We start from the raw sequence: 55,617 nt of genomic DNA on the forward strand, positions 1-55,617 counted from the left end.
AGACGTTGTTCGCCCCCAACTCGGGATCGTCCAGCATCAGCCCGTCCACAGTGACCGTCTGCCCACAGAACGGCGCAAGTTCGACCGCAGCGCCGGTAAAGGCGGGTTGGCTGTTTTTCATCGGCAGCACGAGCACACCGTCGGCCGCGCGCACCAGCCCCAGCTGGCGTTTGCCCGCCCCGCAATCGTCCGGGCAGTCGCCCGTCAACGTGCACAGCACATCCACCACTTCGGCGTCGAATTTGGCGGGCACCTCGGCGTAAAGGTTCCAACTGCGCGCTTCGGACCCTTCCGAGAAATCCTGCGCGGCGAGCGGGCTGGCGGCAAGCGCCAGAATGGCAATCAGATGCTTCATTTGTTCGGGTCCGGGATCGAGAAAGGGGGAACGTTGCCGTAATCGTCGTGGTTCTGGTTGGTGATGTCCTGATCGCTCAGAACCTCTGAGACGACGAGGTAGTTCAGCCCGTCCCGCTCGTAGAGCATCCCGTCCGCCTCCACCGTGTGAGCGGCCAGGCGCATCAGCGTGTCACCCCCGGCGGCCTGCGCGTCGTCCTCGACCTTGAGCACCATGTAGACGGTCCCGTCCTCTGCCAGCAGGCCCACCGGAATGCCGCCCGCACTGCACCAGAGCGCGCAGGTGTGGTGGGCAGAGCCGACCACGGCATCGGGGCTGCCCATGACACCGGAGTAATAGCACCATGTGTCGATGATTTCGCCGGTGACCTGGATACGCGTGCCTTCGGCGGCTTGCGCGGGCGCAGCGGTCACAAACGGCGACAGCACCGCAAGTGAGAGGGCCAATAAGTGGGATCGCATATGTCCTGCCTTTCGTCCTGTGATGAGGACAGAGCCTACTGACAATTCCAAACGGGTCAAATCACGCTTTGCCCTATGCCTCATTTGTGATCGCTTGGCGCAGGGCGAGGCACATGCTAGTCTGTTTGCAATGACAAAAGAGGCACATAGGGCCCACGCAGTACAGGCATGACCGCACTCAGCAAATATGACCGTCTCGAAGCGACGGGCCTTTGGCGCAGCACGCAGGACGCGCAGCGCCGCGAAGTGGTCGTGTCCATTGGCGATGCGACACTGGTGATTTCTGATCTGAACGACCGGGCCATGACCCACTGGTCGCTGGCGGCTGTGGAACGGGCTGGCGATGTCGAGGGCAGGGCGGTGTTCCACCCCGATGGCGACCCCGGCGAAACGCTGGAATTCGCGCCTGACGAGGCCGAGATGATTGCCGCCATCGACACGTTGCGACAGGCCGTTGCCCGCGCGCGCCCCCGCCCGGGCCGGTTGCGGTGGCTGGGGGCGGCGGTGTCGGTCTCTGCCGTCGTCGCACTTGGCGTGTTGTGGTTGCCCGGCGCGCTGGTGGAACATGCCATGCGCGTCGTTCCCCCCGTCAAACAGGCCGAAATCGGTGATGCGCTGCTCGCGCGGATCGAACGTGTGTCGGGCCCGCCCTGCCGCACGGCCGAGGCGCGCCCGGCGCTTGCCGCCCTTGCCGGGCGCACCGGCGTTGCCCGCGTTTTGATCCTGCCCGGCGGCGTGCGCGAGGTCGTGTCGCTGCCCGGGGGCACCGTGCTGCTCAACCGCACGCTGGTTGAAGACTTTGAAGAACCAGATGTCGCCGCAGGCTATGTGCTGGTCGAGCAGGTGCGCAGTATGGAAATTGCCCCTTTGCGCGCGCTTTTGCAGCACGCAGGCACCCGCGCCACGGCCACATTGCTCACCACAGGCGCATTGCCACCCAAGGCGCTCGATGCCTATTCCGAAGCGCAATTGGCAAGCCCCACGTCGATGTTGCCACCCGAGGCGATCCTGCCTGCCTTCGCCGCTGCCGAAGTGCGCAGCACGCCCTATGCCCGGGCGCGCGACATTTCTGGCGAGGAAACGCTGGAACTGATCGAGGCAGACCCGATGGCCGGGCGCACCGGCGATCCTATCATGCGCGACAGCGACTGGCTGCAGTTGCAGGCGATCTGCGAGGGCTAGGCGCTATTTGCGCACAAACGCATCGCCAAAGCCCGCAGAGCGGCTGCGCCGCAGCCCATCGCTGAGCGTAGCAGAAGAGGCAAAGGGCCCCGCCAGCACGATCTGATAGCTTTTGCCGCCGCGCTGCACCTTGCCGATACGCGCGGGCAGGCCTGCGCGGATGATCCGCTGCGCTGCGGCCTGGGCGTTGCCCGGTTGCGCGAACGTGCCGACCTGGACATAGCGACCCTTGGTGGCGGGTTGCGCCTTGGCCTTGGGGGCCGTGCGGGTCTGTTTCTTCACCACCGGCGCCGGCGCCGAGCGGGTCGAGACCGTGGGCTGGCGTACCTTGGCCTTGTTGCGCTGGATGCGCTTCATCAACTGCCCATCACGCTGGACGAGGGTGACAGTGCCCAATTCGCGCCGTTGCGTGCCCAGATCGGTATAGGGATAGACCAGAGGCACGGTCGTGGTGACATCACGGCCCGTGCTGCGGTCGATCAGACGGCGGGGCACGGTTGTGGTCCACACAAGGCGGGTCCGTGCGACCCCTTCGAGGGTCTGTTCGGCGCGCCGCGGGTTCAGACGGTCATCTTCCCAGACCGGGCGATAGCCTTCGGGCACTTGGTACACATCGCGGGCCTGGCGTTCGTCATAGACCTGGCGCGGCACGACGCGGGTTTGCGGGCTGAGACCGGCATTCGCGGTTGTCACTGTCCGGGCCGGCACGCGGCGTATGGCCTGAGGCTGCGTGACAACAGGTGCCGTTGCGGTCACGCGCGGCGCGACTGTGCTGCGTGTGATGGGCTGCGGACCGCAGCGCACAGGCACGTCCCTGCCGGAATTGATGTAGCGCGAACTGATGGGCGATGCACCCTGGCACGCGGGCTGACGCGGTTGAATGCTTGCCACACGCGGCGCTGCGGCCTGCGGGGCCTTGACCACTTTGCGGGTTGTCGGCGCGGGCGTCGGGGTGCTCACAACAACCCGTTTCACAGGTTTTGCCACGGGTTTGGGTGTGGGCGCTTTCACGACCCGACGCGGTGCGGGCGCTGCGGGCTTTGGTGGTGTTGCAACCGTGACCCGGCGCGGCGCGGCTGGTGCCGGTTTGGGCGCGGCCTGTGCCGTGCGGGCGGGCGCGGCAGGTTTGGGCGCGGCCTCGGGCACGGCAGTGCGGGGCGGATCGACGGTGATCTGCTCAACCGTTGCGGCGCGCTGTTGCGGGGCAGTGCGCGCCGCTTGGGCGGCATTCGCACTCAGCGTGGGGGCCTGGCCGCAGATCACGCGGCGCTGCCGGTTGACGCGCGGCACCCAGGTGACGTTGCCATCGATCCCGGCGCGAATGAACACACAACCCTTGCTGTCCACATATTGCGCGCCCTTGAACGAGGCGGGCGGAAACTCGGCCGGTGTTTGTGAATTACGCAGGTTCTGGGCATGCAGCACACCCACACTCAACGACGCTGCGATGACACCCATCGCGACAACTCTTGTAACTTTCATCATATCCCCCACAAGATATGGAAGAAACGATGCCTCAAGCGGCGGCGTGAGTAAAGGCGGGAAGCCTTCTATTTGGTGCCAAACATGCGATCTCCGGCGTCCCCAAGGCCCGGAACGATGTATCCCACCTCGTTCAGGCGATCATCCACGGCGGCGGTGACAATCGGAACGTCCGGATGCGCCTCTTTCATCCGGGCGATTCCCTCGGGCGCGGCAAGCAGGCAAAGAAAGCGGATATTGGTGGCCCCGGCCTCTTTCAGCAGATCAATGGCGGCAGCAGAAGAGTTGCCCGTGGCCAGCATCGGATCGACGGCGATGACCAGACGATCCTCAAGCGCTTCGGGGGCCTTGAAGTAATACTGAACCGGCTGCAACGTCTCTTCATCGCGGTAGAGGCCGACAAAACCGACACGGGCCGAGGGAATCAATTCGAGTACACCGTCCAGCAACCCGTTGCCCGCCCGCAAGATCGAAATCAGCGCCAGTTTCTTGCCCGCAAGAGTGGGGGCATCCATGGCCTCCATCGGCGTGTCGATACGCTTGGTGGTCATCGGCAGGCCGCGCGTGACCTCATAGGCCAAAAGCTGCGATATCTCGCGCAAGAGCTGACGGAACACGGCCGTCGGTGTCTCCTTGTCGCGCATGATGGTCAGCTTGTGCTGGACAAGCGGGTGATCGACAACGGTCAAATGTTCGGACATGGGGCAGGCTCCTGACTGTGCGTCCTTACTGCCGCGCCGATCAGGGCAACACAATCCCCTTCATTTCGCCAGTTAAACCGCGGGGTTTGGGGCAGCGCCCCAAGACGCGCGCGTCAGCGCAAAAACATCGTGTGCGCCGTCAGGCGCTCATTTTGGTGAAACGCCGAGGTGTCGCGCGACGAGGGTGGCAACGTCCTGAAACCCGATCAGCCCCAGTGGCACCCCATCGCTGCCCTGCACCAGCACGGGTACGCGTTCGCGCGTGTGATCTGTGCCGACCCAAGTGGGGTCATTGCCATGATCCGCCGTCAACACCAGCAGATCGTCCGCGCGCAACTCTGCCCGCATGGCCCCGATCTCGGCGTCAAACCACTCCAGATGCCGGGCATAGCCGGACACATCCCGGCGATGACCATACAGGCTGTCGAACTCCACGAAATTGGCAAATGTCAGGCTGCCAGGCTCCGCCGCGCGCACCAGATCACCCAAGTGCTGCATCAGGGCCGCATCCGACCCTTTGCGTACCTCGTCAAATCCCTGCATGGAAAAGATGTCACCGACCTTGCCCACGCCGTAGACCCTGTACCCGGCATCCTGCACCCAGTTGGACAGGATCGGGGCCGGAGGCATGATCGCATAGTCGCGCCGGTTGGTCGTGCGCTCGAACGCGCCGTCCACGCCGACAAAGGGGCGGGCGATCACCCGGCCCACGCGCATCTCGTGCAGCATCGGTGCGACGGCCTCGCACAGGGCCAGCAACCGGTCGAGGCCAAAGTGATCTTCATGTGCGGCGATCTGGAACACGCTGTCCGCAGACGTATAGCAGATGGGGTGGTCGGTGCGGATATGCGCGGCCCCGTGCTGCGCAATGATGGCCGTGCCCGACGCATGGCAGTTGCCCAAGATGCCGTCCACCCCGGCGGCAGTGCACACCGCGTCCACCACGGACGGAGGAAAGGCCGGTGTGGTGTCCGGGAAATAGTGCCAGTCCCAGGGTACCGGCAGGCCCGCCAACTCCCAGTGGCCAGAAGGCGTGTCCTTGCCTTGCGAGATTTCCGTGGCCGCTCCGGACGCACCCATATCGACGGCTTCGCCGTTCGCAAGCCGCATCGCCTCGACCACCCCAAGCGCGCGCAGGTTCGGGATATCGAGCGGACCCGAGCGCCCCTCTTCGGCCTGTCCCGCCGCACAGGCGTCCATGATGTGGCCCAGGGTGTTCGCGCCAGTGTCAGGCACGTCCCCATTGAAGTAAGAGCCTGCATCCGGCGCCCCGCCGATCCCCACGGAATCCATGACGACGAGGAAGGCGCGGGGCATCAGCCGATCCGCTCTGCGATCAGGTCAGGCACCGGTTTGGCTGACGTGCCCAATGTGATGGCAGCGCGCACCGCCGCCTCGGCGCGGTCGGCATCCACGGCCCGTGCGGCGTGCAGCACGGCCAAGGGTTGGCCCTTGGATACCTTCGCACCCAGACGCGCCACGTCCGACAGACCCACGGCGAGGTTCAGCTTGTCCCCTTCGGTCTTGCGTCCACCGCCAAGGTCAACGACGGCCAGCCCCAGCGCCTCGCCATCAATCGACGTGACATAGCCCGACTGCGGCGCGGCAATCTCTCGAATGACTGTGGCCTCTGGCAGGAAGCGCGCCCAGTTTTCGACAAACTGCACCGGGCCACCCATGGCAGAGACCATCCTGCCGAACCGCTCTGCCGCGCGCCCATCGGCAATGGCCTGCGCGATGGCATCCGCGCCGAATTGTACATCATCGGCCAGCCCGCCATTGGCCAACAGGACCCCGCCCAAGGCGGCGCAAATCTCGACCAGCGGGCCCTTCTTGCGGCCTGTCAGAACGGCCATGACCTCGGCCACTTCCAATGCGTTGCCAAGGGCAGGGGCGAGGGGCTGGTTCATATCGGTGATCAGGGCCGTCGTCTTGCACCCGGCGGCATTGGCCGTCTTGACCAGCGCATCGGCCAGCCCGCGCGCCTCGTTCATGTCTTTCATGAACGCGCCCGTGCCCACCTTCACGTCCAGCACAAGGCCCGCCAGCCCGGCGGCCAGTTTCTTGGACAGGATCGAAGCGGTGATGAGGTCGAGGCTGTCAACGGTCGAGGTGACATCACGCACCGCGTAGAGCCGTTTGTCGGCAGGTGCGATATCTGCGGTGGCCCCGACAATCGCACAGCCCGTCCGCGCGACCACCTCGCGCAGGCGCGCCTCGCTCAGCTGCGTGCTCAGGCCCGGAATGCAGTCCAGCTTGTCCAACGTGCCGCCGGTATGGCCCAACCCGCGACCCGAAATCATCGGCACATAGGCCCCGCAGGCCGCAAGGGCAGGGGCCAGAACGAGGCTCACACAGTCGCCCACACCGCCGGTCGAGTGCTTGTCAAGCACTGGCCCCGGCACGTCCCATTCCAGCACGCGCCCGCTGTCGCGCATGGCCATGGTCAGCGCCACGCGCCCCACATCACCCAGCCCGTTCAGGCACACCGCCATGGCAAAGGCCCCGGCCTGCGCATCCGTCACGCTGCGATCCGCAAGCCCGCTGGCAAACCAGTTCAACTCATCCCGGCTGGGGGTCTGGCGCTGGCGCAGCTTGGCGATGATAGTGCGGGCAGTGTTCATTCATTCGGTTCCATAAAGGCGGGGCTGAAGGCACCGGGCAACAGCGCTTCCAGGGTGGTGACCTGTTCGATGCCACCGGTTGTGGCCATGGTCACGGGCACGTCGCCCGCGCCGAATTCGGCCAGTTTCTGGCGGCACCCGCCACATGGGGTCACCGGCATCGGGCTGCCTGCAACTACGTAGACGGCCTTGATCTCACGCTCTCCGGCGGCGACCATGGCAGCGATGGCCCCGGCCTCGGCACATGTGCCTTGGGGGTAGGCCACGTTTTCCACATTGCACCCGGCATAGATGGTGCCCGACGCCGCCTCGATCGCGGCCCCGACCTGGAAATCGGAATAGGGGGCGTGGGCGTTTTCACGCACCCGCAGCGCCACCGTTTTCAAATCCGTCATGTCGCGTCCTCACCCGTCCTTGCCGTGCGTGGCAAAGACGCCAGGCAACGAGACTTCCAAGAGTTCCAAATCATCCGAAGGCTCTGCATAGCGCACTGCCATGCCTGGTGGAATAACAAAGGCGTCACCCGGCTCAAGGGGGAAAGGATCGCGGCCTTCCCCCTCAAGAAGCATCCGGCCCTCCATCACGAAGGTGAACAGGATGTCGCTGTCGTGAGAGGCCCAATGTGTCTGCCCGCTCGTGCGGCGCGCCACCTGCACGCCAGCAACTCCTTGTGTTCCTGTGGCAATGCCCGTGTCGCGGGCGTCAAACCCTGCGAGGCGAAACGGGGCCCATTCGGCCTCGCTCACCTTGTGGTGGACAAAGCGCTGGCCTTGAAACCGCCGCTCGGGGTTGGCCGGGCCATTGGGCAGTTCCATCTCGTGATCAATGGTCGTCACATGTTCGGCCGGCACGCCGATCTCGATCACCTCGATACTGTCGCTGGCAAAGAGAACACGGTGACGAATTTCCGGGGGCTGGATCACGCAGCACCCTGCCTCGAGCCGGAAAGGTTCGCCCTGATCCTCGTAGACCAGATCGACCCAGCCCCTGTAGCAAAAGATCAGCTGAAACCCGACGGTGTGGTAGTGCACCATGTCGGGCACGGGCCCACCATCGGGAATGCGGATGTGACTGGCGATGATCGACCCGCCAAGGCGATCCGGGATCAGATCGCGGTAATGCATGCCCGCGCGCCCGATCACCCACGGGGCCTGGTCTGCAAGGCGACGCACGACAAAGCTGTGCACGGTTTCGGGCATCACCAAGGGCGGGTTCAACACGTCAATCTCGACCCGTGTGCCATTGGGTGCGGTCAAAACACGCTGCCCGTCCGCAAACCCATCCGGATCATCCGTCAGAATGCGCAATGTCCCCGGCGGCTCGCTTGCAGATGCATCAACACACACCCGCAGCCCGTGACCGGAAAACACGGCAACCTGCGGATCGTCAGCGGGATAGATCATGTCCATCCGCATGCCCAATACCTTGGTGAAAAACGGAATATCGTCGCGCAATCGGGCTGTCGGCAGCCAAACCTCCGCACGTGTCTCAGCCATGAATGCTCCCCTTCATCTTGCCAAATAAACTCTGGGGGAATTGCGAATGCAATGGGGGCAAGGCCCCCTAAAAAGTCATGTGGGCGCAGCCCTCGATCAGATCACGATTTGCCGGATGTGACCAAACGTCATTTGGCGGCATAGGGAAAATAGTTTAACGCTAAACCAAATCGCATCATCGGGGGCTTCATGTCAGACCAACCTTCTTTGCGCCAGGCGGCGCTGGACTATCACGAATTCCCCAAACCCGGAAAACTCGAAATCCGCGCAACCAAGCCGATGGCCAACGGTCGGGACCTGGCGCGCGCCTATTCGCCCGGCGTGGCCGAGGCCTGCCTCGAGATCAAGGAGGACCCGGCCAATGCCGCGCGCTTCACCGCACGCGGCAACCTCGTGGCCGTGGTCTCGAACGGCACGGCGGTGCTGGGCCTTGGCAATATCGGCGCGCTCGCGTCCAAACCGGTGATGGAGGGCAAGGCCGTGCTCTTCAAGAAATTCGCCTCCATCGACTGTTTCGACATCGAGGTGGACGAGACGGACCCGGAAAAGCTCGCCGATATCGTTTGCGCGCTCGAGCCGTCCTTTGGCGCGATCAACCTCGAAGATATCAAGGCGCCGGAATGTTTCATCGTGGAAAAGATCTGCCGGGAACGCATGAACATCCCCGTTTTCCATGACGACCAGCATGGCACCGCCATCGTGGTGGGGGCGGCGGCCAAGAACGCGCTGCACGTCGCAGGCAAGTCGTTTGAGGACATCAAGATCGTCAGCACCGGCGGCGGTGCTGCGGGCATCGCCTGTCTGAACATGCTGCTCAAGCTGGGGGTCAAGCGCGAAAACGTCTGGTTATGCGACATTCATGGGTTGGTCTATGAGGGCCGTGAGGTCGACATGAACCCGGCCAAAGCCGCCTTTGCGCAAGCCAGTGACAAGCGGACGCTGGATGACGTGATGGACGGCGCGGACCTGTTCCTTGGCCTGTCCGGCCCCGGTGTTCTGAGCCCCGAAAACGTCGCCAAGATGGCCAAACGCCCTATCATCTTTGCCCTGGCCAATCCAACACCGGAAATCCTGCCCGACCTAGCGCGCGAGGTGGCCCCGGATGCGATCATCGCCACCGGGCGCAGCGATTTTCCCAATCAGGTCAATAACGTGCTGTGTTTCCCGTTCATCTTTCGCGGCGCTCTCGACGTTGGCGCCACGACCATCAATGACGAGATGCAGCTTGCCTGCATCGATGGGATCGCAGCGCTGGCGCGCGCCACCACAAGTGCCGAGGCCGCGGCGGCCTATCAGGGCGAGCAGCTGACATTCGGGGCCGACTACCTGATCCCCAAACCTTTTGACCCGCGCCTTGTAGGCATCGTCAGCTCTGCCGTCGCCAAGGCCGCGATGGAAACAGGGGTCGCCACACGCCCCATCGAGAACCTCGAAGCCTACAAATCCAAACTCGACGGATCAGTCTTCAAATCCGCCCTGCTCATGCGCCCGGTGTTCGAGGCTGCGCGCGTCACATCCCGCCGCATTGTCTTTGCCGAGGGCGAAGACGAACGCGTGCTGCGCGCTGCGCAGGCCATGATCGAAGAGACGACAGAACGGCCTATCCTTATCGGCCGCCCCGAAGTGATCGAGGCCCGGATCGCGCGCGCGGGACTCACCATCCGGCTGGGGGACACGGTGGACCTCGTGAACCCGGAAAACGACCCGCGCTATCGCGACTACTGGGAGACTTACCACGAGCTGATGTGCCGCCAGGGTGTCACCCCCGATCTCGCCCGCGCCATCATGCGCACCAACACCACGGCCATTGGCGCTGTCATGGTCCATCGGGACGAAGCGGACAGCATGATCTGCGGCACCTTTGGCGAATTCCGCTGGCACCTGAACTACATCACGCAAGTTCTGGGGCGCGAGGGGCATCATCCCGTCGGCGCGCTGTCGATGATGATCCTCGAGGACGGGCCGCTGTTCATCACGGACACGCAGGTGCATTTGCACCCCGAACCCGAAAAGATCGCCGAGATTGCGGTGGGGGCCGCACGCCATGTGCGCCGTTTCGGGATTGAGCCGCAGATCGCTTTCTGCTCGCAATCCCAGTTTGGCAATCAGGGTGACGGCTCAGGCTGGCGCCTGCGCGAGGCGATCCGCATGCTCGACGCGCAGGGCCATGACTTCTGCTACGAGGGCGAGATGAACATCGACACGGCCCTCGACCCGGATCTGCGTCACCGCCTGTTCCCCGGCAACCGCATGGAAGGGCCTGCGAATGTGCTGGTCTTTGCTCATGCCGACGCGGCCTCGGGCGTGCGCAACATTCTCAAGATGAAGGGGGGCGGCCTCGAGGTTGGTCCCATCCTGATGGGCATGGGCAACCGCGCGCATATCGTGTCGCCCTCGATCACCGCGCGCGGCTTGCTCAACATGTCTGCGGTCGCGGGGACGCCGGTCACGCATTACGGCTGATCACGTGCGCAAAGGCGCTAGGCAGTTGCGCGGAATCTCGGGCAGCGGGGCATGAAATCGTGCCGCATCCGTCCTATATCAAGCGGCACGGATTGGATCACGAAACCCGTTGAGGTGCCCTGATGAAATATCTTGCCATCCTGCCCGCTGTCTTGAGCCTGACGGCCTGTGTGTCCACCGTGTCCGAGGTGCGCGGCACGTTCACCGATGGCAACCGGAGCTATCCCAGTGTCACCCGAGAGTTCCAGCGCGCCGACGGCAGCACCTATTCCCGGATGAGCATTCTGGTGGGGCATGAGCGGGTCAGTTGCATGCCCGACGATGTACGCGATTGCCGTCTTGCCATCGCCTCGCGGCTGGTGCGGCGGGACGATTGACGGGCCGCAGCCGGACCGCGCCAGTTTGCAAACTTCGCACCGATTTCCAGTTTCATGCGTAATTCAAAGGGGTTTGCAAATATTTGCAGGCCGTTTCGGGCATTTTTTGCAAATTTCTGCGCCTTACCGCCGCAGTTAACGATCACGGAGCTTGCACGGAACCTTTGACCAAGCGTAACCCTCTGACCCAAGCGGAATTGGAGGAGATCGCCATGGGGTATCGTTCGGAATATGACAGCTGGGAGGCGGACCCGGAGGGATGGTGGATGCAGGCTGCGGACGCCATCGACTGGGTGAAGGCTCCGACGCAGGCGCTTTTTGATCGCGGCGATCATATCTTTGAGTGGTTTGCCGATGCCCAGGTCAACACCTGCTGGAATGCCGTGGATCGGCATGTCGAAGGCGGGCGCGGCGATCAGGTGGCGATCATCTACGACAGCCCCATCGCCGGCGCCAAATCCAAAACCACCTATGCCGAGTTGCAGGACCAGGTGGCCTCACTCGCTGGTGCCCTCGCCAACCAAGGCGTGGCCATGGGTGACCGCGTGATCATCTACATGCCCATGGTGCCCGAGGCATTGATCGCCATGCTCGCTTGCGCGCGGCTGGGCGCGATCCATTCGGTGGTGTTCGGTGGTTTTGCTGCGAACGAACTGGCCGTGCGTATCGACGACTGCACCCCCAAGGCGATCATTGCCGCCTCATGCGGGCTCGAGCCGGGTCGCGTTGTGGAATACAAACCGCTTCTCGACGGCGCCATTGAACTGGCGGACCACAAACCCGACGTCTGCGTGATCCTGCAGCGCGAACAATCCCCTTGCGCGCTTGGCCCGCGCGATGTGGATTGGCATGCCGCACAAGAGGGCGTGGCACCTGCCGATTGCGTCCCGGTTCCGGGCGATCATCCGGCCTACATCCTCTACACCTCCGGCACGACTGGCGCGCCCAAAGGCGTTGTGCGCCCCACGGCGGGGCATCTGGTGGCACTGAACTGGACGATGAAGAACATCTATCAGGTCAACCCGGGCGAGGTGTTCTGGGCGGCCTCGGATGTCGGCTGGGTCGTCGGCCATTCCTACATCTGCTACGCGCCGCTGATCCACGGCAACACCACCGTCGTGTTCGAGGGCAAACCCGTGGGCACCCCGGATGCGGGCACCTTCTGGCGGGTGATTGCGGAACATGACGTCAAATCCTTCTTCACCGCCCCCACCGCCATTCGCGCGGTAAAACGGGAGGATCCGAAGGGGTTGGAGCGGGCCAAGTATGACCTGAGCGGTCTGCGCGCCCTCTACCTTGCGGGCGAGCGCGCCGATCCGGACACCATCGAATGGGCGCAGGACATGCTGAACGTGCCGGTCTATGACCACTGGTGGCAGACCGAAACAGGCTACACCATCGCGGGCAACCCCGCGGGCCTCGAGGCGCTGCCGGTCAAGATCGGCTCGCCCACCGTACCGATGCCGGGATACGATGTGCAGATCCTCGACGATGCGGGCCACCCTGTCGCAGCCGGAGAGCTTGGGGCCATCGCCATCAAACTGCCCTTGCCGCCGGGAACGTTGCCCACGCTGTGGAATGCCGAAGGGCGGTTCAAATCCTCGTACCTGAACGCCTTCCCCGGTTACTACGAGACGGGCGATGCGGGCATGATGGACGAGGATGGTTACCTTTACATCATGGCGCGCACCGATGACGTGATCAACGTCGCGGGCCACCGCCTGTCCACCGGCGCGATGGAAGAAGTGTTGGCGGGCCACCCGGATGTGGCGGAATGCGCCGTGGTGGGCGTTTCGGACGCGCTGAAAGGTCAATCACCCGTGGGTCTGTTGTGCCTGACGACGGGCGTGAACCGCCCCTATGGCGAGATCGTGGGCGAGTGCGTCAAGCGGGTGCGCGATCAGATCGGGCCCGTGGCTGCCTTTAAACAGGCGGTCGTGGTGGATCGTCTGCCCAAGACGCGGTCGGGCAAGATCCTGCGCGGCACCGTGGTCAAGATTGCGGACAATCAGGAGTTCAAGATGCCTGCGACAATCGACGATCCGGTCATTCTGGACGAGATCAAGGTGGCCTTGCAGACCATCGGTTACGCCAAGGGCTAAGGCCAGGCGATCACCTGCGCCGCGCGGTCAAATCGCGCGCGGCGCATATGACACGCTGTCCGTCTCTGGATTTCAGCAGCTTGTTCTTGCCCGTGAATGGCGGCGGTGTCCAAACCCACTTTGGGTGTTTTCTTAAATCGGTTTAGGGTCGCAAAAAGGGGCGCGCGGCACCTTTGGATGGCGTACAGACGCATGTATCGCAATCAAGCTGGGGACCGCAGATGAGCACCTTTGACGAAGACCTGTTCCTGAGAGGGCTGGAGCAACGCAAGTCGACTCTCGGCGCGGAGTATGTCGAAAAGAACCTCGCCGCGGCGGACGAATTCACCCGACCGTTTCAAGAGGCCATGACCGCATGGTGCTGGGGCTTTGGCTGGGGTGATGACGTGATTGACGCCAAGACGCGGTCCATGATGAACCTGTCGATGATCGGCGCGCTTGGAAAGATGCACGAATGGGAAATCCATTGCCGTGGTGCCGTGAATAACGGGGTCACGCCCGAGGAAATCCGCGCGATCATCCATGTCGTCGGCATCTACTGCGGTGTTCCGCAAGCGCTGGAATGTTTCCGCGTGGCGCGCAAGGTGCTGGAAAAGGCGTGAGCGCCGCGTGCATTCGCCAGTCCAATGACTGTGGTTACCAAGATGCCGCATCCCAATTTCCGCGAGAATCTGTCGATGGTCTGCATGGCACTTTATGGCGAACTCAACCAAACGGATGGATCACGACATGACGCAAGCGATGTACGCAGAACGCCCCACAAAACCTGCGGTTTTACAGGGTTTGAAGTTGCGGTGTCCGAACTGTGCCGAAGGCAAGCTGTTCAAAAGCTACGTGAAGCCTGTCGATACTTGCGCGACATGTGGTGAGGATTTCACCCATCAGCGCGCCGACGATGGGCCCGCCTATATCGTTATCTTGATCGTTTGCCACATCATCGGGTTCATGCTGCACCTTCTGTTCGAACCGCTTGGGCGCGACCCGATCCTGCTGCTTTTGGTTTTGATCCCGACGGCCGTCATTCTCAGCCTTTGGATGCTGCCACGGGTCAAGGGCGGGTTGATCGCCTTTCAATGGGCCAAGCGTATGCATGGCTTTGGGCGCTGATACCCGCCGCTCTCTCACATCTCTTTCGCCAGCTTGCGCAGCTCGAACTTCTGGATCTTGCCAGTCGAGGTCTTGGGCAACTCTTGAAACACGACCTGTTTCGGTGCCTTGAACCCGGCCAGTGTCTTGCGGGAAAAGGCGATCAGATCAGCCTCCGAAGGGGCGGTGCCCGGCTTCAACTCGACAAAGGCGCAGGGCACCTCGCCCCATTTTTCGTCCGGTTTGGCCACGACGGCAGCGAGGTTCACATCCGGGTGGCCCATCAGCACGCCCTCGACCTCGACGGAAGAGATGTTTTCGCCCCCCGAGATGATGATGTCCTTGGCCCGGTCGGCGATCTGGATGTAGCCGTCAGGATGCTGGATCGCGATGTCGCCTGAGTGGAAATAGCCACCGGCGAACGCTTTGGCTGTTGCGTCGGGGTTCTTGAGATACCCTTTCATCACCGCGTTGCCGCGCACCATGATTTCACCTTGTGTGGTCGCGTCCATGGGCACTTGGGTCATATCGGCATCCATCACGGTGATATGCTCCATCATGGGGAATGCGACGCCCTGACGTGCCTTGATCGCGGCCTTGTCGTCTTGGGGCAGGCCGTCCCAATCCGCGCCGCGCCAGACGCATTCCGTGACATGGCCGTAGGTTTCGGTCAGCCCGTAGACCTGCGTGACGTTGAACCCCAGCGCTTCGATCTTGCCCAGCGTGGCGGGCGCAGGGGGCGCGCCTGCGGTGAACACCTCGACCACGTGATCGAATTGACGGCGGTCGGCGTCGTCTGCGTTCACGATCATGTTCAGCACGATGGGCGCGCCGCCGAAATGGGTCACGCCCTCATCCGCGATGGCGTCATAGATCGGTTTCGCCGCGATGTCGCGGCAGCAGACCAGTGTGCCGCCCAGCAGCGGCATCATCCACGTGTGGTTCCAGCCGTTGCAGTGAAACAGCGGAACGATGGCCATGAAGACCGGGTGAAGTTGCATGCGCCAGCTGATCACGGTGCCCATGGTCATCAGGTACGCGCCGCGGTGGTGATAGACGACGCCCTTTGGCCGCCCGGTCGTGCCGGATGTGTAGTTGAGCGCAAGGCTTTCCCATTCGTCAGTCGGCATCACCCACTCGAAATCCGGATCGGCGGCGGACAAGACGGCCTCGTATTCGGGGTGGCGGCCGGTCGCAGGCCAGCCGGCATCGGCGTCTGCCACTTCGATGATGTGGGGGGCAGCCCCTCCATCTGCGCGATCGCCGCTTCGGCCAGGTCAAGGAATTGCGGGTCGACCAGCACCACCTTGGCGCCGCCATGGTCGAAGATATAGGCGACCGTGTCGACATCCAGCCGCGTGTTGATGGTGTTGAGGACGCCACCACAGGCAGGCACGCCAAAATGCGCCTCGGCCTGTGCAGGCAAGTTCGGGATCAACGTGGCGACCACATCGCCCGAACGCACGCCCATACCGGACAGCACAGAGGCAAGGCGCGAACAGCGCGCGTAGTATTCGGCATAAGTGACCCGATGCGCGCCATAAATGACGGCTGTGTGCCCGGCAAAGACCTGCGCGGCGCGGCGCAAGTGTGACAGGGGGGTCAAGGGGACGTAATTCGCATCCGTCTTGCCCAGACCAGTCTCATCTGCCATCCAACCCATCACGCACCTCCCTCATGCCGCAACAAATGTTGCGACGTTATGGCGAGCCGCGCAAGCAATGGAAAGAGATGATGCAAAGCGCCCCCGAATTGCGCCCCATGGCGGCGGCGACCTCCATGGTAGGGGCGATGTGCATCATCGGGGCAATCGACATCTATGTCGTGGTGATCGCCCAGACGATTTCGATCTGGCAGTTCTTTATTGTCCGCACGGCGCTGATGGTGCCGATGATCGTACTGGCTTCGGCCCTGGGCTGGGGCGGGTTGCGACCCAGCAATTGGCGCGCGGTGATCCTGCGCAGCAGTGTGATCGCCGTGGGCATGTTCTGCTACTTTGGCGCGTTGGCGTTCATGCCCATCGCGATGGCGCTTGCGGGGTTGTTCACCTCGCCCATTTTCGTGCTGCTGTTCACCGCCTATGGCCTTGGCCAGCGCATCGGCCCATGGCGCATCCTGGCGGTGTTGATCGGTTTTGTCGGTATCCTCGTGGTACTGGGCCCGTCCGGCGGCGCGCTTGGCTGGATCATCGTGCTGCCCGTTCTGGGTGGGATGTTCTACGCCGCCGGGGTTGTGGCGACACGCGCCTATTGCGCGCAAGAGACCACGCTGACACTGCTTCTCGGGATATTCACCGCCCAGACCGTGCTGAGCCTTGGCGTCATGGCGGCGCAGGGCCTGTTGCAGCAGGACGTGGGTGCGGGCGGTATGGCGTTCCTGACCCGTGGGTGGATCTGGCCGATGGGCGACGCGCTGCCATATGTGGTGTTGCAGGCCGTGGGTGCATTCTTTGGCGTAAGCCTGCTCAACCGCGCATATCAGTTGGGCGAGGCGAGCCATGTGGCCGTCTTTGAATATGCCGTCATGATCTTTGGGCCCCTGTTTGGCTGGGTGCTGTTGGGCCAGCCCGTCACTGCATTGCAGGGGGCCGGCATCGCTTTGATCGCCAGCGCGGGGATCATCATCGCGGTGCGCAGCGCAGAGGCCTGATGCCGCGTTGTGGTAGACGCCTGCGCCAGCCGCGATAGGGTGGGCGCATGATCCTGAGCCTTGGCCGCAGATACGTCTTTATCCACGCCCCCAAGACGGGCGGCACTGCCATGGCCCTCGCGCTGGAAGGGCGGGCGATGAAGGATGACATCATGCTGGGCGACACGCCCAAGGCGCGCAAACGGCGCCACAAGGTCAAGGATGCACAGACACGCGGGCGGCTGTGGAAACACTCGACACTGGCGGATATCGACGGGCTGGTGCCATCCTTGGACGGTCTGTTTGCCTTTACGCTGGTCCGCAACCCGTGGGACCGGATGGTCAGCTATTATCATTGGCTGAAGGATCAGCGTTTTGACCACCCGGCGGTGGCCCTGGCGCAACAGATGCCGTTTGCTGAGTTTGCATGCGCAGGGCAGGTGCGGGCCTCGATGCAGGCGAGCCCGGCGCGGATGTACATGACCGATGCCGCCGGGGTCGAGCGCTGCAATCTTTACATCCGCCTCGAAGCGCTGGACCGCGATGCCGCTCCGCTCTGGGATCATCTGGGGTTCAGGTTGGATATCCCACATGCCAATGCCTCGGACCGGGCCGCGGATTATCGCAGCTACTATACGGATGCGGCCCGCGCCGCCGTGGCCGAGGCCTGCGCGGAAGACATAGATAGATTCGGCTACAGCTATGATTGAGACGCACTGACCAGCATTTACCGTGCATTTGTTGCGAGTTTTTCTAAAGTTTTCGCGATACCCGATGATTGTACGTCGCACCGGCAACAGTGCCCGATTTCTGCCCAGATCACGACCCGTCTCTGCCCCGGGAATCACCCCAAGTGGTTTCAGGAAACGCAACCGGCGCACCTGCAACGCGCTGTCACCATGGGGATGGATGAGATGTTTGGATGGAAGACAATGACCGCGCCGCGCCGCATGGCCGATGTATCTGCCGCCTGCGACGGTTCCGTGATGAGCACACGCGGCCTGCTGGCCGGCACCCGGATTGCCACGGCCATGGGCTGGCGCGCAGCCGAGGCGCTGGCACCGGGCGATATGGTGCTGACCTTTGACAATGGCCTGCAAGCCCTGGTCGATGTGCGGCGCGAAACGTTCTGGGTCGCCGACATGATGGCCCCTGCGGCCTACGCCTCCGTGATGGTGCCAGCCGGTGCCCTGGGCAACTCCGAAGAACTGGAACTGCTGCCGGATCAGGGGGTGTTGATTGAGAGCGACGCCGCCTGCGACGCACAAGGCGACCCCTTTGCGGTGATGGCGGCGAAACTGCTGGTGGGATATCGCGGCATCGCGCGCGTTGCCCCGCGCGCGCAGGTCGAAATCATCACGCTGATCTTTGCGACCGAGCAGGTGATTTATGCCGAAGGTGGCGCGCTGATCCATTGTCCGCGCACGCATTTCGCATTGGACGAACTGGGCGGCGAGATGGGCGGCTACGATGTGATCCCGGCCCGCAACGCACCGTTCATCGTCGAATGCATGAAAGTCGAAGATCAGATCGGCATGGCTGCCTGATCCTCACCCTTTTGCCAGTTTGGCGCGCGACCTGGAGGCGCGCGCCTGCCCCCTCTGCGCTCGGCTGTAACGGTTCGCCGGCTGTCCCGCCCCCAACATCGGGGCAGTGGCCGGGTGCAGGGGCAAGTTCAGCCCTTGTCAAGGCGGCGCGCCTGATCCTCGAACCGGTCGATCAGCGCGTCGCAGAGCAGGATGCGGCGGCCGTTGCGTTCCCATCCCGCCCCTTCATCGCAGTGATCAATGTGCAGCGTGATCTGCGAATGCCAGTCGATGCCGCTCAGCAGCCCGTAGACGATGCGGGTGACGTCGCTTTCTTCCATCACAGTTTTCCACGGACCGTCCCCAAAGATCACTGCGACTTCGGTGATCCGTGCATCCGGCGGCATGGCAAGCGGGGCGAGGATGCGTCGCCAGGACCGCGCGATCTCGCTGGAGGTGTCGCGGCACGCGCTGGCCTCGTTTGCCGTCATGCCGAATTCCTGTGCCATGGCCTGGTGCCGTTCGGGGTCGAGCCCGTAGAGAAAGCACAAGGTGTAGCCGGCGCGCCGGGCATCGTCGGGATACTCGCTGAACTCGGTCTCGTCGTCGCCTTCGAGCAACAAAGACTGGTAGCGCGCGCGCACGATATCCCCGACCCGGTCGGGAAAGGCGCGGTGCAGCATGTAGGTGGCGAACTGATCTGCCGCGATCTCTTCGTTGGCAAGGACGGGCAGATCGAATTCGCGGATCACGGCGTGGCCCATTTCGTGGGTCAGCACGTGCAACAGGACATTTTCGCTGAATGTGCTGAGGGCAGACTGGGCCTGTGCTGCAAGGGCCCAACCGGACAGGGCCAAGACCATCAAGATGCGTTTCATGGCGTCATCCTTTGCGTGTCACGGTGTGGCTCATGTCTAGGGTCGCCAATGTGCATGGCGCAACGGCGTGTGCCCAATCGGGCGGAATGCTGCCAAGGGGGAAAGGGTGCGCGCTATGCCAAGCATTTGTGCATCGGGACAGGGCATGCCCCCTGCGGCGTTGCTGTCCCATTGCGTCCGAAGTCGAATAGCGCCATGTCACCCGGAGCTCGAATCCGCACCAAGGCAGGCACATAGATGTCCCCGATTTCCCGACTGTCCGATCATCCCGACTGGATCTACATGCTGCGCGACAGCTACGACTTTTACCGCCGCACTTCAGCGGGTGGCAGCGCCAAGATCCGCAGCCATCAGCGCACCGTGCGCGAGCGGATCAATCGTGTGCTCAAGGCCAATGCCGAAGTGCGTTTCACCGAGCCGCAAAGCAAGCCTGTGACCAGCCACCTCAACCGCGCCCTCGACAATGGCCGGATGGAGCGGCACGCGCCCTTCATCCGCTCGATTGAGGCGATCCGCAGCACGCTGACCTGGCAGTATGGCTATGAAAAGGTGCCGCGCGGGCTGGAACGCAAGTTTGCCTATGCCGAACTGGCAGGCCCCAGCGGTCCGGTGATCACCAACGAAGTGATCCTGGGGTTGGTGTTGTTTGCGCCCGGTTGCACCTATCCAGCGCACGCCCATGCGGGCATTTCCGAAAGCTACATCTGCCTGTCTGGTGCTGTGTCCGAGAATGATCAGGGCGTGTACGGCCCCGGTTCGCTGATCTTCAACCCGCCAGAAACCTTGCACAGGATCACGGTTGCCGATTTTCACCCGGCCCTGTTGTTATATGCGTGGGAAGGCAGCCAGGAAGATCTGGCCAACCAGAAGATGGTGTTTACACGCAAGTCCTGAGGCGAGAAAAACGTTTTAAATCATAGTAATACAGAAAGGCCTCGCGATTTGCGAGGCCCTTTTGCTTTGGTTGCGGCAATGTGGATCAGGCCGCTGCGGCGTCTTTGGGCTCGAACCGGCCATAGAATGTCTGGTTCTTCTCGGCCATCTCGCGCAGCAGGGCGGGGCATTTGAACCGCTCGCCATACTTGGCTTCGAGCTGGTCGCAGCGCTCGGCCGCGTAAGGCGCGCCGATGATGTCGAGCCAGGACAGCGGGCCGCCCGACCAAGGTGCGAAACCCCAGCCCAGGATTGCGCCCACGTCACCCTCACGGATGTCCATCAGCACGCCTTCTTCCAGCGCACGCACCGCTTCGAGCACTTGCGAGAACAGCAGGCGGTGCTGCACTTCGACCACCTCGGGCTGATCATCCGCCAGCGGGTATTTCACGTTCAGACCGTCCCAGAGGCCGATGCGCTTGCCCTTTTCGTCATAGCTGTAAAAGCCCGCGTTGGCCTTGCGCCCCAGCCGCCCTTCGGCCTCAAGCCAGAAGATCAGATCATCAGCGCCCGACTTGGGATAGTCATCGCCCATGGCCGCCATCGTGGCACGCGCGATCTTGGCGCCCAGATCGATCGCCGTCTCGTCCGTCAACTGCAGCGGACCCAGCGGCATGCCGACCAGTTTGGCCGCGTTTTCGATCAGGGCTGGTTCGACCCCTTCGGTCACCATCCGCGCGCCTTCGTTCACATACGGAATGATGCAACGGTTGGCGTAGAAGAAGCGGGCGTCGTTCACAACGATGGGCGTCTTGCGGATCTGGCGCACGTAGTCGAGCGCCTTGGCCACCGCGCGGTCGCCGGTCTCCTTGCCCTTGATGATCTCGACCAGCAGCATCTTTTCGACGGGCGAGAAGAAGTGGATGCCGATGAACTGTTCCTGGTTTTTCGATGCCTTGGCCAGTTCCGAAATCGGCAGGGTCGAGGTGTTGGAGGCAAAAATGCAATCTTCGGGGATCACGGCTTCGACCTTGGCGGTGATGTCCGCCTTGACCTTGGGGTCTTCGAACACCGCTTCGATGATCAGATCGCAGCCTTTGAGCGCGTCCAGATCAGGCGTGGGCGTGATGCGCGCCAGCAGGGCGTCGGCCTTTTCCTGCGTGACCTTGCCGCGCGACATGCCCTTTTTCAGGTAGGCCTCGGAATAGGATTTTCCCTTGTCTGCCGCCTCCTGGTCACGGTCGATCAGCACCACTTCGATGCCGGCCTGGGCCGAGACGAGGGCGATGCCCGCGCCCATCAGGCCCGCGCCCAGAACGCCGAGTTTATTGACCCGCTGATCGGGGATGCCTGCGGGGCGCACGGCACCTTTTTCCAGCGCTTCCTTGTTGAGGAAGAGCGAGCGGATCATCGCACCGGACGAGGGGTTCATCAGCACGTTGGTGAACCAGCGCGCCTCGATCTTGAGCGCGGTGTCGAAGGGCACAAGCGCGCCTTCGTAGACAGCACTCAGCAGGGCCTTGGCGGCGGGGTAGACGCCTTGCGTCTTGCCGTTGACCATCGCGGCCGCGCCAACAAAGGTCATGAAGCCAGCGGGGTGATAGGGCGCACCGCCGGGCATTTTGTAGCCCTTGGCGTCCCATGGTTTCACGAGGTCCGCGTCGGATGCGTTCAGCACCCATTCGCGTGCGGCGGCAACCGGATCATCCACCACTTCATCCACCAGCGTGCCCTTGGCCTTGTCCGGGCTCAGCATCTTGCCCTCAAGCAGCAGGGGCGAGGCACCCATCGCGCCCAGTTTGCGCACAAGCCGCGTGGTGCCGCCCGCGCCGGGGAAGATGCCGACCATGATTTCTGGCAGGCCGACCTTGGCCTTGGGGTTGTTGGCGAGGAAAATGCGGTGCGTGGCCAGCGGCAGTTCCAGACCGATACCAGCGGCGGTGCCGGGCAGGGCGGCCGCAATCGGCTTGCCACCCTTGTTGGTCTTGGGGTCCATGCCTGCGCGTTCGATCTTGCGCAGCAGGCCGTGCATTTTCATCGTGCCCTCGAACAGGCCCTTGGCCGGGTTGTCGCCTGCGTCTTCCTTCATCTTGGCCAGCAGGTTCAGATCCATGCCCCCCGCAAAGGTGTCCTTGCCCGAGGTGATGACCACGCCCTTGACCGCATCATCGGCCAGCACGTCGTCGATCAGGTCATTCAGGGTTTCCAGACCTTCCAGCGACATCACGTTCATGGATTTGTCGGCGACATCCCATGTGATCGTGGCAATGCCGTCGGCATCCTTGTTCAGTGTAAAGTCGGCCATGATTTGGTCCTTTCTTGGATTTCTCGATGCGTCAGCAGGGCCTCTGTCGGCTCTGGCGCGGTGTAGGGGAATGTGTCGTTCGAGATCGCGTTGGTGACGTGTTTCAGTTTCCACTGAACGCCGTCACGACGTAGGATCATACGGGATTTGATGGGGGCGAGGGTCGGTGCGCCGCCCTTTTGGAAGGTGGTATCGTGGTAGCCGCAAATCAGGTCGGCACCCAGAAACTGCGCGCTTTCGGCATGACGCGCAAAGCTGTCCGCAGTGTCCCCCGAGATCAGGTCAACCGTCATCTCGAAAAACGGGCGCACATCCTCCGGAGTGTGGATCGTGGTGTCGATGTGATCGCTGTGCGATGCGTAAGGCAGGTCGCAAAGCGCGCAATAGCCGTCAAAGTCATTCTGCAGTGTCGCCGCTGTCAGCTTGTCCAGAAACGCCTGGTAGAGCGCTATGGGCGTTGCCGACGTGCGGCGCACATCATTGGCTTGCGGCGGGGAAGGCAGACCCCCGGTTTCGCTGACGCGCAGCAGATCGAAGGGCCACTTGAGCGCATAGAGGCTGCTTTCCTCTTCGATCATGCGCCACGTGTCGCCATACCGCTGCAGGACAAGACGGTTGTCATAGCTTGGCACCATCGCGGCACCATTGCGCAGGGCGTGGGTCACGTAGTGGCCTTGGATGTAGTCATCGTTCAGAAATTCTGCTTCGGTGACGAGGCGGATGAACTGGTTGACCCCAAGCGCGTGCAAGGATCCGGTGAAGGCCGTGCTGCCGCGTTGGAAGTCTGCCTCGGTCTCCACGATTACTTCGACTCCGGTCATGATCTGGCGGCAAGGGAGGATGACCGTCTCTCTCAGGCGCGCGACGTCGCCGGCAAGCAAAGCGCGCGACTGAATGTCGAGCACGTCCTGCAGCACTGTCATGGCGTCTTCGAGCATGGCGGTCTTCCTCCCCGTACGCGCTCAGACCCGTTCGATGATGGTGGCCGCACCCATGCCGGACGCGATGCAGAGCGTGGCAAGCCCCACCTCTTTGTCCGCGCGCTCAAGCTCGTCCAGCAGGGTGCCGATGATCATCGCGCCCGTCGCCCCCAGCGGGTGGCCCATGGCGATGGAGCCGCCGTTCACGTTGACCTTGTCGTGGTCCACGTCAAAGGCCTGCATGAAGCGCAGCACGACGGAGGCAAAGGCCTCGTTCACCTCGAACAGGTCGATGTCCTTGATGTCCATGCCGTTGTCCTTGAGGATCTTTTCGGTCACGGGCACGGGGCCGGTCAGCATGATGGTCGGGTCGGTCCCGATCTTGGCGGTGGCGCGGATCCGGGCGCGGGGTTTGAGGCCCCATTTCTCACCGAACTCCTTGTTGCCGATCAGCACGGCGGCCGAGCCGTCCACGATACCGGACGAGTTGCCAGCATGGTGGATGTGGTTGATCCGCTCAAGGTGGGGGTACTTCATCAGTGCGACCTTGTCGAAACCGGGCATGACCTCGCCCATGGCCTGGAAGGCCGGGTTCAGACCGCCGAGCGACTGCATGTCGGTCTGCGGGCGCATGTATTCGTCGTGATCCAGAATGGTGAGGCCGTTCACGTCCTTGATCTCGATCACCGATTTGGCAAAGCGGTTGTCGTCCCATGCGGCCTTGGCACGTTGTTGGGAGGCCATGGCCAGCTGGTCAGCATCGTCGCGGGTAAAGCCGTACTCGGTGGCGATGATGTCGGCGCTGATGCCTTGGGGGACGAAATAGGTGTCCATGGCGATGCTCGGGTCTGCTGCGATGGCGGCCCCGTCGCTGCCCATGGCCACGCGGCCCATCATCTCGACACCACCGGCGATGTAGGCATCACCGGCACCACCCTTGACCTGGTTGGCGGCCAGGTTCACAGCCTCCATGCCGGACGCGCAGAAACGGTTGATGGCGAGGCCAGGGATACGCTCATCAAGGTCCGAGGCCAGAACGGCAGAGCGGGCCAGACAGCCGCCCTGTTCCATGACCTGTGTGACGTTGCCCCAGATCACGTCCTCGACCGCGTGGCCGTCGAGGTTGTTGCGCTCCTTGATGGCGTTCATCGTGAGGGCGGAGAGGCGCAGGGCGGTGACCTCGTGTAGCGATCCGTCCTTGCGGCCCTTGCCGCGGGGCGTGCGCAGCGCGTCGTAGATATAGGCTTCGGTCATGATGTTCGTCCTTTTGCCAATGGCGTGTTCTTTGATCCCTAGGTGAGATAGACCACTCGGTCTAATCAAGGGTGACGTTGCGGCGCTTCACGTAAACTTAGGCCCGATCAGCGGGAGAGCCGGGCATGAGGTCATAAGGGGCCTTCCAGCCGGGCGTGTCCGAGACATTGGTCAGCCAGCGGTCAATATTGGGCCAATCCGCGCGGTCAAAGCCGAAGGGTTCGGGATAGAAAAGGTAGCCACAACAGCTGAGATCCGCATTGGTCAGGCCGTCGCCCACGATCCAGTCGCGCCCTTCGAGATGTGCGTTCAGCACGGTATAGGCGCCCTTGAGGCGGCCCTGGTTGAACGCGATGACCTCTTGGGGGCGTTTGTCCTCGGGCAGGAAGTTCATCAGAAAGCGCGTCATGCCGCACATTGAGGAGAGCTTGTGATTGTCCCACAGAACCCAGCGCAGCACTTCATAGCGGTCATCGCCGTCCCCGCCGAACTTGCCGGTCTTGTCAGAGACGTATTGTTGGATGACACCGGACTGGCTGATCTTGCGGTCGCCGTCGACCAGCAAAGGCGCTTCTCCCATCGTATTGAGCGCCCGGTATTCGTCGGAGCGTGACGCACCACCGAAAAAGTCGACAAAGACCGGTTCCCAATCGAGAACTGATAGCTCAAGCGCCAGCGCGGCCTTGTAGGAGTTCCCGCTTTCGCCAAAGCAGTGCAATTTAAGGGTCATGGATGCGGGCCTTTCCGGTCGTGAGATTTGAGAGGGTAGGACCGGTGGGTTTCACACCCCCGGACCCCCCGTGGAGTTTAACTGGCAAGATGAAGTTGGATTGATTCATCAAGCATTAAGGTTAACGCGTCTAGTTTGATCGGGCATGGCAGGCTGGAGAGCTGCGCCATGTGCAAGGTGAAGCCCCAACGTCCCGCTGTCACAGGCTGGATGGCGGGGTGGATCTTGCACCCTGATCCAGTCTTCATCTTGCCAGGAAAACTCCCCCCGGAGGGCCGGTCTGCTGCAATCACCGCGGCTGGCAGCATCAGAACGCCCTCGCAATCAGCTCTTTCATGATCTCGTTGGTGCCGCCGTAGATGCGTTGCACCCGTGCATCCGTCCACATGCCGCCAATGTCGTAATCCTGAGTGAACCCGTAGCCGCCGTGCAGTTGCAGGCATTCATCCAGCACCCAGGCTTGTGTGTCCGTCGTCCAGTATTTGCACATCGCCGCCTTGTCGACGGTGAGTGCCCCGCTCAGATGCTCGGCCATACACTCGTCAAAGAAGGATCGGCTGACCATGGTCCTCGTTTTGGCCTCGGCCAGTTTGAACCGGGTGTTCTGGAATTGCAGGAGGTTGCCGCCAAAGGCCTCGCGTTCCTTGCAGTAGGCGAGCGTTCGCTCGACGGCACCTTCCATCGCACCGACCGCTGCGCAGGCAATGACCATACGCTCCTGCGGCAGTTGCTGCATCAGTTGGTAGAACCCTTGCCCTTCGGCCCCACCTAGGATGTTTTCAGGCGCGATTTCCACGTTGTCAAAAAACAGTTCGGACGTGTCAGAGGCGTGCATCCCGATCTTGTCGAGGTTGCGGCCCCGTTCGAAACCCTCCGCACCGTCGGTTTCGACCACCACCAGTGAGACACCCTTTGATCCCAGCGACGGGTCTGTCTTGGCCGCGACCACGATCAGGTTGGCGTGCTGGCCGTTGGTGATGAAGGTTTTGGAACCTGTCAGCTTGTAGGCGTTGCCGTCCTTGATTGCGCGGGTCTTGATCGCCTGCACGTCCGACCCGGTCGAGGGCTCGGTCATGGCAAGCGCGCCGACCAACTCGCCTGTGACCAACTTGGGCAGCCAGCGCTGTTTCTGATCTTCGGTGCCGTAGGCGAGTACGTAATGTGCTACGATGCCGGAGTGGATGCCGTGGCCCCAACTGGCGAGGTTGGCGCGCGACGCTTCGATCAGGATCGCGGCCTCATGGCCGAAATCGCCGCCCGCGCCGCCGTATTCTTCGGGGATCGAAGGGCAAAGCAGGCCGAGTTCGCCCGCTTGGGTCCAGGTCGACCGGTCCATCTCGCCCTGTTTGCGCCAGCGTTCTAAATGGGGGGCCCATTCGTTGGTGATGAATTGCGCCGTCATGTCGGCGATCATCTGATGTTCGTCGCTCATCCAGCCCGTGGCCGGTGTGTCCAGATCTTTCATATCTCTCCTCCCCAGAAGAAGATGCGATCAGCGTTTGCGCGCCTCCAACTCGGAATTGAACAGCCGCAGGCGGGCCGTCAGGTTTTCCTCGTTCATCACGCTATCGAAATTTTCGAACAGGAACGACAGCGCCTCGCCCTCGTCCAGACCCGCATCGGCGGCAAACCGCTTGAGGCGGCGATAGCCGTCCTCGGTCATCGCAACCGGAAAGCGGCGGGTCAGGCGAAAGCGTTTGGGCATAAGCGTTCCCTCAAGAAACTAGGGTGGGCAATTTGCCCACCCTAGCGAGTTTAGAAGTTTGCCGCTTCCAGCGCCATCACTGTGTCCCCACCCGACTGGATGCGCGTCAGGTGCAGCGATGTGGCGGGCAATTGGCGCGCCATGTAATAGCGACCCGTCGCCAGCTTGGTCTCGTGGAACTCCGGGTCCGACGTGCCGCCCGCCAGTGCTGCGCGCGACGCCTTGCCCATCCGCGCCCACATCAGGCCCAGGCAGACGTGGCCGAACATGTGCATGAAGTCGTAAGACCCGCTCAGCGCGTTGTTCGGGTTCGTCATGCCGTTCTGCATGAAGTACATGCCAGCGGCTTGCAGATCCTTGGATGCGGCTTTCAGCGGCTCGAGGAATTCGGCGTCATAGGCCTCGTCCTGACCGGCGTTTTCCTTGATGAAGCTTTTGACCAGATCAAAGAACGCCATCACGTGCTTGCCACCGTCCTGCGCCAGCTTGCGTCCCACGAGGTCCAGCGCCTGCACGCCGTTTGCGCCTTCGTAGATCATCGCGATCCGGGCATCGCGGGTGTATTGCGACATGCCCCATTCCTCGATGTAGCCATGACCGCCATAGACCTGCTGGGCCTTGATGGTGTTGTCGTAGCCGACGTCGGTAAGGAAGCCCTTGATGATCGGCGTCAGCAGCGACACGATGCCGTCCGCATCCTTGTCACCGGCGCGGTGCGCGGCGTCGATCATGGTCGCCCCCCACAGGATGAAGGCGCGCGCGCCTTCGGCGAACGACTTCTGGTCCATCAGCGACCGGCGGATGTCGGGGTGCACGATCAGTGGATCGGCCGGGCCGTCGGGGTTCTTCGTACCCGTCACGTCGCGCCCTTGCAGGCGGTCCTTGGCGTAGTCCAGCGCGTTCTGGTAGGCGACCTCGGCCTGGGACAGGCCCTGCATGCCGACGCCCAGACGGGCTTCGTTCATCATGGTGAACATGGCGCGCATGCCCTTGTGCTCTTCGCCAATCAGGTAGCCCACGGCACCGTCATAGTTCATCACGCAGGTGGAGTTGCCGTGAATGCCCATCTTTTCTTCGATATTGCCCACGGCGACACCGTTGCGTGCGCCAAGCGAGCCGTCTTCGTTCACGAGGAACTTCGGGACAATGAACAGAGACACGCCTTTGATCCCCTCGGGGCCGCCGACGATCTTGGCCAGCACGAGGTGGATGATGTTGTCGGCCATGTCGTGTTCACCAGCCGAGATAAAGATTTTCTGGCCGGAAATCTTGTAGCTGCCGTCGTCCTGCGGCTCTGCCTTGGTGCGCATCAGGCCCAGATCGGTACCGCAATGCGGTTCGGTCAGGTTCATGGTGCCGGTCCATTCGCAGGACACCATCTTGGGCAGGTAGGTTTCTTTCTGCTGCTGCGAGCCGTGCGCGAGGATGGCCGAGGCCGCGCCGTGGGTCAGGCCCTGGTACATGGTGAAGGCCATGTTGGCCGACGAAAACATCTCGCCCACAGCCGTCCCGATGACGTAGGGCATGTTCTGGCCGCCGAACTCTTCGGGCATGTCCAGACCGGGCCAACCGCCTTCTTTCACCTGTTCGAATGCGTCCTTGAACCCGGTGGGGGTGTAGACGACTCCGTTTTCCAACCGGCAGCCTTCCTTGTCACCCACGACGTTCAGGGGGGCCAACACTTCGGAGGTCAGCTTGCCTGCTTCTTCAAGGATGGCAGAGGTGAAATCGGCTTCAAGCTCGTCATAGCCGGGGATGTCGGCGCCGGTCACGTTCAGCACATCGTGCAGGATGAATTGCATGTCTTTGGTGGGGGGCGTGTAGCTTGGCATAAGTCTCTCTCCCTAGGTCTTCCGGCGCTTACTCAGCAGCCTTTTTCGTCACATTCATTGAGGCGATCATCTTCTCACCCCATTTCAGCTGATCCTTGAGGTCGTCGATGGCCTCGTTCAACTCGTCGCGCTGGCTTTCCATGTCGGCAAGCCGGTCGCGCGCAATCTCGTAGGTGCGTGCCAGTTGGGTCTGTTGCTGGTCGCCCATGTCGTATAGGTCCAGCAGCTGGCGGATCTCTTCCAGGCTGAAGCCAAAGCGCTTGCCGCGCAGGATCAGCTTGAGCCGCGCGCGGTCGCGTTTGGTAAACAGGCGCTTCTGGCCCTCACGGATCGGGAACAGCAGTTCCTTGGCCTCGTAAAAGCGCAAAGTCCGTGGGGTAACGTCATAGGCGTCACACATTTCACGGATGGTCATTGTTTTCTCGTTCATCGGATCACTCGCATATCCCGTTGCGGTCACGACATGGGGGAGGGACGGATTCGATGCAACCACGAGATGACGTTGACGTAAGTTGTACGTTGCGTCACTTCTCAGGTTGACGTGTTTGTGTGCTACGTCAAGCGGCGCTGAAGCCGATTCAGTAGCGCCGCGTCAGCGCAAAAGCAGACCAGCGCATGCGCGTTCAGTTACCAAGTTGCCGCTGCATCCGGGTCGGGTGCGCCCTGTTCCGAAGCCATCCACATGCGGTCAATCGCGTCGAGGTGGTCAGCACAAAACCGGGTCTCGGCTTCCCAGTACCGCCCGGACTCCACGAAATAGCCAAGCCGCTCTTCGTAGTCGCGCACGCGTTGGAAGGCATCCGCATCCGGCATCACGGGCGGCAGGCGCCGTTTGCCGATGTCTTCGACAGATATGGCGGGAAAGACGAGGCGGCTGTCACCAAAGGGCGCGCGAACGCAGGCACATCCCTGATTGGCCGCATGATACATCAGGCGGGCCGACTTCGCTTCGAGGCTGCGCAAGGTGATGTCGTCGCGCAAAGGGTCCGCCGCACCGGTCCCGTAGAAATGCGCGTTGCCTTGCGTGGGATAGACCATATCGCAGCCGAAATAGACCAAGGTTGTCGGGCGCAGGACGGCCAGCGCCCAATAGCCGGCGGTAAAGGCCATCGTGGCCCCGGCATAGACGATGCCGCCATACTGGTTGTTGGCGGGGACATAGTCGGCGGGGCCGATCAAGGCCTGGCCTGTGTCGACCGCATTTGGCCTGCGTTGGGCCGGAAAGTCATCCGGGGCGATGTGGTAATCCCAGTCGTCGCGCACACTCCAGGCGTTGTTGATGGCGACGATGGCGGACAGCTTCGATTTCGGCAGGGCGATACAGTCCGGCGCGTTGGGGGCGCTGCCCAGGATCAGGACCGTCTTGGGGGTCATCGTCATCTCTTGGGCCGCTCTTGTCGTTCCGCCTGCAGTGCCCAAGGTGTAGGACGCGCGCGGCGCAGGTCAAACGCAAGCGGGTGATGGGCGGCATCTGTCAGCCCAACGCAACGGTGCCTTGGCGGGCCTCAGCCGTCGTCCAGTTCGGTCGCCACGCTGTCGCGCAGGTCCTGCAACTCGTCTATCGCCTCGTCCAGTTGCGCGCGCTGCACATCCAGTTCCTTCAGCTGTCCGTCGGCGAGTTCGATCCAGGCGCGCATCTGCGCCTCCGTGCCCTCGTGCTCGTAGATCATGAGCCATTGGCGGATGTCCTCAAGCTGGAAGCCGAACTTGCGACCCCGCAGGATCAGCTTCATCCGGGCACATTCGCGCGGGCCGTAAAACCGTGATCGCCCCTCGCGGTCGGGCTGCAACAGCTCGATGTATTCGTAGTAGCGCAGAGTGCGCGGAGTTACATCGAACTGCGCGCACATCTCTTTGAAGCTCAAGCGTTCTTCTGCCATGGCTTTGCGTGTCTCCATCCCTGATCAAAGCCTACGTTGGGTTGTGGACAAGAGCAACAGGCGGCTTGCCCCACGCCAGTACCGGCCCCATAAAGTGATGAAGACCAGCAAGGAAACCGCCCAGCATGTCTGATCAACTCAAGCTTGCCCGCCAGTTTATCGAGGCAATTCCGCATTCGCGTGATCTGGGCATGGAGTTGACGGAAATGGGTGCGGGCGAGGCGGTAATCACCATGCCCTACGATCCGCGCCTGATTGGCGATCCGGAAACGGGTGTGATCAGTGGCGGGGCCGTATCGGCCCTGATGGACACCTGTTGCGGGGCAGCGGTGATGAGCCACCCGGACAACAGCGGCGGCACAGCGACCCTCGATTTGCGTATCGACTACATGCGCGCTGCCACCCCCGGCCAGGCGATCACGACCCGCGCGCATTGCTATCACGTGACCCGCTCGGTCGCTTTTGTGCGCGCCACGGCCTGCGACGACGATGCCGACAATCCCGTGGCAACGGCCACGGGCGCCTTCACGGTGGAGGGCAAGCGATGAAACGCCCCGAGCCAGTTCAGGTCGTCAAACAGCGCCGCGATGCGGCCCTTGCCGCACTCGTGGGCCACGTGCCCTACATTCAGTATCTCGGCATGACCTTTGATCGGCGCGGGGATGAGCTGACCGGCGTGCTGCCTTTTGATGAAAAGCTGATCGGCAACCCGATGCTGCCTGCGCTGCATGGGGGCGTCACGGCAGCCTTTCTGGAGGTCACGGCCATCATCACGCTCAGTTGGTCCTACCTATGGGAGGATATCGAGGCCGGGTCGCTCGACTTTGATCCCGGCGGCATGCCCACGCTGCCGCGTGTCCCCAAAACGGTGGATTTCTCGGTCGACTATCTGCGTTCAGGCCTGCCACGCGATGCCTATGCGCGGGCGCGCATCAACCGGTCGGGCCGACGCTATGCCTCGGTCCATGTCGAGGGCTGGCAGGACAATCGTGCGCGCCTGTTCGCGCAAGGCACCGGGCATTTCGTCATGCCGCAGCGTCGGTGATATGCCTGTGATGGAGGCGCAGGCCCCAACCACGCCGCCCGCGCCGTTGACCCATCGCCGGGTGCTCAAGATCGCCCTGCCTATCGTGTTGTCAAACGCCACCGTGCCGATCCTTGGCGCGGTCGATGTGGGCGTTGTCGGGCAGATGGGCGAAGCGGCCCCCATCGGTGCGGTCGCCATGGGTGCGATCATCCTGTCCACGATCTACTGGATTTTCGGCTTTCTGCGCATGGGCACGGTGGGCCTTGTTGGTCAGGCGGCCGGGGCGGGGGATGACGATGAGGTCTCTGCCTGGCTCACACGTGCGATGCTGGTGGCGGCGGCGGGGGGCTTGGCCTGATCCTGCTGCAGGTCCCGATCTTCTGGGCCGCATTCCAGCTTTCTCCGGCCAGTGACGAGGTTGAAAGCCTCGCGCGCTCTTACCTGTTCATCCGCATCTGGACGGCGCCTGCGGCCATCGCCGTCTATGCGTTGACCGGCTGGCTTGTCGCGATGGAGCGGACGGGCGGTGTGTTCTGGGTGCAGTTGGTGATGAACGGCATCAACATCGTGCTCAACTTTGTCTTTGTGCTGGGGTTCGGCTGGGGGGTCGAAGGGGTTGCCTATGCCACGGTGATTGCCGAAGTGACAGGCGCAGCGCTGGGCATCTACCTGTGTCGTGCAGCCCTAGATCGGCCCGCATGGCGCGACTGGGCGCGTGTGTTTGACCGGGTCAAGCTGGTGCGCATGGCGCTGCTCAACACCGACATCCTGCTGCGCTCGGCCATGCTGATGGTGATTTTTTCCAGCTTCGTATTCATCGGAGCCCGCTTTGGGGATGTGACGCTGGCGGCGAACGAGGTGCTGATCCAGTTCATGTATATCACGGCCTATGCAATGGACGGCTTCGCCTTTGCCGCCGAAACGCTGATCGCGCGGGCCTATGGACGGGGTGACCCTGCCCGTGTGCGTCGTTCGGCCATCATGACCAGCACCTGGGGCATGGTGATTTGCGCCACGACTGCGCTTGCCTTTCTGCTGGCCGGGCCGTGGCTGATCGACCTTATGGCCAAGGATGTCGATGTGCAGATTGAGGCGCGTGCCTACTTGTGGTGGATGGTGGCCGCCCCGCTGGTGGGCTGCGCGGCGTGGATGTTCGACGGCATCTTTATCGGCGCTGCGCGGGGCCGGGACATGCGCAACATGATGGCGATATCCTTTGCGATCTACTGGGTGGCGATTTTCGTGCTTTTGCCGATCATGGGCAATCACGGGCTGTGGGCGGCGCTGCTGATCTCTTTCGCTGCGCGTGGGCTGACCCTGGGGGCCCGATATCCCGCGTTGGAACGTGCGGCAGGGTGATGTGCCGGGGGCCAGCCCCCGGACCCCCGTGGTATTTCCGGTCAGAAGAAACCTAAAGCCAGTCTTGCGCACCGGTTCCCACGGCTTCGGCCACCGACTGGAACCCGTCCTGTTTCAGTTGCACATCCAGCCCGTGGGCGATGCGCGCGGCAAGGCTGAGCCCACCGTAAACAAGCCCGGTATAGAGTTGCACCGCCGAGGCGCCCGCCCGGACCTTGGCATAGGCATCGCGCGCATTCGACACACCGCCCACGCCGATCAGCGGCACATTGGTCAGACTATTCAGCTTGGCCAGAACGCGGGTGGATTTTTCGAACAGCGGCTGGCCGGACAGCCCGCCCTTTTCGCCCGCATGCTTGCTGCGCAGCCCGTCGCGATCCAGCGTCGTGTTCGTGGCGATGATGGCACTGATGTGCGCATCCTCGGCCACTTTGGCTATGTCGGCGAGGTCCTGATCGGTGAGGTCGGGCGCGATTTTGAGGAAGACCGGGATGCGCCCGCGCACCTGCATCACCCCGTCGAGCAGGGCGGCCAGCGCCATAGGCCCCTGCAGGTCGCGCAGTTTTTCGGTGTTGGGGCTGGAGACGTTGACGGTGGCAAAATCGATATGTGGCGCGCAGTGTTGCAGGACGCGCGCAAAGTCTTCGGCCCGGTTGGCACTGTCCTTGTTGGCGCCGAGGTTCAGACCGACGGGCACGCCCTTGGGGCGTTTGGCGAGGCGCAACTCAATCGCCTCCATCCCGTCATTGTTGAAACCAAAGCGGTTGATGGCGGCGTGATCTTCGTTGAGGCGGAAGAGGCGCGGTTTGGGATTGCCGGGCTGGGGGAGGGGCGTGGCGGCCCCGACTTCGATCCAGCCGAAACCGGCGCGCGACAGGGGGGCGATGGCCGTAGCATTCTTGTCAAATCCCGCGGCAAGACCCACGGGATTGGGCAGATCCATACCCGCCAGCGTGGTTTTCAACCGGGCGCTGGTCACGGGCCCAGGCAGTGGTGCAAACGGCGTGTGCGTCGCCTTGAGCGCGAGCGCGTGCGAGGTTTCCGGGTCAAGGCGGCCCAGGGCGGCCATGCCCAACTGTTCGATCATCTGCTTCATCCGAACCTGTCCTCACCTTGCGCGGGTGCGCAGCGGATCAGGCGAGAGGTTTTGACAGCGGCCTGACGGTGAACAACGGCGCGCTGATAGTCGGGGTCGGACACCATGGCGAGGAAGGCGTGCGCAGTCGGGTACCGCGCGATGAAGACCGCGTCCCAACTTTCGTCCGCCGGGCCGATGAGCATGGTTTGAAAACCGCCGCGCCACAGGATACTGCCGCCAACCTTTTCGAGGACCGGGCCGGAATGCTTGCCATAAAGCGCATAGGCTTGCGCCCCGGTGAGGCCATCACGCGCCAGTTCGTGATCGCCGGGATAGTTGGCGAGGTCGCGAAAGGCCACGAGGTTCAGCATCTCGATCGGCTGATCCCGGTCCAGGTTCTTGAAGGCCTCGAATTGCGCGCGGGTCGGGTCTACGTGGCTCATGCGAAACCGGCCCCGGCCGGGAATTGGTGCGCGCCGTCGACAAGGGGTAGTGGTTGCGCCCAGTGCACGTCTGCCAGCTGCATTTCGCGGTAAAGATGCGGGAATTCTGCCCCGCCGCGCGACACTTCCCATTTCAAGGCATCGCCCAAGGTGTCTGCGTCCACAGCGATCAGGAACAGATCGTCCTGGCCTGCGAAATGCTTGGCGGCTGTTTCCGCCGCCTGGGCAGCGGTCGAGAAATGGACGTAGCCATCTGCTACGTCGATGGGCGCGCCGGGCGTGGAGCCGTTTTCGCGCAAACTCGCCCATTCCGGGGCGCGGAAAATCTTGTAAATCAGCATGGCCCCCTGATGCCGATTGCCTGTCTAACGGTCAAGTGCGCGCTGTCACGCATCCGTTGCGTCAGCCAGCTAGAATCGTCTTTGACTCCGACAGCTGATTGTTGTCACGTACCTGTCATAATCAACATGGGAGACCCCAAGATGACCCGATTTCTGATGGGCGCGTCCGCTCTTGCGATCAGCGCAGGCAGCGCGATGGCCGACTACACCCTGACCATCCTGCACACCAACGACATGCACAGCCGCATTGAGTCGATCAACAAGTACGACTCGACTTGCAACGCGGAAGGCGAAGCCGAGGGCAGCTGCTTTGGCGGTGTGGCCCGGGTCAAGACGGCCATCGATCAGACGCTGGCGCAGCTCGACAACCAGAACGTGGTGGTGCTGGATGCGGGCGATCCATTCCAGGGCTCGCTGTTCTACACGACGTACAAGGGCGCGGCCGAGGCCGAGTTCATGGAGCAGATGAACTATGACGTAATGGCCGTGGGCAATCACGAATTCGACGACGGTCCAGAGGGGCTGGCCGCCTTTGTGGATTCCGTGACGTTCCCGGTGATTTCCGGCAACCTAGACCTGTCCTCGTCCGATCTGCTCAAGGACAAGGTGGAAAACCACGTCGTTCTCGAGGTCGGGGGCAAGAAGATTGGCGTGATTTCAGCGCTGGCCGTCGACACGGTTGAGACCTCAAGCCCGGGCCCGGATGTCGTGTTCCAGGATGAGATCGACGCGCTGGCGGCAGATGTGGCGACGCTGGAGGCCGAAGGGGTCGACATCATCATCGCCCTCAACCACGTGGGCCTGACCAAGGACCTCGCCATTGCCGAAGCGGTCCCCGGCATTGACGTGGTGATCGGCGGGCACAGCCACACGCTGATGTCCAATGACGACGAGGGCACACCTGCCTATCCGACCATGGTTGGCGACACGCCGGTGGCGCAAGCCTATGCTTACACCAAATATCTGGGTCAGTTGACCGTCACCTTTGACGATGCGGGCAATGTAACTGCGGCGTCAGGCGATCCGATCCTGCTGGATGCCTCATTTGTTCCCGACGAGGCCTTCACAGCCCGCATCGCTGAAATGGGCGCGCCCATCGAAGAGATGAAGACGCGCGTTGTGGCTGAGGCCGCGGATGTCATTGAGGGTGACCGTTCGGTCTGCCGTGCCATGGAGTGTTCCATGGGCTCGCTGATTGCCGATGCGATGCTGGACCGGGTCAAGGATCAGGGGATCGAGATCGCGATCCAGAACGGCGGCGGCATCCGCGCGTCGATCGATGGGGGGCCTGTGACCATGGGCGAAGTGCTGACCGTGCTGCCCTTCCAGAACACGCTGTCGACATTCCAGGTGACGGGGGAAACCATCCTCGCCGCGCTTGAAAACGGTGTGAGCCAGATCGAGGAAGGCGCAGGCCGCTTCCCGCAAGTGGCGGGCATGAGCTACGCCTTTGATGCGTCCAAGCCCGCGGGCGAGCGTGTGAGCGACGTGATGGTGGGCGGTGCGCCGCTGGATGCGGCCAAGCTGTATGGTGTGGTGTCCAACAACTACGTGCGCAATGGCGGCGATGGCTATGCGATGTTCAAGGATGCTGAGAATGCCTATGACTATGGCCCCGATCTGGCGGATGTGACGGCAGAGTTCCTGGCCGCCCAAGGGCCTTTCACACCATACACCGACGGTCGTATCACGGTGAAGTAATCTCCGCAGGCGCACCAAGAGGTGCGCCTTACACGCGATCACGGCGCCCTGCCTGCGACATGCCAGGTGGGGCGCTTTTTTATTTGAAACGGCGCTGGGTGCAGGACACCTGCACCTTACCCGTTAACGGCTTGCCAGTCCGCATGCGTATGCGCATGCTCATGCGCATGTGTGGACGGTTCGCCATCACCTTGCCCCAGGATGCGATGGCGCAGTTGTTCGCGGCGACACCGGCCAACGATTTGCCGGACGTGCCCAATTACAATGTCTGCCCGACAAACGCCGTTCACTTGGTGACGGCCCAGGACGGGCAACGCCGCTTGGGCGCCATGCGGTGGGGGTTCATTCCCCACTGGTACAAAAAACCAAACGATGGCCCCTTGCTGATCAACGCACGCGCCGAAACCATTGCGGACAAGCCTGCCTTTCGCACGGCCTGTCGCACGCGGCGGGCCGTGATCGTGGCCAGCGGCTTTTATGAATGGACACGGGACGGTGAGACGCGACTGCCCTGGTACATCACCCGCAGTGACGGTGCGCCACTGGCCATGGCAGCCATCTGGCAGTCCTGGGGCACGCAAGAGGGCGAGCTGCGCACCGCCGCGATTGTCACTACGGGCGCGAATGCGCCAATGTCGGCCATCCATCACAGGATGCCGGTCGTTCTGGACCAAGGCGACATAGGGCTATGGCTGGGAGAACAGGGCAAAGGGGCCGCCACGCTGATGCGGGCCGCCCCTGACGACATGCTGGTCTGGCACCGGGTGGACCGGACGGTGAATTCGAACCGCGCGTCCGGGCCCGAGCTGATCGCGCCCCTGACGACGTCAGACGAAGACTTGGATTAGTCCAGCGGCGCGTCGGAGTAGCTCATGTTGCCCTGGATGACATAGGCACCGTTTTCGTCCGTCAGATCCTTGTTGTAGAAGGTCTTTTGAACGCCGGAGCCGATCACCTTGGTCGCCGTGGCATTGTTGGAAATCGGGCCGAGTTCCCAGTTGTCATTCTTGGCGATGATGGTGTGGGTTGCGCCCGACACGTTCTCGAAATGAACTGTATCGCCCTCATCAATGTAGGTGATGGCCGGGAAATATGCATCCGGCAGGATCAGGATCGTATGCTCGGCCGTGTGGGCTGCCGTCGCGGACATCAGCGTTGCGGCAGCGGCCAGAATGGTAATCGTGCGCTTCATGGCGACACTCCTCGTTGCTTGTTTCGGCCCCACCGAAAGACAGAATCATCTCTGGCATGTATCGCCGTCCAATGGGGCGGAAATGGGGCAATCGGGCGTCAGCCGTTTGACACTTGGGTCGAAAGCCACGTGCGGAACGAGGCGAGGCTGGGCGGCACGGGGCGATCTGCGGGCCAGACGAGGTAGTAGTCGCCGATGCTTTTCCCGGATCCGGGCGCGGCCACGACCAGGGCGCCGCTGTTCAGGTGCGGCTCTGCCACGAAGGTGGGTAAAAGAGCGATACCAAGGCCGTGAATGGCCGCTTGCGCCATGGTCGAAAACTGATCGAACACCATGCCCGCACTGTCGGGCGCCGGAAGGCCCTGCGCCGCAAACCAGCGCGCCCAGGCGCGGGGGCGGGTGTCGAGATGCAACAGGGGTTGGGTGCGCAGCGTCTCTGGCCCAGTGATCTTCGCCAGCATGCCGGGGGCCGCAACGGCCACCACGGTTTCCGGCATCAAGGCCAGGTAATCCGCCCCCGGCCAGTCGCGCCGTCCGAAATGGATGGCGGCATCAAAGGCCTGCGTGCGAAAATCAAAGGGGGCCAGGCGGGTCGACAGGTTCACGGTGACCTCAGGGTGGGCGGCGGCAAAATGCGCCAGGCGTGGGGCGAGCCAGTGCATGCCGAAAGCGGGCAGAATGGCGAGGTTGAGCGCGCCGCCTTTCGGGTTGGCCCCCGCCGCGACAGAGGCGGAGCCGAGACGGTTCAATACATCGCGCACCTGTTCAACATAGCCGCGCCCGACCGGGGTCAGGACCAGACTGCGGCCCTGACGTGCAAATAGCTGCGCGCCGATCTGATCTTCGAGCGTCTTGAGTTGGCGGCTGATCGCGCTTTGGGTCAGGGACAGTTCTTGCGCTGCCGCCGTGGCCGAGCCGAGCCGCGCAGCCGCTTCGAATGCCAGCAGCGCAGGAATGGACGGCAGGTAACGACGGTGGGCGAACATATGAGTTTTCCTCATGTATTACAGGACAAGCCATCGTTAGAAGTTCCCCCCGTTCTCTGCAATACTGCGCCCCAACCCGTAACAGCCCAAGGAGCGATGCCATGAACGCCGAAGCCAAGATCCTGAAAGCCAAGGACGCCCCCGATCTGGGCAGCTTCGATTGGGCCGACCCTTTCCGCCTGTCAGCGCAGCTGAGCGAGGACGAGCGGATGATCCAGGCCTCTGCCGCCGCCTATGCCCAGGAAAAGCTGGCCCCGCGTGTGATTGATGCCTTTGCGGACGAGACAACGGAGCCGGAGATTTTCCGGGAGATGGGCGAGATGGGCCTGTTGGGGGTAACCCTGCCGGAAGAGTATGGCGGCTTGGGTGGCTCCTACGTGTCCTATGGCCTTGTTGCGCGCGAGGTTGAACGGATTGATTCGGGTTATCGCTCGATGATGTCGGTGCAATCCAGTCTCGTGATGTACCCGATCTATGCCTATGGCTCAGAAGAGCAGCGCAAGAAGTACCTGCCCAAACTGGCCTCGGGCGAATGGATCGGCTGCTTTGGCCTGACCGAACCCGATGCAGGCTCGGACCCGGCGGGGATGAAGACGACCGCCAGGAAAGTGGATGGGGGTTACGTGCTGAACGGCGCGAAGATGTGGATTTCGAACGCGCCCATCGCGGATGTTTTCGTGGTCTGGGCCAAGTCCGGGGCCCATGGCGGCAAAATCCGCGGCTTCGTGCTCGAGAAAGGGGTCAAGGGCCTGTCCGCCCCGAAAATCCAAAACAAACTGTCGCTGCGCGCCTCAATCACCGGTGAAATCGTGATGGAAAACGTGGAGGTTCCCGAGAGTGCCCTGTTGCCGGATGTGCAGGGGTTGAAAGGGCCGTTTGGCTGTCTGAACCGCGCCCGTTATGGCATCAGCTGGGGCGCGATGGGTGCAGCCGAGTTCTGCTGGCATGCGGCACGTCAATATGGGCTGGATCGCAAACAGTTTGGCAAGCCGTTAGCCCAGACACAGCTGTTCCAGAAAAAGCTGGCCGATATGCAGACGGAAATCGCGCTGGGCCTGCAAGGGGCCTTGCAGGTGGGGCGCCTGATGGACTCTGCACAAGCGGCGCCCGAGATGATCTCGATCGTGAAGCGCAACAACTGCGGCAAGGCGCTCGACATCGCGCGCAACGCCCGCGACATGCACGGCGGCAACGGGATTTCGGGCGAATTCCAGGTGATGCGCCACATGATGAACCTCGAGACGGTCAACACCTATGAGGGCACCCATGACGTGCACGCCCTGATCCTCGGGCGCGCGCAAACCGGGCTGCAGGCCTTTTTCTGACCGCAGAACCGGTGGGCTGTCTGCCCCCCGGACCCCCCGATGGTATTTGGGGTCAGAAGAAACGAGGAATTCCAGTTTCTTCTGACCATAAGTACCACCGCCGGAGGCACTAAATCTTTCCGACAGAGGCCCCATGGACCGCGTTTCGATTGTTCACGAGAATTTCCTGCGCCGTGTGGCCGCGCAAGACCTGCCTGATGTCGCGCCGCATGGGTTTGATGCCGCGACATCTCGGTCGCTTTTTGAGCACCAATGCCTGACCCGCGCACTGGATATTGTCAGTCGCGAGATGCAGAAGGCAGGGCAGGGGTTCTACACCATCGGCTCGTCCGGGCATGAGGGGATGGCGGGCGTTGCGCACGCGCTGCGTGTCGATGATGTCGCGTTTCTCCATTACCGCGACGGCGCGTTTCAGGTGGCCCGGGCGGCGCAAAAGGGGCAGGACATGTGCCGCGACATGCTGCTGTCCTTTGCCTGTGCCGCCGATGATCCCACCAGCGGCGGGCGGCACAAGGTGCTGGGCAGCCGCGATCTGTTCATTCCGCCCCAGACCTCGACCATCGCCAGCCACTTGCCCAAGGCACTTGGGGCCGCCTACGGGCTGGGCCTGTCGCGGCGCGCCCGTCCTGATCGCGCGATCCTGCCGCGCGACGGGATCGCGGTGGCGAGCTTTGGCGATGCCTCGCTCAACCACTCCACCGCCCAAGGTGCGATCAACGCTGCGGGCTGGACGGCCCATCAGGGCGTGCCCCTGCCGCTGCTGCTGATTTGCGAGGACAACGGGATAGGCATCTCGACCAAGACCCCGGCAGGTTGGGTCAGTACCAGCCTCGCCCATCGGCCGGGCCTGACTTACTTCGCCGGTGATGGGCTGGATATCTGGGATACTTTCCGCGCCGCCGCGCAAGCCGCGGATTTTGTGCGCACGCATCGCAAACCGGCCGTGCTGCATCTGCGCACGGTGCGGCTGTATGGCCATGCGGGCGCCGACGTGGCCACCAGTTACCTGCCCCGGGCTGAGGTCGAAGCTGATGAGGCCAATGATCCGCTGTTGCGCACCGCAAGTGGGCTGATTCAACTGGGTCTGACACCGCGGGACGTGCTTGGCGTCTACACGGACACGCTCGAACGCACGCGGGCGCAGGCGGCAGAGATCGCAGGGCGTCCTGCACTCAAGGATGCTGCCGAGGTCATGTCGGCAATTGTGCCGCCCCCCAGCGGTGCACGTGTGCCGAACGGTCCAAGTGCGCAGGCCCGCGCGGACGCCTTTGGCAGTGACCTTGCGCAGATGGACCAGCCCCAGCCGATGTCCAAGCTGATCAATTGGGCGATGACCGACCTCATGCTGACCCATCCCGAAACGGTCGTGATGGGCGAGGATGTGGGGCGCAAGGGTGGCGTTTACGGAGTCACGCAAAAGCTGCATGCGCGGTTCGGGCCGTCCCGTGTAATCGACACGCTGCTCGATGAACAAAGCATTCTGGGTCTTGCCATCGGCATGGCCCATAACGGCTTTGTGCCCATGCCCGAAATCCAGTTCCTCGCTTATTTGCACAATGCCGAGGATCAGTTGCGCGGCGAGGCTGCGACGCTGCCGTTCTTTTCCAACGGGCAGTGGGCCAACCCGATGGTACTGCGCATTGCAGGGCTGGGTTATCAAAAAGGGTTCGGGGGGCATTTCCACAATGACAACGCGCTGGCTGTGTTGCGCGACATTCCGGGGCTGATCCTCGCCTGCCCATCGGATGGGGCGGAGGCGGCGCAGATGCTGCGCGAGTGCCATCGTCTCGCGCGTGAGGAAAACCGGGTCTGCGTGTTCCTCGAACCCATTGCCCTGTATCCGATGCGCGACGTGCATCTGGGCGATGGCGCATGGATGCGCACCTATCCCGCGCCGGACCAGCGGATCGATATGGGCCAGGTCGGCGTGCAGGGTGATGGCGACCTAGCCATCGTCACCTTCGGCAACGGGCGTTATCTGGCCGAGCAAGCAGGTGTCGAAAATGCGCGGCTGATCGATTTGCGGTGGCTTGCACCCTTGCCAATCGACAGCCTGCTGGCTGCTGTTGAGGGGTGCAGACACATCCTTGTGGTGGATGAAACCCGCCGATCCGGAGGTATTGCCGAAGGGGTCATGACGGCCCTTTTCGAGGGCGGGTACCGCAAGATTGCGCGCTACACGGCAGAGGACAGCTTTATCGCGACAGGTCGCGCCTATGCGGCGACTTTGCCATCTGCGGCTGGCATTGCACAGGCTGCGCAACGCTTGATTGACGGCGATTAACCAAGCGATTCGAGCGTTGGTTGTGGTCTGTGGCATCTTCGACAACGCCGCTTCCCTCCTCAGCCCGAAGCATGCCGCAGCGCAGCGTCTGCTCGCCATGACTGCAAGCCAGAACCCGAGCCGAGTTAGCGAATTCAAACCTCTGGCCCTTTGAATGCACCCGCAGCGTTGCACAGAGTTTCATCGGCCAAATCGTCCGCAACATCCCATTTTGCACACGTGTGCAAAAAACAGTTGCCAAGAGCCGAAACCGGCGTCTAGCCTTGATCCATTATGCCGTGACGGGGGTATCCGATGGCCGAAATTCAATTGCGCAACATCAACAAGCGCTGGGGGTCCTTTGTCGGCGTCGACAATTTCGACCTCACCATCGCGGATCAGGAATTCCTGGTGCTCTTGGGCCCGTCGGGCTGCGGCAAGACCACGACGATGCGCATGATCGCGGGTCTTGAGGATGCGACCGAAGGCGACATCATGATCGACGGAAAACGGGTCAACGACCTCGACCCGAAAGACCGTGATGTGGCGATGGTGTTCCAGTCCTACGGCCTCTATCCGCATCTCAATGTCTACGAAAACATCCGCTTCCCCCTCAAGGTGCGCAAAGCAGACCCAAGCACCCATGACGAACGTGTGCGCCGCGCCTCGGCCATGGTCGAGCTGGACGATTTCCTGCACCGCAAGCCTGCGGAACTGTCAGGTGGGCAACGCCAGCGCGTGGCGCTGGCCCGCGCCATTGTGCGCGAACCCAACGTGTTCCTGATGGACGAACCGCTGTCGAACCTCGATGCCAAGCTGCGGGTGTCTACCCGCGCCCAGATCAAGAACCTCAGCCACGAATTGAAAGTCACCACCGTCTACGTGACCCACGACCAGATCGAGGCGATGACGCTGGCCGACCGCGTTGTGGTGATGAAGCAGGGCAAGGTGCAACAGGTCGGCACGCCCACCGAAATCTATGATCGCCCTGCCAACACCTTTGTTGCCAGTTTCATCGGCTCGCCGGCCATGAACCTCTTGGAGGGTACTATGAGCGGCGGCACCTTCACTGGCGAAAACGTTGAGATCAGCGGTGTGGACGCGCCGGACGGTCCCGTGACCATGGGCTTTCGCGCCGAGGATGCCGCATTGGCCGAGGCAGACGGGCAGATCACGGCCCCCATCTACACCATCGAACTGCTCGGGGACGCGACAATGCTGACCGTGCGCGCAGGGGGGCAGCTGGTGTCGGTCAAGGCGCACAAGGAATACCGGGCCGAGATTGGCGACACCGTGTCGTTCTCGATCCCGGCGGGCATTTGCCATGCCTTTTCAACTTCGTCGGGCGAAAGGCTCGGCTGATCGAAATTGCCCGGCACCGGGGGCACCCGGGCCGGGCCAATCAAAGCCGGTGCAGACTTGCAAGATGCACTGGCGCCAACGCAACAGGGAGTTTGCAAATGTATCTGAAGAAACTGGCACTCGCGGGCGCAGTCTCGCTCATGGGCACATCGGCCTTTGCCGCCTGCGCCTATGAAAACACCGTGCCGCTCAAGTCGCTCACCGCAGGGTTCGAGGCATGGAAGGCCGTGACCGACGCCATGGCGGAGTGCGGCAATTTCCAGGCCGAGCTGGACCAGGAATTCCGCACCAAGCAACCTGCCGCCTTCGCGGCGAACCCGTCGCTTTACCACATCGGCGGCGTGTCAAACGGCACCATTACACCGCTGTTGAACGCCGACACAATCCGTCCGCTGGATGACCTGGTTGCCAAGTACGGCGAGAACCTGTCGCCCAACCAGCTGATCCGCGTGGATGGCAAGATCATGGCCGTGGCCATGATGGTGAACACCCAGCACCTGATGTATCGCGAAGACATCTTTGCGGATCTGGGCATCGACACGCCCACATCCTGGGATGACGTCTTTGCCGCCGCCGAAAAGATCAAGGCGGCAGGGGTTGTGGATCACCCCATCGGCGCGACCATGAAATCCGGCTGGAACCTCGCGCAGGAATTCGTGAACATGTATCCCGGCTTTGGCGGCGCGTTCTTCAACGCCGACAACACCACGGCCGTGAATTCGGATGCGGGCCTCAAGGCGCTGGAAACGATGGCCAAGACGCTGCCCTATGCCGACCCCGAAGTGCTGGTCAGCGATTCCACCTACGTGCAGCAGCAGTTCCAGCAGGGCAAGATCGCCATGTCGAACCTGTGGGCCAGCCGTGCTGGTGCGATGAACGACGAAAACGAAAGCTCGGTCGTGGGCAAGGTCAAGATGGCCGCAGCACCCATCGCCATGGAAGGCGGTGCGCCAGCCACGACCCTGTGGTGGGACGGGATCGTGATCGCCGCCAACATCACGGATGAAGAGGCCGATGCCGCCTTCCGTCTGGCGATGGAAGGAATGGACGAAGAGATGGTCAAAGCCAACAACGAGGCGGCGATCTGGCTGGTCAAAGGCTATGAGCCCGGGCCCCTCGCCGAAGGCGCGATTGCAACGGCCACAGCCTCGCCTGCGGCACCTGCCTATCCCTCGACCACGCAAATGGGCCTGCTGCACACCGCACTCGGCAACGAACTGCCCGCCTTCCTGACGGGTGATCGGGATGCGGCGGCCACGCTGGTCGCTGTGGAAGAGGCCTACACCACCTCCGCCAAAGAGGCGGGCGTGCTGCAATAAGCGACTTTTCGGCTGGCCGGCACTCTGCCCGGCCAGCCGATCCACCGCCCCCGGGTGGCTTTGCCGGTGGCGCAGGCGCGCGCCCCTTGCTGAACCCTCCGGCATCCGCCGCGTGAAAGGACATCGCGATGAAGTTCAAAACCTTCTTCTGGTTCGTGGGGCCCTCGGTCTTCATGATGCTGCTGTTCATTGCGGCACCGCTGGTTTCGGTCTTCATCCAGTCCTTCCAGGTCACTCAGCCCGTCATGCAACAGATCGAGGTCGAGACCTGCACCCCCGGCTTCCTTACGCAGACCTGCACGACCGAGGTCAAGACGGTGCCCATCATTGACGAGGAGACGGGCAAGGCGCAGACAACCACGGCCTGGGTGGGCCTGCAAAGCTATCAAAACGTGCTGCAAATGGACAAGTTCTGGGCCGCTCTCGGATCAGGCAATTGGCGCGACATTCTGCAAATCGACTTCTGGAAGGCGCTGCGGTTCACGCTGACCTTCACGCTGCTGACATTGCCACTGGTGATCGGGGTGGGGCTGATGATTGCGCTGGCGGTCAACAACGCCACCAAATCCCTGCGCGGGCCGGTCATCTTCGTCTCGCTTCTGCCGTTCATCATCACACCCGTGATTGGCTCGCTGTCGATCTACTGGCTATTCGTGGGCGACGGCATCCTGACGGCCACGTTGGAACGCTGGAGCGGGCAGGACATCGCCATGTTTGCCCAGGCCTGGACGATCGAATTGCTCATGTACTTCTACCGCGTCTGGCACGTGGCGCCTTTTGCCTTCGTCATCTTCTATGCGGGCCTGCAAACCGTGAACATGGACACGTTGGAAAGCGCGATCATCGACGGGGCGAACAGGTTTGAACGACTGCGCTACGTGATCGTGCCGCACCTGATGCCGCTGATCATCTTCATCGCGCTGATCCACCTGATGGATTGCTACCGGGTGTTTGATGAAATCATCGGCTTCCGCAGCGAGGCGCATGTCATCTCCCTGCAATGGCTGACCTTCAATTTCCTCACGCCGGACGATGCGGGCAACCGCGCCATCAGCCGGGCGGCGGCCAGCTCCATGCTCACCATGATCGGGATCGTGATCCTGCTGATCCTGCCGCTGCGCCGCACCTGGCGTGACCACAAGGGAGGGGCGCACTGATGGCCTCCAAAGCAACTGCACAGCCTCTCTCGCTCAGAATTGCATCGGGCACCTTCCTTGCCTTCTGGTGCCTGATCGCGGCCTTCCCCATCGTCTGGATCGCGGTGATGAGCGTCAAATCCCCGCGCGACGCCTTCGCCGCCAGCGCTTGGGACGTGATCACCGGGCCTGCGACACGGGCCGCTGGAAACGGGCTCAGCCTTCTCGACATCGTGCTCGGGTTGGCCCTCCTGTACTTCGTGATCCGCTGGGCCTTCACGCGCCTGCCTGCAATGGTCGAACAGTTTTCTCCACCCGGCTTCATCGTTGTTGGTTGGCTGGTGGGGGCTGCGGCCTATGGGTTGCTGTTCGTGCTGATCTTCTTTGGCGTGCTGCCCATTGTCTTTGGCGCGCTCAACAGCATCGCGGGGCCACTGGGCGCACCGATCATCGGGCTGACCACGGAACACTATGTGGCGGTCTGGGGCGAAAACCGGTTTTACCGCAACTTCATCAACTCGATGATCGTGACAGCCGGTGTCGTGACCGTGTCGCTCACGGTCGGCACGTTGGCGGGCTATGGCCTGGCGCGCTCGGGCTCGAACCTCGCCTTTTGGCTGCTGATCGTGGCACTTGTGTTCCGCGCGCTGCCGCATTCGGTGCTGGTGGCAGGCTACCTGCCGTGGTTCATCAACTCGGCGGAAATCCTGCGCCCGATCCTCGGTGATCTCAGCCCGACGCTTTATGGTCAGCCTTGGGCGATCATCGCGGTGTTGGTGGCGATCAACCAGCCCTTCACCATCTGGATGCTGCGCTCCTTCTTTCAGAACATACCCAGCGAGTTGGACGAGGCCGCCCGCGTCGATGGCTGCAGCCACTTCCAGGCGTTTCGCCGCGTGATCATGCCGGTCATGTGGCCGGGGGTGATCACCACAGGCCTCTTCAGCTTCCTTTTGGGCTATAACGACTTCCTCGTGACGGCCCTGCTGCTCGATGCGCAGAACCAGACGATGGTTCCTGCCATCGCGGGCTATTTCAACCGCGAAACAACAACCACCGATCAGGTCGAAGCGGTGGCGGCTGCGGTGTCGATCACGGCACCACTGTTCCTGCTGGTCATGGTCTTCCAGCGCCAGATCGTGTCGGGCCTGACAGCGGGGGCGGTCAAGGGATGACGTACAACTTCATTGTTCCTCAAATATGCCCGCCGGAGGCGAAAACCAGATGAAGGGTTCACGCCCAGAACAAGCGGTCCTGACCCGCGACACCGACATGTCCAAAACGGACCAAACCCGCGCCGTGATCGAGGAGATGGTGGATGGCTTGAACGACCATCGCATCGACGATATCGGCCAGTTTTTTGCCCAGTCCTTTCGTTGGGTGGGCAATACAGGGTGCGGCACCAAGACTGGGCTGCAGGCGTTTCAGGACAACTGGCAGCGCCCCTTTCAGGCCGCCTTTTCCGACAAGGTCTGCGTGGATGAGGCGCGCCTTTACATGGGCGAATGGGCGGCGGCCTTCGGGCGGCAGGAGGCCACGCATTCCGGCGTGTTCATGGGGGTGCAGCCCACCGGAAAACGCATCGAAATCAGGTATATGGACTTCTGGAAGGTCGAGGAACAGCGGATCACCGACAACTACGTCATGGTCGATTTCCCCCATGTTCTGGCCCAACTGGGGGTCGATGTTTTCAATGGCGAGGGCTGGGAAGCCTTCGATCGCGGCGACAAGGTTCCGCCGCGCCCCGAAACGTAAGGTGACGCAATGACAATCGCATATCTCAAACGTGGCAAGCCCGAGGCCGAGCGGGCCGAAGACGACGCCAAGACGCGCACAATCGTCGAGGCGACGCTGGCCGACATCGAAGCGAACGGCGACGCCGCCGTGCGCGCGTTGTCAGAAAAGTTTGATAACTATTCCCCGGCATCCTTCCGCCTGACCCGGGATGAAATAGACGCGTTGATCGCCGAACTGACACCCCGCGAGCTTGACGACATCAAATTCGCGCAGCAGCAGGTCCGCGATTTTGCGCAGGCGCAACGAGACTCGATGCTGGATATCGAGGTCGAAACGATGCCCGGCGTGATCCTCGGGCACAAGAACATCCCGGTGCAATCCGTTGGGTGCTACGTGCCGGGCGGCAAGTTCCCCATGGTCGCCTCTGCCCATATGTCTGTGGCCACGGCCTCGGTCGCGGGTGTTCCGCGCATCATCGCCTGCACGCCCCCTGGCAGGGCAAACCCAACGGAGCGGTGATCGCGGCCATGCATCTGGGCGGCGCGCACGAGATCTATGTGATGGGCGGCATCCAGGCCGTTGGCGCCATGGCCATCGGCACTGAAACCATCGACCCTGTGCACATGCTGGTCGGTCCCGGCAACGCCTTCGTGGCCGAGGCCAAGCGCCAATTGTTTGGCCGCGTCGGCATTGATTTGTTCGCAGGCCCGACCGAGACCATGGTGATCGCGGATGACACGGTAGATGCTGAAATGTGCGCCACGGACCTGCTGGGTCAGGCCGAGCACGGCTATAACTCTCCCGCCGTCCTGCTGACCAATTCCCGCAAGCTGGCCGAAGAGACCCAAGCCGAGATCGCGCGCATCCTCACCATCCTGCCCACGGCCGACACCGCCTCCAAAAGTTGGGAGGATTACGGTGAAATCATCCTGTGCGACACCTATGACGAGATGTTGCAGGTGGCCGATGATGTGGCCTCGGAACATGTGCAGGTCATGACAGACCGCGACGATTGGTTCCTTGAGCATATGACCTGCTATGGCGCGCTGTTCCTTGGCCCCCGCACCAATGTCGCCAATGGCGACAAGGTGATCGGCACCAATCACACCCTGCCCACAAAAAAGGCGGGGCGCTATACTGGGGGTTTGTGGGTTGGAAAGTACCTGAAAACGCATTCCTATCAAAAGGTTACCACGGATGAGGCGGCGGCAGAAATCGGCGCCTACGGCTCGCGCCTCTGTATGCTCGAGGGGTTCGTGGGCCACGCCGAACAGTGCAACCTGCGCGTCCGGCGCTATGGCGGGATCAACGTGCCCTACGGCGAAGGTGCCCCGGCGCGGGATGCGGCGGAGTAGCATGTGAGCGACCAGAACCAGCGCAACAAGGCAACCGCGCTCACCCTGTGGGCGGCCCTTGATCGCGATCCCGACTCTGCCGTGGCGCTGTTGCCCGCGCTGGCCCAGTGGCAGGGGCCGGAACCCATTGGCGTGCACACCAGCGCACAAAGCATCGTGCACGCGATGTTTGCCCCCCTGCGCGCGTCCATCCCGAACTTGAAACGCCAGACGCACATCTTCATGGCTGACCAGTCCTCCGCGCATGAAAGCGGAGAGGACGGCGCGTATTGGGTGGCAGGGACAGGGTACTATACAGGGCGGGCGTCCGCCCCGGTCTTTGGCATTCCCGCCACCCCTCATGACCTGCGCATCCGCTGGGGTGAGTTCCTGCGCTTCGATGCCAGCGGCAACATCACCCATGCACAAACCATCTGGGACTTTGTCGATTGGTTCGATCAGATCGGGATGCCGGTTCTGCCGCGCCCAAAAGGGGCCGCGCATGTCTATCCCGCGCCGACGGGGTATGATGGGGTTCTCACTGCATCTCAGGACGTGTCTGAAACAAAGCATACGCTGACGTTTGGGCGCGATTTCATCTTTGGTGGCCTGAACAGTTTTGATGAAAACGATCTGTCCAGCATGGGCATGGCACGGTTTTTCCATCCCAATATCAAATGGTACGGCCCGGGCGGCATTGGCGCGTGCCTGTCGCTGGCAGAATTCGAAACCCTGCACCAGCAGCCCTGGCTGATCGCATTTCCCGACCGCAAGGTGATGCATCTGGAAAGCCTCTTTGCCGAAGGTCGCATGCTCGCCGCTTCCGGCCCCATGGGCGTCGTGGGGACGCATTCCGGGCCCTATCTGGGCCATCCGGCATCAGGCGCGGCTATCGAGGTCTCGGGTCTCGATTTCTGGCTGCGCACCGAGGGGCAATTCACCGAGAACTGGGTGTTTGTCGACATGATCCATCTGTTTGCCCAAATGGGCGTGGACTTGTTCGCGCGCCTGCAGGAGCAGGCCGCATGAGCGATCCACACAACACGCACAAGGCCCTGATCGCCCCTCTGCGGGCGGCAATGTACGACTTTGACCTGCCGACGATACGGCGCACCCTGCATGACCTCTGCGCGCCGGACGTCGTCTTTCACCTCGCCTTTCCGTTCGAGACCACGCAGGGCGTCGACGCCTATCTGGACAAGGTCTATGACCCCCTGCGCAAGGCCATCCCCGATCTGGAGCGGCGCGACTACATTGTCATGGCAGGGCCAACGCCCGAAGGGAATGATTGGGTCGGGTGCGGCGGTTACTATACGGGTACGTTTGTTGCACCCTGGCTCGATATCCCGCCGACTGGTCACATGGTCCACATGCGGTTCCACGAATTCTACCGCTTTGAAGGCGGCAAGATCGTTGAGATGCAGGCGCTGTGGGACATCCCGGAGGTGATGATGCAGGCCGGGGCCTGGCCTCTGGCGCCGTCGCTTGGGCGCGAATGGCACGTGCCGGGGCCCGCGACCTGCGATGGGCTTGTGCCCGGTCCTTATGACGACGAAATAGGCGAGGCGACCTGCGCCACCATCATCGACATGCTCGAGCATATGAAACGGCACCCTTCCCAAGGTGGCCCCGAGGTGATGGAGATGGAGCGGTTCTGGCATCCCAGGATGACATGGTACGGCCCTGCGGGCATCGGCACCGGGCGCGGGATCGCAGGCTTTCGCAACTGGCACCAGATCCCGTTCCTGAACGCCATGCCGGATCGCGGCCAATATGTGGACGAAATCAACTACCACTTCTTTGGCGATCACGCCTATGCCGCCGTCACGGGCTGGCCCAACATGTATCAGACCATCACCGACGGGGGCTGGCTCGGTCTGCCGCCAACCCATAAGAAGATTGCCATGCGGTCGCTGGACTTCTGGCGGCTCGAGAATGGATTGATACGGGAAAATTGGGTGATGGTGGATTTGCTGCACATGTATGATCAGATCGGCGTGGACGTGTTCGCGCGCATGCGTGAGTTCAACAAGGCGCGGGCAGGGTTTGATCCTGAAACCGGGTGCGCAAGATGAGCGCGCTGCCCCGTACCCCGTCCTTCGATCTATCCGGCAAGCGCGCACTGGTGACGGGCGCGTCTTCGGGCATTGGCCTTGGCTGCGCCGTCGCGCTGGCCGAGGCGGGCGCGCATGTGGTTTGTGCTGCGCGCCGCGCGGATGCGCTGGCCGAGGTGGTTGGTGCGATGCATGGCGAGGGATGGAGCGCCGAAGCGCTGCAACTCGATCAAAGCGATACGGATGCCGTCAACGCCGCCTTTGCCCAGCCCTTCGACATCGTGCTGAACTCGGCCGGTCTGGCCCGCCACGGCCCGTCGATGGAGACACAGCCCGAGGATTTTGACGCCGTTATCGGCATCAACCTCAAGGGGGCCTATTTCCTGTCCACCGCCGCCGCGCGGGCGCTGACAGAGGCGGGCAAGCCCGGCTCGATCATCCACATCTCATCGCAGATGGGCCATGTCGGCGGCATTGATCGGGCTGTCTATTGCGCCACGAAACATGGGGTTGAGGGGATGGTCAAAGCCATGGCCATCGAGTGGGGCAAGGCCAATATCCGCATCAACACGATCTGCCCGACCTTCATCCGCACGGCCTTTACCGAGAAATCGTTTCAGGACCCCGAGCGTTACGCGTGGATCATGGACAAGATCAAGCTGCCCCGTGTGGGCGAGGTTGAGGACATCATGGGCGCGGTTCTCTTCCTGGCCTCGGATGCTTCGGCCATGGTCACGGGCACATCCATGCTGATTGACGGGGGTTGGACAGCGGACTGATGGGTGAAAAGGTGACAGCACTGGATGTGGCAGAACGTGCGGGCGTGTCCCGCTCGGCTGTCAGTCGGGTGTTCACACCGGGGGCCTCTGTGTCCAAACGCACAGCGGCCAAGGTCCGCTCTGCTGCCGACGCGCTTGGCTACCGCCCAAACGTGTTGGCGCGCAGCCTGATCACGGGCCGCAGCCGCATCATCGGTCTGGTCGTCGCCTATCTGGAAAACCAGTTCTACCCCGAGGCCATCGAACGGCTCAGCCGCAGTTTGCAGGAACAGGGCTATCACGTGCTTGTCTTCATGGCCTCGAACTCGGGTGAGGAAGCGGACGAGGTCATGGCCGAACTGCTCGACTATCAGGTGGACGGGATCATCGCCGCCAGCGTCGGCATGTCCAATGACCTTACCCAGCGCTGCGAAGCGGCAGGCATTCCCATCGTCCTGTTCAACCGCGCGCAGGATGACGACCGCCTGTCTGCGGTGACGTCAGACAACTACCACGGCGGGCGCAAGCTGGCGGAGTTCTTGGTCGCTGGTGGGCACGCCCGTATCGCGCATGTCGCCGGGTGGGAGGGCGCCTCGACCCAGCGTGACCGCGAGGCGGGGTTTGTGGCGGGCCTTGATGCCGCAGGGCTGAGCCTTGCTGCACGCGGTATCAGCGATTTCAATTTCGAGCAGGCCAAGGATGTCGCGCGGGACATGTTCGCAGGCCCTGACCGCCCCGATGCTGTGTTCTGCGCCAACGATCACATGGCCTTTGCCGTCATGGATGTGCTGCGGTTTGAATTGGGGCTGGACGTACCGGGCGATGTGTCTGTTGTCGGCTATGACGATGTGACCCTCGCCGCCTGGCCCAGCTATGACCTGACCACTGTGCGCCAGCCTGCCGGGCAGATGGCGCAAGCCACAGTCGACATTCTGATGGATCGCCTGAACGATCCCGATACCAAACCCCGCCGCGTCGCATTGGATGGCCCGCTCATCCTGCGCGGATCGGCCCGCATTCCCAAAGGATGGACCTCATGAAGGGTTTCTCGAACCGGTGGAAGGATTTCCCGGACTACATCATCGGCATCACCAAGGAGATTTGGGAAGATCGCGGCATTGCGACCCTGCACCACTATTACAGCCCCGACATCGTCGTGCGCTCGCCAGCCTCCGTAGTGATCGGCAACGAAAAGGTGATCGGGGCGACCATGGCCACATTGGCCGAGTTTCCCGACCGCACCTTGCTGGGCGAGGATGTGATCTGGTCCGGCACGCCGGAAGAGGGGATGCTGTCCTCGCACCGGATCCTGTCGACGGCGACCCATACCGCAGACGGGGTCTATGGACCGGCCAGCGGGAAAAAGCTGCAATACCGGATCATTGCCGATTGTCACGCGATCAACGACCAGATTAACGACGAATGGCTGATCCGCGATCAGACGGCCATCGTGAACCAGATCGGATGGGAGGCAAAAGCCTACGCCGCTGATTTGATCGATCGTGAGGGGGGATGGACAAGGCAACGATGCCTCTTACCCCCGCGACGGATCAACCCGGACCCTACACAGGGCGCGGCAATTACAACGCTTGGGGTCAAAAATACGCCGACATCCTGACCCGGATCATGGGGGCGGACATGGCCGCGATCCCGGCGGAGTACGACCGCGCCGTGCAATCGGAATACCCGGGCGGCGTGACGGGCCACGGCCATGGCCCGGTCGATCAGTTCTGGATGGGATTGCGGGCATCCTTCCCGGATGCGACATTCACCATCGACCACCAGATCGGGCGCGACGACGACATGATGCCGCCGCGTGCCGCCATTCGCTGGGCCTTGCACGGCAAGCATGATGGATGGGGTTACTTCGGGGTGCCGACGGGGGCCGAGGTGTACGTCTTGGGCATCAGCCATGCCGAGTTTGGCCCATGGGGCCTGCGCCGCGAATATGCCTTGTTTGATGAGACGGCGATCTGGAAACAGATCCTGCTTCACACAGGATAGGGTGGCCTCCGTGCTTGTATTGGAACCATCTGGTCCCCAACTCAGTCTGACCCGCGCGATCTGCGGGCGGTTAGAGGACATGAGACATGCAACGCTATGATGAACTGATGTTTACGCCTGCCGTACAGGCCTTGCAGGAGGTTGAGGGCATGCGTGAGAAATACGCGCGCTCTTACGGGCCGCGCACGCGCGCGCTCGGCCCGGACGACATCGCCTTTCTGGAAAGCCGCAGCTCGATCTACATTGCGTCCGTGTCCGAAACCGGCTGGCCCTATGTGCAGCACCGTGGTGGGCCGGTCGGATTCCTCAAGGTTCTGGATGATCACACGCTGGCATTTGCCGACTACAAGGGCAACAAGCAGCATATCAGCCATGGTAACACCGGGCACGACGACCGGGTGTCACTCTTTGCCATGGACTACCCGCGCAAAGCCCGGATGAAACTGCAAGGCCATGCGACGTTTGTGAATGCGGCGGATGATCCGGACCTCGCCGCCCGGCTTGCTGTTGACGGGCAGGGGCCGGTCGAACGCCTTGTCACGATCCGGTTGGCGGCCTTTGACTGGAATTGCCCCCAGTTCATCACGCCACGCTTTGATGCGTCCGAAATCGCGCAGCTGGTGGGGCCAGAGATGGACAAGCTGAACGCGCGCATAGCTGCGCTTGAGGCCGAGAATGCCGCGCTGAAAGGGCAAGGGTAATGGACATCTACCGCGCCGCGGAACGCCTGATGTGGATGGAGGACGCCGATTGGCGCCGCCATGCCAATCCGGCGAGCGTTTGGACGCGGTTCAGTTGTCTGCCCCTGATGGTGGCCGCCATCTATGCGCGCCAGTGGATTGGCTGGTGGGCACTGCCCCTATTCGTGCTGGCGGCGGTCTGGACTTGGGCAAATCCGCGCGCCTTTGCCCCGCCGCACGATTTCGGCAGTTGGGCTGCGCGCGGCACGCTGGGCGAGCGTATCTTTCTCGCCCGCGACCGCCACGACATCCCCACACATCACATCCGCGCCGCCCATATGCTAACAGTCCTCTCAGCCATCGGCACCTTGCCCCTGATCTACGGGCTGATCGTGCTGAACCCCTGGGCCACTTTGCTGGGCCTGATCGCGACCATCCTGCCCAAGGTCTGGTTCGTGGACCGCATGGTCTGGATCCACGCCGACATGACGCAAACCCGTCCGGGCGATCCCTTGCCCGACCCCCTCTTACCACCCGAAAGGACCCCCACATGACCCCCGCCGAGATGGAGCCGCGCGTCGTGCGCTATGGTGACCTGCGCCCTTGCAAGACTGCCTTTATCGACGCGCACACGCCCGGGTCCGATCAAAAGGAAAAC

At 62.5% G+C, this 55,617-nt stretch carries 52 protein-coding genes and 4 pseudogenes (2 of these 56 only partly in view); 31 read left to right on the plus strand and 25 right to left on the minus strand.

All coding sequences use genetic code 11. The features are described from left to right. Window positions 1–355, minus strand: partial view of a hypothetical protein gene (locus ACMHLQ_RS17805; protein ID WP_415402039.1) — the 5' portion only. It extends 206 nt beyond the left edge of the window; the window shows 355 of its 561 coding nt (coding positions 1–355); its start codon is at window positions 353–355; the stop codon falls past the left edge of the window. Continuing rightward, window positions 352–801, minus strand: coding sequence for a hypothetical protein (locus ACMHLQ_RS17810; protein WP_415402040.1), 450 nt, complete (start codon window positions 799–801; stop codon window positions 352–354). The genes ACMHLQ_RS17805 and ACMHLQ_RS17810 overlap by 4 nt, the downstream gene beginning before the upstream one ends. A 183-nt stretch (window positions 802–984) precedes the next feature. Between ACMHLQ_RS17810 and ACMHLQ_RS17815 the strand changes: the two genes are divergently transcribed. Continuing rightward, the gene (locus ACMHLQ_RS17815; protein WP_415402041.1) at window positions 985–1,998 is read left to right on the plus strand and encodes a hypothetical protein; all 1,014 of its coding nucleotides are present in this window, start codon (window positions 985–987) and stop codon (window positions 1,996–1,998) included. Window positions 1,999–2,001: 3 nt separating this feature from the next. On the opposite strand, the gene ACMHLQ_RS17820 is transcribed toward ACMHLQ_RS17815, so the two are convergent. From ACMHLQ_RS17820 to ACMHLQ_RS17845, 6 genes are all read right to left on the minus strand, one after another. Further along, window positions 2,002–3,483: an SPOR domain-containing protein gene (locus tag ACMHLQ_RS17820; RefSeq protein WP_415402042.1), complete on the minus strand. Its 1,482-nt coding sequence runs from the start codon at window positions 3,481–3,483 to the stop codon at window positions 2,002–2,004. 65 nt (window positions 3,484–3,548) lie between these two features. Continuing rightward, the gene (gene upp, locus ACMHLQ_RS17825; protein ID WP_415402043.1) at window positions 3,549–4,181 is read right to left on the minus strand and encodes a uracil phosphoribosyltransferase; all 633 of its coding nucleotides are present in this window, start codon (window positions 4,179–4,181) and stop codon (window positions 3,549–3,551) included. Window positions 4,182–4,328: 147 nt separating this feature from the next. After that, window positions 4,329–5,498 carry a phosphopentomutase gene (locus ACMHLQ_RS17830; protein ID WP_415402044.1) on the minus strand — a complete coding sequence of 390 codons (1,170 nt, stop codon included), beginning with the start codon at window positions 5,496–5,498 and terminating at the stop codon, window positions 4,329–4,331. Beyond that, window positions 5,498–6,805 carry a thymidine phosphorylase gene (locus ACMHLQ_RS17835; RefSeq protein ID WP_415402045.1) on the minus strand — a complete coding sequence of 436 codons (1,308 nt, stop codon included), beginning with the start codon at window positions 6,803–6,805 and terminating at the stop codon, window positions 5,498–5,500. Before ACMHLQ_RS17835 ends, ACMHLQ_RS17830 begins: the two co-directional genes overlap by 1 nt. Beyond that, window positions 6,802–7,200: a cytidine deaminase gene (locus ACMHLQ_RS17840; RefSeq protein ID WP_415402046.1), complete on the minus strand. Its 399-nt coding sequence runs from the start codon at window positions 7,198–7,200 to the stop codon at window positions 6,802–6,804. Before ACMHLQ_RS17840 ends, ACMHLQ_RS17835 begins: the two co-directional genes overlap by 4 nt. Window positions 7,201–7,209: 9 nt before the next feature. Continuing rightward, the gene (locus ACMHLQ_RS17845) at window positions 7,210–8,301 is read right to left on the minus strand and encodes a cupin domain-containing protein (protein ID WP_415402047.1); all 1,092 of its coding nucleotides are present in this window, start codon (window positions 8,299–8,301) and stop codon (window positions 7,210–7,212) included. A 189-nt stretch (window positions 8,302–8,490) separates the two neighbouring features. Here ACMHLQ_RS17845 and ACMHLQ_RS17850 point away from each other — a divergent pair, with 189 nt between their 5' ends. The 5 genes from ACMHLQ_RS17850 to ACMHLQ_RS17870 all read left to right on the plus strand — a co-directional run bounded on the left by ACMHLQ_RS17850 (window position 8,491) and on the right by ACMHLQ_RS17870 (window position 14,350). Beyond that, window positions 8,491–10,764, plus strand: coding sequence for an NADP-dependent malic enzyme (locus tag ACMHLQ_RS17850; protein WP_415402048.1), 2,274 nt, complete (start codon window positions 8,491–8,493; stop codon window positions 10,762–10,764). 122 nt (window positions 10,765–10,886) lie between these two features. Then, on the plus strand, window positions 10,887–11,141 hold the full coding sequence (locus ACMHLQ_RS17855) for a hypothetical protein (RefSeq protein WP_415402049.1): 255 nt from the start codon (window positions 10,887–10,889) through the stop codon (window positions 11,139–11,141). A gap of 212 nt (window positions 11,142–11,353) precedes the next feature. Beyond that, window positions 11,354–13,243, plus strand: a complete 1,890-nt coding sequence (locus ACMHLQ_RS17860; RefSeq protein ID WP_415402050.1) for an AMP-binding protein — start codon at window positions 11,354–11,356, stop codon at window positions 13,241–13,243. A 221-nt stretch (window positions 13,244–13,464) separates the two neighbouring features. After that, on the plus strand, window positions 13,465–13,845 hold the full coding sequence (locus tag ACMHLQ_RS17865) for a carboxymuconolactone decarboxylase family protein (RefSeq protein ID WP_415402051.1): 381 nt from the start codon (window positions 13,465–13,467) through the stop codon (window positions 13,843–13,845). A 94-nt stretch (window positions 13,846–13,939) separates the two neighbouring features. Continuing rightward, window positions 13,940–14,350, plus strand: coding sequence for a DUF983 domain-containing protein (locus ACMHLQ_RS17870; RefSeq protein ID WP_415402052.1), 411 nt, complete (start codon window positions 13,940–13,942; stop codon window positions 14,348–14,350). A gap of 14 nt (window positions 14,351–14,364) precedes the next feature. Here ACMHLQ_RS17870 and ACMHLQ_RS17875 read toward each other — a convergent pair. Then, window positions 14,365–15,992, minus strand: a pseudogene (locus ACMHLQ_RS17875) (AMP-binding protein). A gap of 26 nt (window positions 15,993–16,018) precedes the next feature. Here ACMHLQ_RS17875 and ACMHLQ_RS17880 point away from each other — a divergent pair. The 3 genes from ACMHLQ_RS17880 (at window position 16,019) to ACMHLQ_RS17890 (ending at window position 18,504) form a co-directional block, all read left to right on the plus strand. Beyond that, window positions 16,019–16,978, plus strand: coding sequence for a DMT family transporter (locus ACMHLQ_RS17880; RefSeq protein ID WP_415402053.1), 960 nt, complete (start codon window positions 16,019–16,021; stop codon window positions 16,976–16,978). Window positions 16,979–17,025: 47 nt separating this feature from the next. Then, window positions 17,026–17,667, plus strand: coding sequence for a Type II secretory pathway, pullulanase PulA (locus ACMHLQ_RS17885; RefSeq protein WP_415402054.1), 642 nt, complete (start codon window positions 17,026–17,028; stop codon window positions 17,665–17,667). Window positions 17,668–17,889: 222 nt separating this feature from the next. Next, on the plus strand, window positions 17,890–18,504 hold the full coding sequence (locus tag ACMHLQ_RS17890; protein ID WP_415402055.1) for a Hint domain-containing protein: 615 nt from the start codon (window positions 17,890–17,892) through the stop codon (window positions 18,502–18,504). Window positions 18,505–18,632: 128 nt separating this feature from the next. On the opposite strand, the gene ACMHLQ_RS17895 is transcribed toward ACMHLQ_RS17890, so the two are convergent. Then, complete coding sequence (locus ACMHLQ_RS17895) at window positions 18,633–19,361, minus strand: DUF4344 domain-containing metallopeptidase (RefSeq protein WP_415402056.1); 729 nt, start codon at window positions 19,359–19,361, stop codon at window positions 18,633–18,635. A 237-nt stretch (window positions 19,362–19,598) separates the two neighbouring features. Between ACMHLQ_RS17895 and ACMHLQ_RS17900 the strand changes: the two genes are divergently transcribed. After that, window positions 19,599–20,255 (plus strand): dimethylsulfonioproprionate lyase family protein, encoded by a 657-nt coding sequence (locus ACMHLQ_RS17900; RefSeq protein WP_415402057.1) that lies wholly within the window; start codon window positions 19,599–19,601, stop codon window positions 20,253–20,255. 85 nt (window positions 20,256–20,340) lie between these two features. On the opposite strand, the gene ACMHLQ_RS17905 is transcribed toward ACMHLQ_RS17900, so the two are convergent. The 10 genes from ACMHLQ_RS17905 to ACMHLQ_RS17950 form a co-directional block, all read right to left on the minus strand. Next, window positions 20,341–22,539 carry a 3-hydroxyacyl-CoA dehydrogenase NAD-binding domain-containing protein gene (locus tag ACMHLQ_RS17905; RefSeq protein WP_415402058.1) on the minus strand — a complete coding sequence of 733 codons (2,199 nt, stop codon included), beginning with the start codon at window positions 22,537–22,539 and terminating at the stop codon, window positions 20,341–20,343. After that, a complete protein-coding gene (locus ACMHLQ_RS17910) occupies window positions 22,521–23,477 on the minus strand; it encodes a hypothetical protein (RefSeq protein WP_415402059.1) in 957 nt (318 codons plus the stop codon). The genes ACMHLQ_RS17905 and ACMHLQ_RS17910 overlap by 19 nt, the downstream gene beginning before the upstream one ends. 24 nt (window positions 23,478–23,501) lie before the next feature. Beyond that, window positions 23,502–24,713, minus strand: a complete 1,212-nt coding sequence (locus ACMHLQ_RS17915; RefSeq protein ID WP_415402060.1) for an acetyl-CoA C-acetyltransferase — start codon at window positions 24,711–24,713, stop codon at window positions 23,502–23,504. A 97-nt stretch (window positions 24,714–24,810) separates the two neighbouring features. After that, window positions 24,811–25,443 (minus strand): glutathione S-transferase family protein, encoded by a 633-nt coding sequence (locus tag ACMHLQ_RS17920; protein ID WP_415402061.1) that lies wholly within the window; start codon window positions 25,441–25,443, stop codon window positions 24,811–24,813. A 307-nt stretch (window positions 25,444–25,750) separates the two neighbouring features. Continuing rightward, window positions 25,751–26,908, minus strand: coding sequence for an acyl-CoA dehydrogenase family protein (locus ACMHLQ_RS17925; RefSeq protein ID WP_415402062.1), 1,158 nt, complete (start codon window positions 26,906–26,908; stop codon window positions 25,751–25,753). Window positions 26,909–26,935: 27 nt separating this feature from the next. Next, entirely contained in the window at window positions 26,936–27,148 is a 213-nt protein-coding gene (locus ACMHLQ_RS17930; protein WP_076626669.1) for a hypothetical protein, read from the minus strand. Window positions 27,149–27,198: 50 nt separating this feature from the next. Further along, window positions 27,199–28,980: an acyl-CoA dehydrogenase C-terminal domain-containing protein gene (locus ACMHLQ_RS17935; RefSeq protein WP_415402063.1), complete on the minus strand. Its 1,782-nt coding sequence runs from the start codon at window positions 28,978–28,980 to the stop codon at window positions 27,199–27,201. 28 nt (window positions 28,981–29,008) lie between these two features. Beyond that, on the minus strand, window positions 29,009–29,410 hold the full coding sequence (locus tag ACMHLQ_RS17940) for a MerR family transcriptional regulator (protein ID WP_415402064.1): 402 nt from the start codon (window positions 29,408–29,410) through the stop codon (window positions 29,009–29,011). A gap of 197 nt (window positions 29,411–29,607) precedes the next feature. Continuing rightward, entirely contained in the window at window positions 29,608–30,360 is a 753-nt protein-coding gene (locus tag ACMHLQ_RS17945; RefSeq protein ID WP_415402065.1) for a hypothetical protein, read from the minus strand. A gap of 125 nt (window positions 30,361–30,485) precedes the next feature. Next, the gene (locus ACMHLQ_RS17950; protein WP_415402066.1) at window positions 30,486–30,860 is read right to left on the minus strand and encodes a MerR family transcriptional regulator; all 375 of its coding nucleotides are present in this window, start codon (window positions 30,858–30,860) and stop codon (window positions 30,486–30,488) included. 125 nt (window positions 30,861–30,985) lie between these two features. Here ACMHLQ_RS17950 and ACMHLQ_RS17955 point away from each other — a divergent pair, with 125 nt between their 5' ends. The 3 genes and pseudogenes from ACMHLQ_RS17955 (at window position 30,986) to ACMHLQ_RS17965 (ending at window position 33,246) form a co-directional block, all read left to right on the plus strand. After that, window positions 30,986–31,408, plus strand: coding sequence for a PaaI family thioesterase (locus ACMHLQ_RS17955; protein WP_415402067.1), 423 nt, complete (start codon window positions 30,986–30,988; stop codon window positions 31,406–31,408). Beyond that, on the plus strand, window positions 31,405–31,905 hold the full coding sequence (locus tag ACMHLQ_RS17960) for a PaaI family thioesterase (protein ID WP_415402068.1): 501 nt from the start codon (window positions 31,405–31,407) through the stop codon (window positions 31,903–31,905). Before ACMHLQ_RS17955 ends, ACMHLQ_RS17960 begins: the two co-directional genes overlap by 4 nt. A 10-nt stretch (window positions 31,906–31,915) precedes the next feature. After that, a pseudogene (locus ACMHLQ_RS17965) lies at window positions 31,916–33,246 on the plus strand (MATE family efflux transporter). A 52-nt stretch (window positions 33,247–33,298) separates the two neighbouring features. Here ACMHLQ_RS17965 and ACMHLQ_RS17970 read toward each other — a convergent pair. From ACMHLQ_RS17970 to ACMHLQ_RS17980, 3 genes are read right to left on the minus strand one after another with little or no spacing between them, the layout of a single operon-like run. After that, on the minus strand, window positions 33,299–34,342 hold the full coding sequence (locus ACMHLQ_RS17970; RefSeq protein WP_415402069.1) for a quinone-dependent dihydroorotate dehydrogenase: 1,044 nt from the start codon (window positions 34,340–34,342) through the stop codon (window positions 33,299–33,301). Continuing rightward, entirely contained in the window at window positions 34,339–34,767 is a 429-nt protein-coding gene (locus ACMHLQ_RS17975; RefSeq protein WP_415402070.1) for a DUF1330 domain-containing protein, read from the minus strand. Before ACMHLQ_RS17975 ends, ACMHLQ_RS17970 begins: the two co-directional genes overlap by 4 nt. Further along, window positions 34,764–35,108, minus strand: a complete 345-nt coding sequence (locus ACMHLQ_RS17980; protein ID WP_415402071.1) for a DUF952 domain-containing protein — start codon at window positions 35,106–35,108, stop codon at window positions 34,764–34,766. The genes ACMHLQ_RS17975 and ACMHLQ_RS17980 overlap by 4 nt, the downstream gene beginning before the upstream one ends. A gap of 141 nt (window positions 35,109–35,249) precedes the next feature. Here ACMHLQ_RS17980 and ACMHLQ_RS17985 point away from each other — a divergent pair, with 141 nt between their 5' ends. Then, on the plus strand, window positions 35,250–36,809 hold the full coding sequence (locus ACMHLQ_RS17985; protein ID WP_415402072.1) for a bifunctional metallophosphatase/5'-nucleotidase: 1,560 nt from the start codon (window positions 35,250–35,252) through the stop codon (window positions 36,807–36,809). Window positions 36,810–36,976: 167 nt separating this feature from the next. After that, the gene (locus ACMHLQ_RS17990) at window positions 36,977–37,657 is read left to right on the plus strand and encodes an SOS response-associated peptidase (protein WP_415405311.1); all 681 of its coding nucleotides are present in this window, start codon (window positions 36,977–36,979) and stop codon (window positions 37,655–37,657) included. Here ACMHLQ_RS17990 and ACMHLQ_RS17995 read toward each other — a convergent pair. After that, window positions 37,654–38,001 (minus strand): hypothetical protein, encoded by a 348-nt coding sequence (locus ACMHLQ_RS17995; protein WP_415402073.1) that lies wholly within the window; start codon window positions 37,999–38,001, stop codon window positions 37,654–37,656. The genes ACMHLQ_RS17990 and ACMHLQ_RS17995 overlap by 4 nt on opposite strands. A gap of 98 nt (window positions 38,002–38,099) precedes the next feature. Then, window positions 38,100–38,987, minus strand: a complete 888-nt coding sequence (locus ACMHLQ_RS18000; RefSeq protein ID WP_415402074.1) for a LysR substrate-binding domain-containing protein — start codon at window positions 38,985–38,987, stop codon at window positions 38,100–38,102. A gap of 101 nt (window positions 38,988–39,088) precedes the next feature. Here ACMHLQ_RS18000 and ACMHLQ_RS18005 point away from each other — a divergent pair, with 101 nt between their 5' ends. The 16 genes and pseudogenes from ACMHLQ_RS18005 to ACMHLQ_RS18080 all read left to right on the plus strand — a co-directional run. Continuing rightward, the gene (locus tag ACMHLQ_RS18005) at window positions 39,089–40,312 is read left to right on the plus strand and encodes an acyl-CoA dehydrogenase (RefSeq protein ID WP_415402075.1); all 1,224 of its coding nucleotides are present in this window, start codon (window positions 39,089–39,091) and stop codon (window positions 40,310–40,312) included. A gap of 133 nt (window positions 40,313–40,445) precedes the next feature. Beyond that, a complete protein-coding gene (locus ACMHLQ_RS18010; RefSeq protein ID WP_415402076.1) occupies window positions 40,446–42,596 on the plus strand; it encodes a thiamine pyrophosphate-dependent enzyme in 2,151 nt (716 codons plus the stop codon). A gap of 294 nt (window positions 42,597–42,890) precedes the next feature. Further along, entirely contained in the window at window positions 42,891–43,937 is a 1,047-nt protein-coding gene (locus ACMHLQ_RS18015) for an ABC transporter ATP-binding protein (protein WP_415402077.1), read from the plus strand. A 98-nt stretch (window positions 43,938–44,035) separates the two neighbouring features. Next, window positions 44,036–45,256, plus strand: coding sequence for an ABC transporter substrate-binding protein (locus ACMHLQ_RS18020; RefSeq protein WP_415402078.1), 1,221 nt, complete (start codon window positions 44,036–44,038; stop codon window positions 45,254–45,256). A 128-nt stretch (window positions 45,257–45,384) separates the two neighbouring features. Continuing rightward, entirely contained in the window at window positions 45,385–46,413 is a 1,029-nt protein-coding gene (locus ACMHLQ_RS18025) for a carbohydrate ABC transporter permease (protein ID WP_415402079.1), read from the plus strand. Continuing rightward, window positions 46,410–47,567 carry a carbohydrate ABC transporter permease gene (locus ACMHLQ_RS18030; RefSeq protein WP_415405312.1) on the plus strand — a complete coding sequence of 386 codons (1,158 nt, stop codon included), beginning with the start codon at window positions 46,410–46,412 and terminating at the stop codon, window positions 47,565–47,567. Before ACMHLQ_RS18025 ends, ACMHLQ_RS18030 begins: the two co-directional genes overlap by 4 nt. Window positions 47,568–47,616: 49 nt before the next feature. After that, window positions 47,617–48,147, plus strand: a complete 531-nt coding sequence (locus ACMHLQ_RS18035; protein WP_415402080.1) for an ester cyclase — start codon at window positions 47,617–47,619, stop codon at window positions 48,145–48,147. Window positions 48,148–48,156: 9 nt separating this feature from the next. Continuing rightward, window positions 48,157–49,484: pseudogene (gene hisD / locus ACMHLQ_RS18040) on the plus strand (histidinol dehydrogenase). 3 nt (window positions 49,485–49,487) lie between these two features. Further along, window positions 49,488–50,492, plus strand: coding sequence for an ester cyclase (locus tag ACMHLQ_RS18045; RefSeq protein ID WP_415402081.1), 1,005 nt, complete (start codon window positions 49,488–49,490; stop codon window positions 50,490–50,492). Next, on the plus strand, window positions 50,489–51,538 hold the full coding sequence (locus tag ACMHLQ_RS18050; RefSeq protein WP_415402082.1) for an ester cyclase: 1,050 nt from the start codon (window positions 50,489–50,491) through the stop codon (window positions 51,536–51,538). The genes ACMHLQ_RS18045 and ACMHLQ_RS18050 overlap by 4 nt, the downstream gene beginning before the upstream one ends. Then, window positions 51,535–52,296, plus strand: coding sequence for an SDR family NAD(P)-dependent oxidoreductase (locus ACMHLQ_RS18055; protein ID WP_415402083.1), 762 nt, complete (start codon window positions 51,535–51,537; stop codon window positions 52,294–52,296). Before ACMHLQ_RS18050 ends, ACMHLQ_RS18055 begins: the two co-directional genes overlap by 4 nt. Beyond that, entirely contained in the window at window positions 52,296–53,315 is a 1,020-nt protein-coding gene (locus ACMHLQ_RS18060) for a LacI family DNA-binding transcriptional regulator (RefSeq protein WP_415402084.1), read from the plus strand. Before ACMHLQ_RS18055 ends, ACMHLQ_RS18060 begins: the two co-directional genes overlap by 1 nt. After that, window positions 53,312–54,279: pseudogene (locus ACMHLQ_RS18065) on the plus strand (ester cyclase). The gene ACMHLQ_RS18060 and the pseudogene ACMHLQ_RS18065 overlap by 4 nt, the downstream one beginning before the upstream one ends. A gap of 86 nt (window positions 54,280–54,365) precedes the next feature. After that, window positions 54,366–54,980, plus strand: coding sequence for a pyridoxamine 5'-phosphate oxidase family protein (locus ACMHLQ_RS18070; protein WP_415402085.1), 615 nt, complete (start codon window positions 54,366–54,368; stop codon window positions 54,978–54,980). Further along, window positions 54,980–55,513, plus strand: a complete 534-nt coding sequence (locus ACMHLQ_RS18075; RefSeq protein ID WP_415402086.1) for a DUF6653 family protein — start codon at window positions 54,980–54,982, stop codon at window positions 55,511–55,513. The genes ACMHLQ_RS18070 and ACMHLQ_RS18075 overlap by 1 nt, the downstream gene beginning before the upstream one ends. Next, window positions 55,510–55,617 carry the 5' end (the start) of a cupin domain-containing protein gene (locus tag ACMHLQ_RS18080; RefSeq protein ID WP_415402087.1) on the plus strand. Its footprint extends 858 nt past the window's final position, so 108 of the gene's 966 nt are visible here — the first part of the coding sequence; the start codon lies at window positions 55,510–55,512; its stop codon lies beyond the right edge, outside the window. The genes ACMHLQ_RS18075 and ACMHLQ_RS18080 overlap by 4 nt, the downstream gene beginning before the upstream one ends.

Source organism: Tateyamaria algicola (assembly GCF_047715485.1).
Classification (GTDB): domain Bacteria; phylum Pseudomonadota; class Alphaproteobacteria; order Rhodobacterales; family Rhodobacteraceae; genus Tateyamaria.

What these genes read in the sequence shown, in the direction of transcription:
- ACMHLQ_RS17815 (WP_415402041.1), top strand. Translation starts at nt 985, where the DNA reads ATGACCGCACTCAGCAAATATGACCGTCTCGAAGCGACGGGCCTTTGG.
- ACMHLQ_RS17820 (WP_415402042.1), bottom strand. Translation starts at nt 3,483, where the DNA reads ATGATGAAAGTTACAAGAGTTGTCGCGATGGGTGTCATCGCAGCGTCG.
- upp (WP_415402043.1), bottom strand. Translation starts at nt 4,181, where the DNA reads ATGTCCGAACATTTGACCGTTGTCGATCACCCGCTTGTCCAGCACAAG.
- ACMHLQ_RS17830 (WP_415402044.1), bottom strand. Translation starts at nt 5,498, where the DNA reads ATGCCCCGCGCCTTCCTCGTCGTCATGGATTCCGTGGGGATCGGCGGG.
- ACMHLQ_RS17835 (WP_415402045.1), bottom strand. Translation starts at nt 6,805, where the DNA reads ATGAACACTGCCCGCACTATCATCGCCAAGCTGCGCCAGCGCCAGACC.
- ACMHLQ_RS17840 (WP_415402046.1), bottom strand. Translation starts at nt 7,200, where the DNA reads ATGACGGATTTGAAAACGGTGGCGCTGCGGGTGCGTGAAAACGCCCAC.
- ACMHLQ_RS17845 (WP_415402047.1), bottom strand. Translation starts at nt 8,301, where the DNA reads ATGGCTGAGACACGTGCGGAGGTTTGGCTGCCGACAGCCCGATTGCGC.
- ACMHLQ_RS17850 (WP_415402048.1), top strand. Translation starts at nt 8,491, where the DNA reads ATGTCAGACCAACCTTCTTTGCGCCAGGCGGCGCTGGACTATCACGAA.
- ACMHLQ_RS17855 (WP_415402049.1), top strand. Translation starts at nt 10,887, where the DNA reads ATGAAATATCTTGCCATCCTGCCCGCTGTCTTGAGCCTGACGGCCTGT.
- ACMHLQ_RS17860 (WP_415402050.1), top strand. Translation starts at nt 11,354, where the DNA reads ATGGGGTATCGTTCGGAATATGACAGCTGGGAGGCGGACCCGGAGGGA.
- ACMHLQ_RS17865 (WP_415402051.1), top strand. Translation starts at nt 13,465, where the DNA reads ATGAGCACCTTTGACGAAGACCTGTTCCTGAGAGGGCTGGAGCAACGC.
- ACMHLQ_RS17870 (WP_415402052.1), top strand. Translation starts at nt 13,940, where the DNA reads ATGGCGAACTCAACCAAACGGATGGATCACGACATGACGCAAGCGATG.
- ACMHLQ_RS17880 (WP_415402053.1), top strand. Translation starts at nt 16,019, where the DNA reads ATGTTGCGACGTTATGGCGAGCCGCGCAAGCAATGGAAAGAGATGATG.
- ACMHLQ_RS17885 (WP_415402054.1), top strand. Translation starts at nt 17,026, where the DNA reads ATGATCCTGAGCCTTGGCCGCAGATACGTCTTTATCCACGCCCCCAAG.
- ACMHLQ_RS17890 (WP_415402055.1), top strand. Translation starts at nt 17,890, where the DNA reads ATGACCGCGCCGCGCCGCATGGCCGATGTATCTGCCGCCTGCGACGGT.
- ACMHLQ_RS17895 (WP_415402056.1), bottom strand. Translation starts at nt 19,361, where the DNA reads ATGAAACGCATCTTGATGGTCTTGGCCCTGTCCGGTTGGGCCCTTGCA.
- ACMHLQ_RS17900 (WP_415402057.1), top strand. Translation starts at nt 19,599, where the DNA reads ATGTCCCCGATTTCCCGACTGTCCGATCATCCCGACTGGATCTACATG.
- ACMHLQ_RS17905 (WP_415402058.1), bottom strand. Translation starts at nt 22,539, where the DNA reads ATGGCCGACTTTACACTGAACAAGGATGCCGACGGCATTGCCACGATC.
- ACMHLQ_RS17910 (WP_415402059.1), bottom strand. Translation starts at nt 23,477, where the DNA reads ATGCTCGAAGACGCCATGACAGTGCTGCAGGACGTGCTCGACATTCAG.
- ACMHLQ_RS17915 (WP_415402060.1), bottom strand. Translation starts at nt 24,713, where the DNA reads ATGACCGAAGCCTATATCTACGACGCGCTGCGCACGCCCCGCGGCAAG.
- ACMHLQ_RS17920 (WP_415402061.1), bottom strand. Translation starts at nt 25,443, where the DNA reads ATGACCCTTAAATTGCACTGCTTTGGCGAAAGCGGGAACTCCTACAAG.
- ACMHLQ_RS17925 (WP_415402062.1), bottom strand. Translation starts at nt 26,908, where the DNA reads ATGAAAGATCTGGACACACCGGCCACGGGCTGGATGAGCGACGAACAT.
- ACMHLQ_RS17930 (WP_076626669.1), bottom strand. Translation starts at nt 27,148, where the DNA reads ATGCCCAAACGCTTTCGCCTGACCCGCCGCTTTCCGGTTGCGATGACC.
- ACMHLQ_RS17935 (WP_415402063.1), bottom strand. Translation starts at nt 28,980, where the DNA reads ATGCCAAGCTACACGCCCCCCACCAAAGACATGCAATTCATCCTGCAC.
- ACMHLQ_RS17940 (WP_415402064.1), bottom strand. Translation starts at nt 29,410, where the DNA reads ATGAACGAGAAAACAATGACCATCCGTGAAATGTGTGACGCCTATGAC.
- ACMHLQ_RS17945 (WP_415402065.1), bottom strand. Translation starts at nt 30,360, where the DNA reads ATGACGATGACCCCCAAGACGGTCCTGATCCTGGGCAGCGCCCCCAAC.
- ACMHLQ_RS17950 (WP_415402066.1), bottom strand. Translation starts at nt 30,860, where the DNA reads ATGGCAGAAGAACGCTTGAGCTTCAAAGAGATGTGCGCGCAGTTCGAT.
- ACMHLQ_RS17955 (WP_415402067.1), top strand. Translation starts at nt 30,986, where the DNA reads ATGTCTGATCAACTCAAGCTTGCCCGCCAGTTTATCGAGGCAATTCCG.
- ACMHLQ_RS17960 (WP_415402068.1), top strand. Translation starts at nt 31,405, where the DNA reads ATGAAACGCCCCGAGCCAGTTCAGGTCGTCAAACAGCGCCGCGATGCG.
- ACMHLQ_RS17970 (WP_415402069.1), bottom strand. Translation starts at nt 34,342, where the DNA reads ATGAAGCAGATGATCGAACAGTTGGGCATGGCCGCCCTGGGCCGCCTT.
- ACMHLQ_RS17975 (WP_415402070.1), bottom strand. Translation starts at nt 34,767, where the DNA reads ATGAGCCACGTAGACCCGACCCGCGCGCAATTCGAGGCCTTCAAGAAC.
- ACMHLQ_RS17980 (WP_415402071.1), bottom strand. Translation starts at nt 35,108, where the DNA reads ATGCTGATTTACAAGATTTTCCGCGCCCCGGAATGGGCGAGTTTGCGC.
- ACMHLQ_RS17985 (WP_415402072.1), top strand. Translation starts at nt 35,250, where the DNA reads ATGACCCGATTTCTGATGGGCGCGTCCGCTCTTGCGATCAGCGCAGGC.
- ACMHLQ_RS17990 (WP_415405311.1), top strand. Translation starts at nt 36,977, where the DNA reads ATGTGTGGACGGTTCGCCATCACCTTGCCCCAGGATGCGATGGCGCAG.
- ACMHLQ_RS17995 (WP_415402073.1), bottom strand. Translation starts at nt 38,001, where the DNA reads ATGAAGCGCACGATTACCATTCTGGCCGCTGCCGCAACGCTGATGTCC.
- ACMHLQ_RS18000 (WP_415402074.1), bottom strand. Translation starts at nt 38,987, where the DNA reads ATGTTCGCCCACCGTCGTTACCTGCCGTCCATTCCTGCGCTGCTGGCA.
- ACMHLQ_RS18005 (WP_415402075.1), top strand. Translation starts at nt 39,089, where the DNA reads ATGAACGCCGAAGCCAAGATCCTGAAAGCCAAGGACGCCCCCGATCTG.
- ACMHLQ_RS18010 (WP_415402076.1), top strand. Translation starts at nt 40,446, where the DNA reads ATGGACCGCGTTTCGATTGTTCACGAGAATTTCCTGCGCCGTGTGGCC.
- ACMHLQ_RS18015 (WP_415402077.1), top strand. Translation starts at nt 42,891, where the DNA reads ATGGCCGAAATTCAATTGCGCAACATCAACAAGCGCTGGGGGTCCTTT.
- ACMHLQ_RS18020 (WP_415402078.1), top strand. Translation starts at nt 44,036, where the DNA reads ATGTATCTGAAGAAACTGGCACTCGCGGGCGCAGTCTCGCTCATGGGC.
- ACMHLQ_RS18025 (WP_415402079.1), top strand. Translation starts at nt 45,385, where the DNA reads ATGAAGTTCAAAACCTTCTTCTGGTTCGTGGGGCCCTCGGTCTTCATG.
- ACMHLQ_RS18035 (WP_415402080.1), top strand. Translation starts at nt 47,617, where the DNA reads ATGAAGGGTTCACGCCCAGAACAAGCGGTCCTGACCCGCGACACCGAC.
- ACMHLQ_RS18050 (WP_415402082.1), top strand. Translation starts at nt 50,489, where the DNA reads ATGAGCGATCCACACAACACGCACAAGGCCCTGATCGCCCCTCTGCGG.
- ACMHLQ_RS18055 (WP_415402083.1), top strand. Translation starts at nt 51,535, where the DNA reads ATGAGCGCGCTGCCCCGTACCCCGTCCTTCGATCTATCCGGCAAGCGC.
- ACMHLQ_RS18060 (WP_415402084.1), top strand. Translation starts at nt 52,296, where the DNA reads ATGGGTGAAAAGGTGACAGCACTGGATGTGGCAGAACGTGCGGGCGTG.
- ACMHLQ_RS18070 (WP_415402085.1), top strand. Translation starts at nt 54,366, where the DNA reads ATGCAACGCTATGATGAACTGATGTTTACGCCTGCCGTACAGGCCTTG.
- ACMHLQ_RS18075 (WP_415402086.1), top strand. Translation starts at nt 54,980, where the DNA reads ATGGACATCTACCGCGCCGCGGAACGCCTGATGTGGATGGAGGACGCC.